This is a genomic window from Mycobacterium sp., from assembly GCF_035603715.1.
Taxonomy (GTDB): domain Bacteria; phylum Actinomycetota; class Actinomycetes; order Mycobacteriales; family Mycobacteriaceae; genus Mycobacterium.
Map to the genome: position 1 here is coordinate 1 of NZ_DATNJW010000427.1, position 44,938 is coordinate 44,938.

47 protein-coding genes, 1 tRNA gene and 1 pseudogene are annotated in these 44,938 nt (G+C 64.8%); 33 read left to right on the forward strand and 16 right to left on the reverse strand.

The features are described 5' to 3' along the window. Both VN856_RS17510 and VN856_RS17515 read right to left on the reverse strand, forming a co-directional pair. Positions 1-1,208 (reverse strand): HNH endonuclease signature motif containing protein (locus tag VN856_RS17510; RefSeq protein ID WP_325691233.1); only part of this gene is annotated, 1,208 nt, incomplete at its 3' end. A gap of 31 nt (positions 1,209-1,239) precedes the next feature. Beyond that, positions 1,240-1,617, reverse strand: a complete 378-nt coding sequence (locus VN856_RS17515) for a hypothetical protein (protein WP_325691235.1) — start codon at positions 1,615-1,617, stop codon at positions 1,240-1,242. A 107-nt stretch (positions 1,618-1,724) separates the two neighbouring features. On the opposite strand from VN856_RS17515, the gene VN856_RS17520 reads away from it, so the two are divergent. From VN856_RS17520 to VN856_RS17530, 3 genes are read left to right on the forward strand one after another with little or no spacing between them, the layout of a single operon-like run. Then, entirely contained in the window at positions 1,725-2,516 is a 792-nt protein-coding gene (locus tag VN856_RS17520; protein ID WP_325691237.1) for an SDR family oxidoreductase, read from the forward strand. A 2-nt stretch (positions 2,517-2,518) separates the two neighbouring features. Beyond that, positions 2,519-3,595, forward strand: a complete 1,077-nt coding sequence (locus VN856_RS17525) for a diacylglycerol kinase (protein ID WP_325691239.1) — start codon at positions 2,519-2,521, stop codon at positions 3,593-3,595. 49 nt (positions 3,596-3,644) lie between these two features. Continuing rightward, positions 3,645-4,877, forward strand: coding sequence for an Nramp family divalent metal transporter (locus VN856_RS17530; protein ID WP_325691241.1), 1,233 nt, complete (start codon positions 3,645-3,647; stop codon positions 4,875-4,877). On the opposite strand, the gene VN856_RS17535 is transcribed toward VN856_RS17530, so the two are convergent. Next, positions 4,861-5,082 (reverse strand): hypothetical protein, encoded by a 222-nt coding sequence (locus VN856_RS17535; protein WP_325691243.1) that lies wholly within the window; start codon positions 5,080-5,082, stop codon positions 4,861-4,863. The genes VN856_RS17530 and VN856_RS17535 overlap by 17 nt on opposite strands. 166 nt (positions 5,083-5,248) lie before the next feature. On the opposite strand from VN856_RS17535, the gene VN856_RS17540 reads away from it, so the two are divergent. The 4 genes from VN856_RS17540 (at position 5,249) to VN856_RS17555 (ending at position 7,831) form a co-directional block, all read left to right on the forward strand. Continuing rightward, positions 5,249-6,325: a poly-gamma-glutamate hydrolase family protein gene (locus tag VN856_RS17540; RefSeq protein ID WP_325691244.1), complete on the forward strand. Its 1,077-nt coding sequence runs from the start codon at positions 5,249-5,251 to the stop codon at positions 6,323-6,325. A gap of 21 nt (positions 6,326-6,346) precedes the next feature. Further along, on the forward strand, positions 6,347-7,165 hold the full coding sequence (locus VN856_RS17545) for an LLM class F420-dependent oxidoreductase (protein WP_325691246.1): 819 nt from the start codon (positions 6,347-6,349) through the stop codon (positions 7,163-7,165). Positions 7,166-7,215: 50 nt separating this feature from the next. Continuing rightward, a complete protein-coding gene (locus tag VN856_RS17550) occupies positions 7,216-7,704 on the forward strand; it encodes a hypothetical protein (protein WP_325691248.1) in 489 nt (162 codons plus the stop codon). 51 nt (positions 7,705-7,755) lie between these two features. After that, positions 7,756-7,831: transfer RNA gene (locus VN856_RS17555), tRNA-Arg, on the forward strand. Positions 7,832-8,663: 832 nt separating this feature from the next. On the opposite strand, the gene VN856_RS17560 is transcribed toward VN856_RS17555, so the two are convergent. The 5 genes from VN856_RS17560 to VN856_RS17580 all read right to left on the reverse strand — a co-directional run bounded on the left by VN856_RS17560 (position 8,664) and on the right by VN856_RS17580 (position 13,430). After that, on the reverse strand, positions 8,664-9,446 hold the full coding sequence (locus VN856_RS17560) for an alpha/beta hydrolase (protein ID WP_325691250.1): 783 nt from the start codon (positions 9,444-9,446) through the stop codon (positions 8,664-8,666). A 127-nt stretch (positions 9,447-9,573) separates the two neighbouring features. Further along, entirely contained in the window at positions 9,574-10,704 is a 1,131-nt protein-coding gene (locus VN856_RS17565; protein ID WP_325691252.1) for a dihydrodipicolinate reductase, read from the reverse strand. Positions 10,705-10,729: 25 nt separating this feature from the next. Further along, entirely contained in the window at positions 10,730-11,509 is a 780-nt protein-coding gene (locus VN856_RS17570) for a mycofactocin-coupled SDR family oxidoreductase (protein ID WP_414686986.1), read from the reverse strand. Between the two features lie 41 nt (positions 11,510-11,550). Next, positions 11,551-12,624 (reverse strand): dihydrodipicolinate reductase, encoded by a 1,074-nt coding sequence (locus tag VN856_RS17575; RefSeq protein ID WP_325691256.1) that lies wholly within the window; start codon positions 12,622-12,624, stop codon positions 11,551-11,553. 17 nt (positions 12,625-12,641) lie between these two features. Continuing rightward, complete coding sequence (locus VN856_RS17580; protein ID WP_325691257.1) at positions 12,642-13,430, reverse strand: SDR family NAD(P)-dependent oxidoreductase; 789 nt, start codon at positions 13,428-13,430, stop codon at positions 12,642-12,644. A gap of 137 nt (positions 13,431-13,567) precedes the next feature. Here VN856_RS17580 and VN856_RS17585 point away from each other — a divergent pair, with 137 nt between their 5' ends. From VN856_RS17585 to VN856_RS17665, 17 genes are all read left to right on the forward strand, one after another. After that, positions 13,568-14,170 carry a TetR/AcrR family transcriptional regulator gene (locus tag VN856_RS17585; RefSeq protein ID WP_325691259.1) on the forward strand — a complete coding sequence of 201 codons (603 nt, stop codon included), beginning with the start codon at positions 13,568-13,570 and terminating at the stop codon, positions 14,168-14,170. Positions 14,171-14,227: 57 nt separating this feature from the next. After that, positions 14,228-14,923, forward strand: coding sequence for a hypothetical protein (locus tag VN856_RS17590; RefSeq protein ID WP_325691261.1), 696 nt, complete (start codon positions 14,228-14,230; stop codon positions 14,921-14,923). 61 nt (positions 14,924-14,984) lie between these two features. Further along, positions 14,985-15,587 (forward strand): TetR/AcrR family transcriptional regulator, encoded by a 603-nt coding sequence (locus VN856_RS17595; RefSeq protein ID WP_325691263.1) that lies wholly within the window; start codon positions 14,985-14,987, stop codon positions 15,585-15,587. Positions 15,588-15,740: 153 nt separating this feature from the next. Continuing rightward, entirely contained in the window at positions 15,741-17,273 is a 1,533-nt protein-coding gene (locus VN856_RS17600; RefSeq protein WP_325691265.1) for a MorD protein, read from the forward strand. Further along, entirely contained in the window at positions 17,270-18,073 is an 804-nt protein-coding gene (locus tag VN856_RS17605; RefSeq protein ID WP_325691267.1) for a CbbQ/NirQ/NorQ/GpvN family protein, read from the forward strand. Before VN856_RS17600 ends, VN856_RS17605 begins: the two co-directional genes overlap by 4 nt. A 25-nt stretch (positions 18,074-18,098) precedes the next feature. Beyond that, positions 18,099-18,227 carry a hypothetical protein gene (locus VN856_RS17610; protein WP_264072759.1) on the forward strand — a complete coding sequence of 43 codons (129 nt, stop codon included), beginning with the start codon at positions 18,099-18,101 and terminating at the stop codon, positions 18,225-18,227. Continuing rightward, a complete protein-coding gene (locus VN856_RS17615) occupies positions 18,224-18,928 on the forward strand; it encodes a hypothetical protein (RefSeq protein WP_414686985.1) in 705 nt (234 codons plus the stop codon). Before VN856_RS17610 ends, VN856_RS17615 begins: the two co-directional genes overlap by 4 nt. Before the next feature lie 21 nt (positions 18,929-18,949). Beyond that, positions 18,950-19,381, forward strand: coding sequence for a hypothetical protein (locus VN856_RS17620; RefSeq protein WP_325691308.1), 432 nt, complete (start codon positions 18,950-18,952; stop codon positions 19,379-19,381). Further along, a complete protein-coding gene (locus VN856_RS17625; RefSeq protein WP_325691310.1) occupies positions 19,378-20,598 on the forward strand; it encodes a cytochrome P450 in 1,221 nt (406 codons plus the stop codon). Before VN856_RS17620 ends, VN856_RS17625 begins: the two co-directional genes overlap by 4 nt. After that, positions 20,595-21,644: a dihydrodipicolinate reductase gene (locus VN856_RS17630; RefSeq protein ID WP_325691312.1), complete on the forward strand. Its 1,050-nt coding sequence runs from the start codon at positions 20,595-20,597 to the stop codon at positions 21,642-21,644. The genes VN856_RS17625 and VN856_RS17630 overlap by 4 nt, the downstream gene beginning before the upstream one ends. Next, positions 21,637-22,059: a hypothetical protein gene (locus VN856_RS17635; RefSeq protein ID WP_325691314.1), complete on the forward strand. Its 423-nt coding sequence runs from the start codon at positions 21,637-21,639 to the stop codon at positions 22,057-22,059. Before VN856_RS17630 ends, VN856_RS17635 begins: the two co-directional genes overlap by 8 nt. 24 nt (positions 22,060-22,083) lie before the next feature. Then, positions 22,084-23,310, forward strand: a complete 1,227-nt coding sequence (locus VN856_RS17640) for a cytochrome P450 (RefSeq protein WP_325691316.1) — start codon at positions 22,084-22,086, stop codon at positions 23,308-23,310. A 62-nt stretch (positions 23,311-23,372) separates the two neighbouring features. Beyond that, a complete protein-coding gene (locus tag VN856_RS17645; protein WP_325691318.1) occupies positions 23,373-23,699 on the forward strand; it encodes a hypothetical protein in 327 nt (108 codons plus the stop codon). Then, positions 23,696-24,538, forward strand: a complete 843-nt coding sequence (locus VN856_RS17650; RefSeq protein ID WP_414686987.1) for a sulfurtransferase — start codon at positions 23,696-23,698, stop codon at positions 24,536-24,538. Before VN856_RS17645 ends, VN856_RS17650 begins: the two co-directional genes overlap by 4 nt. A 179-nt stretch (positions 24,539-24,717) precedes the next feature. Next, positions 24,718-25,938 (forward strand): acetyl-CoA acetyltransferase, encoded by a 1,221-nt coding sequence (locus tag VN856_RS17655; RefSeq protein ID WP_325691320.1) that lies wholly within the window; start codon positions 24,718-24,720, stop codon positions 25,936-25,938. 1 nt (position 25,939) lies between these two features. Continuing rightward, positions 25,940-27,454: a carotenoid oxygenase family protein gene (locus VN856_RS17660; protein WP_325691322.1), complete on the forward strand. Its 1,515-nt coding sequence runs from the start codon at positions 25,940-25,942 to the stop codon at positions 27,452-27,454. Continuing rightward, complete coding sequence (locus tag VN856_RS17665; protein WP_325691324.1) at positions 27,455-28,387, forward strand: helix-turn-helix domain-containing protein; 933 nt, start codon at positions 27,455-27,457, stop codon at positions 28,385-28,387. On the opposite strand, the gene VN856_RS17670 is transcribed toward VN856_RS17665, so the two are convergent. From VN856_RS17670 to VN856_RS17690, 5 genes are all read right to left on the reverse strand, one after another. Continuing rightward, positions 28,384-28,806 (reverse strand): hypothetical protein, encoded by a 423-nt coding sequence (locus tag VN856_RS17670; RefSeq protein WP_325691326.1) that lies wholly within the window; start codon positions 28,804-28,806, stop codon positions 28,384-28,386. The two genes, VN856_RS17665 and VN856_RS17670, sit on opposite strands and share 4 nt — an antisense overlap. A 16-nt stretch (positions 28,807-28,822) precedes the next feature. Further along, positions 28,823-29,596, reverse strand: coding sequence for a VOC family protein (locus tag VN856_RS17675; protein ID WP_325691328.1), 774 nt, complete (start codon positions 29,594-29,596; stop codon positions 28,823-28,825). 92 nt (positions 29,597-29,688) lie between these two features. Beyond that, positions 29,689-30,126 carry a type II toxin-antitoxin system Rv0910 family toxin gene (locus tag VN856_RS17680; protein ID WP_325691330.1) on the reverse strand — a complete coding sequence of 146 codons (438 nt, stop codon included), beginning with the start codon at positions 30,124-30,126 and terminating at the stop codon, positions 29,689-29,691. Between the two features lie 50 nt (positions 30,127-30,176). Then, positions 30,177-31,301, reverse strand: a complete 1,125-nt coding sequence (locus tag VN856_RS17685) for an MBL fold metallo-hydrolase (protein ID WP_325691331.1) — start codon at positions 31,299-31,301, stop codon at positions 30,177-30,179. A 4-nt stretch (positions 31,302-31,305) separates the two neighbouring features. Next, entirely contained in the window at positions 31,306-32,037 is a 732-nt protein-coding gene (locus tag VN856_RS17690) for an enoyl-CoA hydratase (protein ID WP_325691333.1), read from the reverse strand. Positions 32,038-32,129: 92 nt separating this feature from the next. Here VN856_RS17690 and VN856_RS17695 point away from each other — a divergent pair, with 92 nt between their 5' ends. Beyond that, positions 32,130-33,701, forward strand: a complete 1,572-nt coding sequence (locus VN856_RS17695) for an arylsulfatase (protein WP_325691335.1) — start codon at positions 32,130-32,132, stop codon at positions 33,699-33,701. Between the two features lie 17 nt (positions 33,702-33,718). Further along, positions 33,719-35,191, forward strand: coding sequence for a carboxyl transferase domain-containing protein (locus VN856_RS17700; RefSeq protein WP_325691337.1), 1,473 nt, complete (start codon positions 33,719-33,721; stop codon positions 35,189-35,191). Here VN856_RS17700 and VN856_RS17705 read toward each other — a convergent pair. Further along, positions 35,188-35,535 carry a winged helix-turn-helix transcriptional regulator gene (locus VN856_RS17705; protein ID WP_325691339.1) on the reverse strand — a complete coding sequence of 116 codons (348 nt, stop codon included), beginning with the start codon at positions 35,533-35,535 and terminating at the stop codon, positions 35,188-35,190. The genes VN856_RS17700 and VN856_RS17705 overlap by 4 nt on opposite strands. Before the next feature lie 38 nt (positions 35,536-35,573). On the opposite strand from VN856_RS17705, the gene VN856_RS17710 reads away from it, so the two are divergent. From VN856_RS17710 to VN856_RS17725, 4 genes and pseudogenes are all read left to right on the forward strand, one after another. After that, positions 35,574-36,167 carry a carboxymuconolactone decarboxylase family protein gene (locus VN856_RS17710; RefSeq protein WP_325691341.1) on the forward strand — a complete coding sequence of 198 codons (594 nt, stop codon included), beginning with the start codon at positions 35,574-35,576 and terminating at the stop codon, positions 36,165-36,167. Positions 36,168-36,185: 18 nt separating this feature from the next. Next, complete coding sequence (gene prrA, locus VN856_RS17715) at positions 36,186-36,896, forward strand: two-component system response regulator PrrA (protein ID WP_325691343.1); 711 nt, start codon at positions 36,186-36,188, stop codon at positions 36,894-36,896. 12 nt (positions 36,897-36,908) lie between these two features. Further along, positions 36,909-38,252 carry a HAMP domain-containing sensor histidine kinase gene (locus tag VN856_RS17720; protein WP_325691345.1) on the forward strand — a complete coding sequence of 448 codons (1,344 nt, stop codon included), beginning with the start codon at positions 36,909-36,911 and terminating at the stop codon, positions 38,250-38,252. Between the two features lie 145 nt (positions 38,253-38,397). After that, positions 38,398-38,622: pseudogene (locus VN856_RS17725) on the forward strand (DUF559 domain-containing protein); the annotation flags it as partial. A gap of 83 nt (positions 38,623-38,705) precedes the next feature. Here VN856_RS17725 and VN856_RS17730 read toward each other — a convergent pair. Next, a complete protein-coding gene (locus VN856_RS17730; protein ID WP_325691347.1) occupies positions 38,706-39,068 on the reverse strand; it encodes an FKBP-type peptidyl-prolyl cis-trans isomerase in 363 nt (120 codons plus the stop codon). Between the two features lie 48 nt (positions 39,069-39,116). On the opposite strand from VN856_RS17730, the gene VN856_RS17735 reads away from it, so the two are divergent. Together VN856_RS17735 and VN856_RS17740 are read left to right on the forward strand one after the other, a co-directional pair. Then, positions 39,117-39,371: a DUF2630 family protein gene (locus tag VN856_RS17735; RefSeq protein WP_325691349.1), complete on the forward strand. Its 255-nt coding sequence runs from the start codon at positions 39,117-39,119 to the stop codon at positions 39,369-39,371. Between the two features lie 4 nt (positions 39,372-39,375). Continuing rightward, the gene (locus VN856_RS17740; protein WP_325691351.1) at positions 39,376-40,923 is read left to right on the forward strand and encodes an NAD(P)/FAD-dependent oxidoreductase; all 1,548 of its coding nucleotides are present in this window, start codon (positions 39,376-39,378) and stop codon (positions 40,921-40,923) included. Here VN856_RS17740 and VN856_RS17745 read toward each other — a convergent pair whose 3' ends face one another. Continuing rightward, a complete protein-coding gene (locus VN856_RS17745; protein ID WP_325691353.1) occupies positions 40,924-42,216 on the reverse strand; it encodes a citrate synthase in 1,293 nt (430 codons plus the stop codon). 214 nt (positions 42,217-42,430) lie between these two features. Between VN856_RS17745 and VN856_RS17750 the strand changes: the two genes are divergently transcribed. Beyond that, the coding region (locus VN856_RS17750) for a BTAD domain-containing putative transcriptional regulator (protein WP_325691359.1) at positions 42,431-44,938 on the forward strand (2,508 nt) is incomplete at its 3' end.

Below are 44,938 nucleotides of genomic sequence, written 5' to 3' on the forward strand. Positions count from 1 at the left end.
GCGCTTCCGGGACTGGTCACGTAGACGTGACCCGACGGCAGCGTCCAGATCACGGTTCCATCGGCCAGCTGCCTATCGCGCCAACCCCAAAACGTCTTGAGCAAGTGATGTTTTCGGCACAGTGCCTTCAAGTTGGACGGATGCGTCAAGCCGCCGTCGGCGTAGGGGACGGTGTGGTCGATGTCGCAGTGAACGGCCGGCTGGTCGCATGCCGGGGCCCGGCAGGTTAAATCCCGGCACCGCACAAAATCGGCCAAGCCGGCCGACGGCGTGTACCGCGGTTCGACGGCTGTCGGAAAGGTCAACGGCAGCAACGTCGCCGACTTGGCCAGCTCCGCGACGACCTGCGGCGGTATCAGCTCGTCTACTCCACCCATGTACCCCGGCGTGGTTCCGGCACCGTCGACGCAGGACCGGTCGGCAACCACATGAATGACTACATTGCGATCGCGCAGGCGGCCGCGCATCTCGGCGCAGCCCGAATCTCCGCAGGTGCACATCATCCGATCGGCGCCCGCGACCAACGCCGTCAGCGCGTCCGCCCGTCGCTGCGCCTTGGTTCGCGGATCAGCCCCACACACGGTGCCCGCAAGCTCATCCAGCCGGCGATCGAGCGCGCTAGCAGTGCTGGCGAATACGTTCCCGTAGACCTCGGCGACGCCCGACAGCGACTGCGACACATTGAGATAGCGGTCCTTGACCTCTTTGTTAGTCCGGCGAATCGCGTCTCGGTCGACCCGCAGAACAATGGTGTCGACCCGCATAGCCAGCCTGCCGCGCGTCAGCGACGGCCAGCGTGGGGCGCGTAGCGCCAGCTGCTCGTCGACAGCAGCCAGTGCCTGCTCGTCGGTGATCAGCGCGGTGCGATGAGCGATCACGTTGAACATGGCGTAGTTGATGTCGCCGGCCGCCAGGCACTCCCCTACTTTGGGGAGGCGCTCGCGCATTACCTCGGCATCGCTCATGTACCTCGAGGCCAAGGCGCGGCTGATCCGAAGGGCTGCAGCCAATTCCGCGGAGATCGCATCCCACACGTCGGTGACCCACTCCGCGCGCTCACCGTGCTGGCGGTAACGCAGTTCCATCAGATCAGCGACCACGTTCAGTCGGCGCCCCGTAGCTTGCGCTTCCCTTCGCGCCGCGTCACAGGCCAGTTCGATCAACGCACCTGACTCACCCGCCGCCGCCAGCTCCACCGATTCGAACATACATTCGATTATAGGAGCCCGGCCGACAAGTTCACGCCTTCGGGCAGAACATGCCGAGTATCTGCTGGCAGTTGCTTCGGTCGATAACGAACGGCCCGGGATCCGCCGGCGGCGGAGGCGGAGGCGGCGTCTCACCCTCGAAGATGTTCTGGGCAACATTCCCCTGGCCAAAGTAGACATACCAGTAGGTGTGGCAGACACTTTCGTCCCACCGGACCGGGTTCGTCACATGATTACCCGTCTGCACCGGCGGGTTCCCCGGGCACCAGTGACACGGGCCTGCTGGATGGTCCTCCGGGCAACCGGGCCAGGCATCCGCCTCGGCAGTACCTGCGGTGACGACCATGCCGGCAGCCAGGGCCGCGGACAAGAGTCCCCCGGCAATGATGTTCTTCAAAGTGCTGTGCATAGCCGAAAACGTAGGCACGACCGCTAGTCAGATTCTTAACGGGCAAACTAGAACGTGTTTCAGAAATGGGGTTCCCCGGCTGCCCTCACCTTGTTACGGTGACGCCCGTGATCCTCGACAAATTCCGACTCGACGACCAAGTCGCCGTCGTCACCGGTGGCGGCCGTGGTCTTGGCGCAGCCATCGCGTTGGCGTTCGCCGACGTCGGCGCCGACGTCGTCATCGCCTCCCGCACCCAATCCGAACTAGAGGCCGTTGCTGAAAAGGTCCGCGCCGCGGGCCGGCGCGCCCACATCGTCACCGCTGATCTGGCCCAGCCCGAGGTCACCGCCGAACTGGCCGGCCAGGCCGTCGAGGCGTTCGGGCGGCTGGACATCGTCGTGAACAACGTCGGCGGCACCATGCCCAACGGGCTGCTGACCACGTCAACGAAGGATCTCAAGAGCGCGTTCACTTTCAACGTCGCCACCGCCCACGCGTTGACCATCGCCGCGGCGCCGCTGATGCTCGAGCACTCCGGCGGCGGCAGCATCATCAACATCACCTCGACGATGGGGCGGGTGGCCGGCCGCGGGTTCGCCGCCTACGGCACCGCCAAAGCTGCACTCGCCCACTACACCCGGCTGGCCGCGCTGGATTTGTGCCCGCGGATTCGGGTCAACGCGATCGCGCCCGGATCGATCGCCACGTCCGCGTTGGACATCGTCGCCTCCAACGACGAGCTGCGCGAGCCGATGGAAAAGGTGACACCGATGCGCCGGCTCGGCGAGCCCGACGAGATCGCGGCTGCCGCAGTATATTTAGCGTCACCGGCGGGTGCCTACCTGACCGGCAAGGTGATCGAAGTCGACGGCGGCATAACCTTTCCCAACCTCGACCTACCGATTCCGGACCTGTGACGATGGCCATTCGCGTCGCGCAGATCGGCACCGGCAACGTCGGCATTCATGCGCTCAAAGCGCTGATCACCAATCCCGACTACGAGCTCACCGGTGTGTGGGTGTCGTCGGATTCCAAAGCCGGCAAAGACGCCGGAGAGCTTGCCGGCCTTGACGTCTCGACCGGTATCACCGCGTCCACCGATCTGGACGCGGTGCTGGCTTCTGGCCCGCAGTGCGCGGTTTACACCGCGATGGCCGACAACCGGCTCCCTGATGCGCTCGACGATTACCGGCGCATCCTGGCCGCCGGGGTGAATGTCGTCGGCAGTAGTGCGGTGTTCCTGCAGTATCCGTGGCAGGTGCTCCCGAAGGAGCTGCTGGCTCCGATCGAGGATGCGGCGCGGGAAGGCAATTCGAGCCTTTTCGTCAACGGCATCGATCCCGGATTCGCCAACGACCTGCTTCCGCTGGCGCTGGCCGGAACATGCCAGAGCGTCCAGCAGATCCGCTGCATGGAGATCGTCGACTACGCCACATACGACAGCGCCACCGTCATGTTCGACGTGATGGGATTCGGCAAGCCGCTCGACGACATCCCAATGCTGCTGCAACCGGGCGTGCTGAGTCTGGCGTGGGGATCGGTGGTGCGCCAACTCGCCGCCGGCCTGGGCGTCGAACTCGACCAGGTCACCGAACGGCACGAGCGGGTGCCGGCGCCCGAGGACTTCGACATCGCCTCGGGACACATCCCCAAGGGCAGTGCTGCGGCGCTGCGATTCGAGGTGCACGGACTAGTCGACGGCAAGCCCGCGGTCGTCCTCGAACACGTCACTCGGTTGCGCGAAGACCTATGCCCCGACTGGCCGCAGCCGGCCCAGCCCGGTGGCTGCTACCGGATCGAGATCACCGGCGAACCGTCTTACGCCATCGACGTCTGCCTGAGCAGTCCGAACGGCGACCACAATCACGCGGGTCTGGTGGCGACGGCGATGCGCGTCGTCAACGCCATCCCCGCCGTCGTTGCCGCTCCCGCCGGGATCCGCACCACGCTGGACCTACCGCTGATCACCGGCCGAGGCCTCTACTCGGCCGGATAGAAGTTTCGGTTAACCTAACTTTCTTATTCGTAGACGGAAAGTGAGTTAGGTGCCCGAGGACACCCGCGCGCGGCCCAAAACCGGGTGGTATCTGCTCGGCCCCGCATTCGTCGCCGCGATTGCCTATGTCGACCCGGGCAACGTGGCCGCGAACATCAGCGCCGGCGCCCAATTCGGCTTCGCGCTGCTGTGGGTGATCGTCCTGGCGAACGTGATGGCTGGGCTCGTCCAGTACCTGTCGGCAAAACTCGGCCTGGTGACCGGGCGCTCGCTGCCCGAGGCGATCGGCAGGAAGCTGAACCGACCGGCCCGACTGGCCTTTTGGATACAGGCCGAGATCGTCGCGATGGCCACCGACGTTGCCGAGGTGATCGGCGGGGCGATTGCCCTGCACATCCTGTTCCGGCTGCCGCTGCTGCTCGGCGGGGTGATTACCGGGTTGGTGTCGCTGCTGCTCCTGCGGATCCAGGACCAGCGCGGCCAACAGATCTTCGAAAGGGTGATCACCGGACTGCTGCTGCTCATCGCCATCGGCTTCACCGCCAGCTTCTTCGTCGCGACACCACCGCCCGGAGATGTCGTGGGCGGGTTGGTGCCGCGATTCCTCGGAAAGGAAAGCGTGCTGTTGGCCGCGGCCATCCTGGGCGCGACGGTGATGCCGCACGCGGTGTATCTGCATTCCGGACTGGCCCGCGACCGGCACGGCCACCCCGATCCCGGCCCGGACCGGCGGCGTCTGCTGCGGGTCACCCGGTTGGACGTCGGGCTGGCGATGGTCGTCGCTGGCGCTGTGAACGCCGCCATGCTGTTGGTCGCTGCACTGAACATGCAGGGCCGAGGCGGCATCGGTTCCATCGAGGCGGCCTACGTCGCCGTGCACGACACGGTGAGTCCATTGATCGCGGTGTTCTTCGCAGTCGGACTGCTGGCTTCCGGCCTGGCGTCGGCATCGGTGGGCGCCTACGCCGGAGCGATGATCATGCAGGGCTTGCTGCATCGCTCGATTCCGATGGTGCTACGAAGGCTGGCGACGCTAACGCCCGCGCTGCTGATCCTTGCGCTGGGTTTTAATCCGACCCGCACGTTAGTGCTGTCGCAGGTCGTCTTGTCCTTCGGCATTCCGTTCGCGCTGCTTCCACTGGTGCGACTGACCGGTAATCGGGCGCTCATGGGAGTCGACGCCAATCACCGCGTCACCACCGCCATCGGCTGGGTCATCGGCGTGCTGATCAGCCTGCTCAACGTGGCGCTGATCTACCTCACGCTCAACGCCAAAGGCTAGGCCAGGCGTCGGAATCCTCGCTTTCCAACCGGTGTTTTCCCCGCCCGCCCAGTTCGATGAGCTCGTCCAGCAGAGCATCCATCTGATCGATCGACGGCATCGCCCCACCGCGCTCGCGGTAGGCACTGCGGACGCTGACCAGCAGCCGCAATTCACGCTCAATCGTGTCCCGGTCCCGGGTGCCGCCCCCGTACGCGCCGCTCATCGGACAATCCTTTCACTCCCAGCGCGGCGCCAACGCAACGAAGCACGGAATTAACCTCGCGGTCACTGCCGGCTCAGAAGTCGTTCGGGGACTTGACGGACCACGCACCGCCCGCTCGCAACCGTCCGAGGCCGAGCAAATAATTCGCTCAGCTAACATCTAAATCGTGACGCAGCGCAGCCGTCATTTCTACTTCGCGTACGGGTCGAACCTGTGCGTGCGGCAAATGGCGCAACGTTGCCCCGACGCCGCCAATCCGCGCCGGGCGGTGCTCGCCGACCACGACTGGCTGATCAATCAGCGCGGGGTTGCCACCGTAGAGCCGTTGCCCGGCACGCAGGTGCACGGAGTCGTCTGGCAGCTGTCCGACCACGATCTAACCGCCTTGGACAGCGCAGAAGGCGTGCCGGTGCGCTATCAGCGCGACCAGTTGACCGTGCAGACCGAAGAAGGACCGTCGGACGCCTGGGTCTACATCGACCACCGGGTGAACCTGGGCCCGCCGCGACCCGGCTACCTGGAACGCATCATCGACGGGGCGCAGCATCACGGGCTGCCCCAGCACTGGATCGACTTCCTGCGCCGATGGGATCCCGCCCGGTGGCCCCGCCCGCGGTCGCGACCGACAACACCTGCGCCGCAATCACTTTCCGAACTGCTCGCCGACCCTGGGGTAACCGAGGCCAGCCGGTTGCGGTCGCGCTTCGGTTTCCTGGCGATTCACGGCGGCGGTCTGGAACAAATGACCGACGTGATCGCCGAGCGCGCCGCCGACGCGGCCGGCGCGTCGGTGTATCTGATCCGGCATCCCGACCGCTATCCACACCACCTGTCGTCGGTGCGCTTTCTCCGCGACGAGTCGGCGCGCCTGGCGGAGTTCCTCGACCACGTCGACGTTGCGGTGTCGTTGCACGGCTACGGCCGGATCGGCCGGGCCACGCAGTTGTTGGCCGGCGGCGGTAACCGCACGTTGGCCACCCACCTGGCCGACCACCTCGAACTGCCCGGCTATCACGTCGTCACTGACCTCGATGAGATTCCCCCCGAGCTGCGTGGACTGCACCCGCAGAATCCGGTCAACCAGACACGGTATGGCGGAACACAATTGGAACTGCCGATCCGGGTCAGGGGCATCAGCCCCCGCAGTCCGCTGCCCGGCGACGACGGTTTGTCGCCGGTGACCGCTGATCTGGTGCAAGGCCTGGCGGCCGCAGCCCGCTGTTGGAAATTACCGTCCAGATAACTAAACAACAGGAGGTGGCCGATGGCCGAACGGGCCTTTCGCTTTTCAATGGGCATTCACTCAGCCAAGTCGCGAACGAAATTGCAGGACAAGGCAAAGCGCTACGAGGACCTCGGCTTCGATGCCCTGCATCTGCCCGATCATCTCGGCGCGCCGGCACCGTTTCCGGTACTGACCGCTATCGCATCCGCGACCTCCACCGTGCGGCTGGGCACCTACGTGCTCAACGCCGGTTTCTACAAGCCCGCTCTGTTGGCTCGCGACGCGGGCGAGGTCGACCAGCTCAGCGACGGCCGCCTCGACCTCGGTCTTGGTGCCGGGTACGTGCGCGAGGAATTCGAGGCTGCCGAGCTGCCGTACCCGACCGCCCGCCAGCGTGTCGACCACCTCGAGCACGTCACCACCTACATGAAGAAACACCTCCCCAAGGTGCCGATCCTGATCGCCGGCAACGGAAATCGGTTGCTCACCATCGCCGCCCAGCACGCCGACATCATCGGGTTGACCGGCGCCAGGTCTGGCGACGCCGCCGACTCGCTCGCCGAGCGCGTCGAATTCGTCCGCAACGCCGCCGGCAGCCGATTCGCCGATCTCGAGTTGAACCTCGCGATCACCGCCGTGCCGTCGGACAATTCCGGGAAACCCGACCTGGCGCTCGTCCGCAGATTCGTGGAGCTGTCCGACGAAGAGTTGCTGGCGCTGCCGTCGGTGCTCAGCGGATCGCCCCACGAGATCGCCGACACGCTGCGCGGCTACCGCGAGAAATATGGGCTGACGTCGTTCACCTTCCAGGAAAATCACGTCGACACCATTGCCAAGGTGATTCCCGAGTTGCGCTGACCGCAGAAATCACACAGCAACCACCTAACGGTTTTCCGTATGGTGGGTTAATGCGCTACAACCCGCCCCCGAACTGGCCAAAGCCGCCCAAAGGTTGGGCGCCGCACGCCGACTGGTCGCCGGATCCGGCCTGGCCGCCGCCACCGCCGGGTTGGCGGCTGTGGGTCGAGGACGATGCCCCGGATGCGAAGTCGGCGCTGGGCCGGCTCAAGCAGGCCGGCGACGACGGCGAATATTTCGGCGACGAGAACGCCTGGGCCGAGGACTCCGGGCCTGCGCCGGCTGACGACGAGCTAGATGCCGTGGTATCGGCGCTTCCTCCGCAGCCGACCGAGGTCGCACCCGAAAACCTTGCGGTGCAACATCTTGGGCAGTACGCCACGGTCAAGTGGAATGACGAACAGCAATACGCCATCGGCACAATCGTCGCGGTCTCTGCCGACACCGAGGCGGTGCACGTCACGCTCGACGGTATCCACGCGCCGATTGCCTTTCCGCGGGAAACGCCGGGCAGCCCACATCTGCTGGTCTGGATTTAAGACCCGCACTCGCCTGACGCCGGCGAGCGGCTAGGTTTAACGATGACTTGAGCCCCCGTAGCTCAGGGGATAGAGCACGGCTCTCCTAAAGCCGGTGTCGCAGGTTCGAATCCTGCCGGGGGCACCAAAGTTTACGCTGGTCAGCGCATGTTTCGTTTCATCTTGCCGGTCCGCTACGGATTGGGCAGTCCAGGTGTTAATGCTCCCGGCAGTCCTGGTGTTAATGGTTCCGGCAGTCCCGGTGCGAATGGTGTCGGTCCCGATGCGGGTGGTGGTGGTTGTGGTCGCGGTATCCGCAGATCCGGCGCTTGTGGTTGCCCACCTGGCGGGATTCCCTCAGTCGGTAAAACCGGCTCGCTCCATAATCCGTTCGGTGCCATGTGGTCTTTGCAGAAATTCGTAGAGTTCATCACCACCATGTAGGTCCTCCACAACCCTGGCGGGTTAGGTGCTGGTGCCATCGAGCCGTCTGGACAACGCCACGTACAACTAAGAGCGCCGATACCGGCGCCACCGAATGCGACGCTACCACCGCCGCTAGCGCCGCCGACAACGCCGTTGACGCCGAAACCACCTGCCTCGCAATGCATATGCGAGCCGTTGATTTCGGTCGGGTAGTCGCAGAACCCACCCTGTGCGAATAATGCGCCGCCACCTGATCCGACGCCAGGATACGGGCAGAGGTCGGCGTGAGCTGATCCGGCCGGAAGAAATATCGACGCACAGAAGCCGAAAGATGCCATTGAAGCGTAGGTGGTGATTTTCTTCATTTTTTCTTCCGATTCACGTGCTCCAAGTTCGGGCCCTACGTGTTCGAATTCTGCTCCGTCGTATCGCCCAATGTCATCCGTTTGATCCAGCTTGCTGAATGAACGAATGCCCAACCCGGGGTTTAGCGATTGTGAGCGCGTGGCCCTGCTTACGGGCTCACCGACGTCGACCCGGCGACGCCCTCGTTGTCAAAGCCCATTGGCTACAAGCCAGCTGTCGATTCGTTCGGCGACTGCCTGCCAGCCGGGCTCAAGCATCATGACGTGCCCCATGTCGGGGAAGATTTCCGCGTCAGCATGGTAAATCCGCGCCACAGCCGACGCGTCCCCGTCGATTCGCGAGCCGTCGTCTTTTGCGCCGAGAACCAGCATCGGCGCTGTCACGAGGCGAGCATCGGGAAGTCGGTTCGCCGCTTCTCGTGCGGCGCGCGTGCTCTCGGGCTCCAAACGAGCCGCACAGGATTTGACGATGGATTCGGGAGTGTGCGCGGAGAATAAAAATTCCCGGGCCAAGGCGGGGGTATTGAATAGATCGACTGGATTACCGAAGGTGTTGCTACGCAGAACAAGCCATGGATGACGGAGCATAGTCCGGAATGCCCATCGTCTTAATCCCTGCGATGTGCCAGGCGCCATGAGAACCCCCGCTGGGGCACGATGCATCTGGAGGTAATTCAGTACGACCCAACAACCCATCGAATGACCGATGAGCACCGGTGGGGAACTCAGCTTGACGACAACAGCGTGGACGTCATTCACGTAATCGGCAAAAGAACACGATTTGAGTGGCTTGGACAAACTGCTGGCACCGTGGCCGCGAAGGCTCAGGGCGACCGCTTGGTAACCCTTATCGGTGAAGAAGTTCAGAAAATGATCGTCCCAGATCCCTGCTGAGCTGCAAGCGCCGTGAACGAAGAGCAACGGAACAGGATGCGATTCGGTGGCAGACCCTTTGTCGATTACTTCAAGCATGGGCCACCCATTCGATGCGTCGCGGCATTCCTCGCATCTTGGCAGGCGCTATGACCTCGAAAGGCTAGATTCGGTCGATTCGCTCGCCGGTACGGTTGTTGGCCGGCAGTCGGCGATTCCGGTGCGGCTACGGGCGGATGACCCCGCGTAGTGGCATCAATCCGAGTTCGTTGTGGCTCATGAACCCCGGCGGTGCATCCACGACTGCGGGAATCGCGTTAGCCGGGCCCATCGCGGTCCAGGTGTAGCCGGGCAACGCGTAGCCGCCGCTTGGATCCTTGGCCCCTTGCAGGATGAGCTCGGTGGACGAGTCGCCTTCGATCACGATGCGGTAGTGGTAATGCTGCGGCCAGTCCTCTTGCGGCTCAATCGCATCGTAGGTGTCCATCGTGTAGATCTCGTGGAAGACGATGAGCGGCTTGTCGTCCACCCACGCCGTCCATTGGTGGTGCTGCCGCGCGACGGTGCCCTCCTTGACCACACCTTTGAACCCCGGCATGTCGCTGGTCTCGCCACCTTCGAACGGAATGTCGCGGGTGGCGACCCCGAGTTCGACTTCGGTCGTGTATCTCTCGACTGTCTTGCCCATTCCCTCGACGATCATCGCCATCGACTGCGCGAACAAGGGCCAAGCCTGCCCGAGCAGATTGGGGCCGTCCTCAAACCCGGCCGGATCACTACCAAAGCCCATCTCGTACAGGTACTTCAGCGTGTCCCGGCCGAAGTTCACCACCTCGTAGATGTGGATGGTGTCGATCTGGCTGACGATGCGGGCCAGCGTCAGAACGAGCAGGTCGCCGGCGAAACCGGGATTGACACCACCAGCATGGAACGAGGTACCGCCCTCGAGGCACGCCGCATGGATCTTGTCGATATCGGCCTGACTGTGTTCGGTCCGGTACCACCATGCGCCACCCGAGGCGACGACGTTCTTGCCTGCGCGCAGCAGACGGCAGACCTCATCGGGGTCAGACCACAACGGCGCATAAAAGACGCAGTCGGCTTCCAGTGCCTCGATCGCATCCTTGTCATTGGTGGCGAACACACCGGTCGGCGCCTTGCCGCAAAGTTCGCCGGCATCCTTGCCGACTTTCTCCGGACGATTGCAGAGCACCCCAACCAGTTCGAAGGCGGGGTTATGGGCAAAATGACGAAGCGCTATCGTTCCGACGTTGCCGACGCCCCACTGGATTACGCGATATTTCTTGCCCACCGGCGACGTGATTGGCTTTGCGTGACCTTGCTCGACCGTCGTCATTACTCCTCCTCCGATTTCACTACCGCTAGTTGATCGACACTCCGGCATCGACTTTGAACTGCAGTCCGGTGACAAAACGCGATTCATCCGAGATCAGGTACAGCACCGCATTGCTGACGTCTACGGGTTCGATGCATGGTGTGGGCATGGCGTTGACGAACATCGGTATCAGGTCCGGACGTTCTTCACCGAGAGTTGCGCCGAACGACGGCGGGACCATTCCGGTGGGCGCCCCGGTGGGATGTACCGAGTTGACCCGAATGCTCTGTGCGGCAAGCTCATTAGCAAGCGCAATCGTCAGACCTACAACGCCGTGTTTGGAAGCAGTGTAGGGGGTTTGAAGCGGGAATCCCTTGATGGCACCGGCCGAGCTGATATTGACCAAGCTGCCGCCACCTTGGACGAGCAGATGCGGTATAGCGACGGCGCAGGTGTTCCACGTCCCGATGAGGTTCACATCGACCACGGTGCGCCAGTGGTCGGAAGTGGTTCTGTCCCAAGGGGCGACGGTAAGGACACCGGCGTTGGCGACGGCGCCGTCCAACCCGCCCAGTTCGTCGACGCCCTCGTCGACCGCCGAGCGCATAGCCGCTTCGTCGCGGACATCAGCGACTCGGCTCACACAGCGGCCGCCGTGCGCGGTGACCAAACGCACCGTCTCGGCCAAGTCGTCCTGGGTGGCCAAGTCGTATTCGATCTCCGGCAGGGACTCACAGAGGTCGATGAGAATGAGATCAGCGCCCTCCTCGGCGAGTCTGACCGCGTGACTGCGCCCCAAACCGCGTGCGGCACCGGTGATCAGCACGCGTTTGCCGGCCGCCCGGCCGCTCGACGGTCTAGGTTCTGTCACCACATCAGTCCGCGAATGATTTCCGCCGCAGGGATGTCTTCGACGGCGATCAGCCCTGCAGGAGCGCGGCAGACCCAGTCGATCGCATTAACCACCCGAGCTGCGGTCGAAAGACACCCCGCTTCGGTGACGTCAAGCCCTGGGTGTGACACATGCGTGTTCAGCTCGACGCGAGGGTCCCCGTCGACCACGACTCGGTGAACGCCAGGACGGCCGTCGGGCGGGTAGAGCCAATCTGGAGCCGAGTCAACGGTGAGCCGCGTGATGTGTTCCATCGTGATTACCGGAGCTCCGTCACGAACCCCTTCGACCGCGAATTTCACGGCAGCCATCTGTCCAGGCTCCACCGTCGCCATCTTGCATTCGATCCGTTTGTCGGTGTACCACGGCTCGATGCGTTGCCGGACCTCATCGAGTTGCACCCCCAGCTGCTCGGCGAGGTTGCGCACTGCTCCGCCCCACATCGTGGTGAGCACACCCGGCAGGAACAGCATCGGCGTATCGTCCTCGGCGCTGACACCGAAACCCATTTGCTTGCCGGTGAATTCGTAGTCGTCGTAGTTGGCGTAGTCGAAGATTTCCTGAACGGTGATCGCCCTGGCCCGGGTAACCAGGCTCAGCGCAGAATGCACCTCGGTGTCGCCGGAGTAGCCAGGATCGATGCCGTTGACATACAGCGAGGCGTTGCCGGCCTCGCAGGCTTGTTGCAGCGGCTCCCGCAGCCAGTCGTCGGCCTGGCGAGGAGTCACCAGCCACACCATCGATGTCGCCACGATATTGATGCCCGCGGAAAGGAACTTCGACATCTGCTCGATGACTTCCATTGGCCGCGTCTCGCCTTGCGCGGTGTACACCACACAGTCGGGCTTCAACGCCATGAGCGCGTCGATGTCATCGGTCGCGATAATGCCGGTCGGCTCACTCAACCCGCACAATTCGGCGGCGTCACGCCCGATCTTGTCCGGGCTGGCTGCGTGCACTCCGACCAATTCCAGATCGGGCCGCCCGATGATCGCCGGCAACGAATGGACGCCGACATTGCCGGTCGAAAACTGAACTACCCTGCGCATCCTGCGTTCGTCCTTGATCAGTAGTCGGGAATCGGCAGCGGCGAGTTGTTGGAGTCGATGCCGCCGTCCACGTGAAAGATCGCGTTGGTCGCGTAACAGTCCCGCGTGGACAGATAAACGCACAGCCGCCCAAGGTCGGCGACGTCGCCCAGGCGGTGCAGCGGTGTCGCCTCCTGCATCTTCTCCTGCGATCCGGGCATCATGTCGAGACTGCCCTGCAGACCGTCGGTCGCGAATGAGCCCAGGGCTATCGCATTGACGCGGATCTTCGGCGCGAGCTCCTGCGCCATCGCGCGGGTAAGGGCCTCAAGGCCGCCTTTCGCGACGCAGTACGCCGTGAGCGCGCGGATGCCGAAACGGGCTGAGCCAGAGGAGATGTTGACGATGTTGCCGTGGCCGGCCTCGATCATGTGCGGCGCCGCAAGCTGGCTCATGATGAACGCCGATGTAACGCACCAGTCGAAAGTGTGACGGAAGTCCTCGTCGGCGATGTCGAGGAAGCGCGCGTATGTCGAACCGCCGACGTTGTTGACCAGGATGTCGATGCGCCCGAAGCTTTCCATGGCTGCAGCGACAACCCGCTCACTGTCCGGACGGCTCATGGCATCCGCGACGAGCGCCAGTCCCCGACCGCCCGCATCTTCGATACCGGCGATGGTTCCGCGGATATCGGATTCCGTACGCGCGGTGCCGACTACGGTTGCGCCCGCCTCCGCCAGGACCCTTGCAATGCCCTGCCCGACGCCCTTCCCGGCGCCGGTAACGATCGCGACTTGGCCTTCCAGATTGAATTGTTCAAGCGCCATCCCAATCCTCTCGCCCGCGTCGTGTGCTCATCTAACAAATAAAACTGACTAAAGTCAACGGAATGAAACGCGCAGGCCGCCGCCCCGGCGGCTATTCTGCACACGGGGTAGGGGACCCGGATCAGAGGAAACGCACTATGGCAACGGTGGAAAAGCCGTCGGCGCGTGAGACCAAGCGCCTGCAGACCCGAGAGCGCCTGCTGGGCGCTGCCATCGCCGAGTTCAAACGGGGCGGCATGGCAGACGCCGACGTCGGCTCGATTGTTACGGCCGCCGGAGTCGCACACGGTACTTTCTTCTTTCATTTCCCGACGAAGGAACATGTGCTGTTGGAACTCGAACGGCGCGAAGAGGAACGCATCGCCAAACAGCTAGACCGTTATGTGGGCGCTTCGCACGACCTGTCGTCCACCCTCAAAGAGGCGGTTCGACTGATCCTGGGCCTGGAGCGCCGCCTCGGCGCGAGTCTCTTCAAAGACTTTCTTGCTCTGCACTTCTCACAAACCCGTCCCACGGACGAAAGCAAAGAGCATCCGGTCATCGTGCGGGTCGCCCAAGAGATCGAGCGGGCCCAACGCTTGGGTCACGTTGCACCGGAGGTCGTTCCGGTAAACAGCGCCGTTTTTTTCTTGCTGGGTCTTTACGCGCTGTTGACCACGACGCACGACTGGCCTACGCAGAGCGCGATGCTCGACGACTACGTGGCCAGCACGCTACGCAGCCTCCAACGCAGTAACTGATTGACGACAGTCAGTCTCTGCGAGAAGATCGGGCCAGCCGATCGGTAGGAGGAGTCCTTGAATCCGCCCACATTGACCACCGCGGGCAGTCAGCTCGACCAACACTTCGAGCAGTCGCAGCTCGCACAGCGGCAGGCCGACAAGTGGCTCATCTCGGGCAGTATCCTCATCGGCACCGCGGCCCTGGGCATCTTCGGCCTGCCACTGTTTCTCCGCGGTGTGTGGTTGCAGCGCAAGGCGCAGCGCGACGGCCTATCGGTCCGCCCGATGCTGGTGACGCTGCTTGGTTACCTGGTCATCATTGACGCCGCCATCAACACGGTGGGATGGGCGCTCGACCTGGTCGCCAATCACACCATCCTGGCCCGAATCTTGTTGAACGGCTGGGGCGCAATGTTCGACGCCGGCTACTTCTGGCACTACAACGAGCTGTGGGTCGGCGGTGCGGCCGGGCCAGGCGAGAAAGCCCTCGAAGTGGGTCTGATCCTGACGGTGTTCACCATGCGGATCGCGGCCGCGATCGGTTTCCTGCAGATGAAGCGCTGGGGCCACCAGTGGATGGTGATCACCTGCTGGATGGGTGTGCTGATCTGGTGCGTCTACGTCTTCAACATGACGATGTTCGCGGATGTGCGCTACGCGGGCGTCATCTTCCCCGTCGTCGGCTGGTGGCTCTACGACATCTTCTACATCACGCCGTTTCTGGCGATTCCCTATCTGCACACCGTCAACCGCGAGATCTTCACCGACTGACCGGTCATTATTGACTCTAATCATTGACTCTGGTCAGTAATCGCGCTACAAAGGCTAGACCATGACGCCACAGGTCAGGGCCACGGCACGCGAGGTGCGTCGGCGACAAACCCGGGAGCGCATACTCGGTGCGGCGATCACCGAGTTCAAGCGTTCGGGCATGGCAGGCGCCGATGTCAACGCGATCGTGGCGGCGGCGGGCGTCGCGCACGGAACGTTCTTCTTCCACTTCCCCAGCAAGGAGCATGTGCTTCTTGATCTGGAGTTCCGGGAAGAAGCACGCATCGCCGCGGAATTCGCCAAATATCTCGGGGACGCACACGGGCTTGCTGCCGCGTTGACCGAAGTGGTCCATCTCGTGGCCGGCTTGGAGCAGCGGCTCGGGCCACTGCTCTTCAAAGAGCTACTGGCGCTGCATTTCTCGCCGACACGCCCCAATAAGGACGACTGGAGCGATCATCCCGTGATCGTTCTGCTCGTTGATGAGATCGAGCGGGCGCGCGGCGATGGCGAAGTACATCCGGAAGTGGACGCCTTCTACAGTGCGACGTTCTTCCTGCTCGGCATCTACGGCGTCCTCACCAGCACCGACAACGCCGACAACCGCGACACGATGCTGACCAAGCTGATCGCCACCGCTGTGCGCGGTCTGGAAGTCCGATGACGCGGGCGCGCATGCCACAACCCGTCAACAAGGAGGTCTGAAGTGGACTGGATCTGGGAGATACTGCGCTACGTCGCAGCTTGGGGAGGCACGGGACTGGTCATCTGGTTCTGGTACTGGATGTTCTCGAATCTCGGGACGTTCTGAGCGTCGATGATCGAGCTTTCCGACGCACACGCAATGGCGATCGAACGCAGTTGCGCGGTCACGGCTGTCGCCTTGAGCGGGCGACGTCGCGAGGGTGTGCGTCTGGTGACCGGTGAGCATCGCGGCTTCAGCCTGAGCTCACAGCTCGATTTCGTGCACGTCCCGTATCCATCGATCGCAAGGGACTGGACGCGCAGGACTCTGACATGCGGTGTAGCGCTTCAATGTTCACCGTCAAAGGAGCGACTCGCAACGTTTCGACTGAATGAGCTGTCGTCGCGTGAACTACGTGCGATCACTCTCGTCGAGGCCAGCGTGGCCCTGGGTTGGATCGCCTCGAACTGGCCCGGGCTGCTCGTGGAAGCACATCGGGTGCTGCCGGACCTCCCGGCGTTGCCCGCCGATACGGACGCCGGCGAGATGGTCAACCGCGCAATCTCGATGTCGCGCGGCGCCGCACCGCTGAGCGTCCATCCACTTTTGGGCCGATTGCCCCTGGTCTACACAGCGCCTCAGGGTCTGTCCGACAAGTTGCGTCGCAGCTTCGGAAGAATGCCGTGGACCACAACGCAGAAGCGCCTGCCACGTCCGTACTCCGTTCCGGTCGGGGGCGACGGCGGCGTGCGCAACCCCAACCTCCCGCCGCCCAGCAGACCTCAGGACAACGACCTAGACATCACTCCAGAACACCGCCCGGGCATCCCCTATCCCGAATGGAATTCCTGGACAAAGAGTTTCATGCGAGACCATGTTGCGGTTCTCGAGCGCTCGCACGCCAGCACGACTCGTTCACCGGCTCCCGTATCCGCCGAGCTGCGGAAGTGGTTTGAAGAACACACCCACCGGGCGATGAAAGGTCGCCTCGAGGACGGCTCTGACCTGGACGTCGAGCAGTACGTGCGTCATTACATCGACGTCGCGACCGGCGACGCGCTCGAACCGCGCATCTTTCGCGACCTGTTGCCCATCAGCCGCGACGTCACAACCGCGCTATTGCTGGACGGCAGTTCGTCATTGGGTGTGCACGGCGGACGGATCTTCAAGCTGGAGTTGGCCTGCGCCGATGCTCTGTCGAAAGCGATGACGCTCGCGCGGGAGCGCCACGGAATCTTCGTGTTCACCGGCAACACGCGACACCGCGTCGAAGTGAACTGCCTCAAGGACTTCGAGGATCGGCGATTCGTGCCGCCAGGGCGACTAGGTCTGGCCACCGGCGGCTACACCAGACTCGGCGCGCCCCTGCGCCACTTGACCAGTCGGCTTCTTGCGCGACCCTCCGAGCGGCGGCTGCTCATCGTGATCGGCGACGGCCTGATCTCCGACGAGGGCTACGAGGGTCGCTATGCGTGGGCCGACGTCGCGCACGCTGTCGAGGAAGCGAACGACGCGGGCGTCTCCGTCTATTACTTAGGTGTCGGACCGACCCGCGTCGACCCGCTTCCAGAGGTCTTCGGACCCCGTCGCTCCCAACGCATCCGGCGAGTTGAGGAGCTTCCGCGGGTATTGGCCCACGTTCACCGTGAGCTGGTAAGCGCATGACCACCGACACCTATTACTCGAACGGCAACGAAGTCCAGTTGTTCGAGCAGGCCTATCAGCAACGGCTGCCGGTGATGCTCACCGGCCCGACCGGCTGCGGCAAGACACGGCTGGTCGAGCACATGGGCCTACTGCTGAGCCGACCCGTGGTCACTATCAGCTGCCATGACGACTTGACCAGTTCGGACCTCGTGGGCAGATTCATGGTGACGGGTGGAGATGTGGTGTGGACCGACGGCCCCTTGACCCGGGCGGTGAAAGCCGGCGCGATCTGCTACCTGGATGAGGTCGTCGAAGCTCGGCACGACTCGCTGGCCATCCTGCATTCGCTGACCGACCACCGCCGTGCGCTCTACCTCGACCGGGCTGACGAAGTGGTCAAAGCGCCCGAAACCTTCATGCTCGTCTGCTCCTATAACCCGGCCTACCGCAGTTCCCTGAAGGAGCTCAAGCCGTCGTTCCGCCAGCGGTTCGTCACACTTCCGATGAGGTACCTGCCCGCGGACCGCGAAGCCGAGGTGATCGTCGCCGAAGCGGGCATCGAGCTTTCGACCGCGAGCAGGCTCGTTGCCTGCGCCACCGCCATCCGGACCGCCGACCACGCGTTTCACTTCGAGCCGCCGTCGACCCGCGTCCTGGTCACCGCCGCACAGCTGATCGCTTCTGGTGCAAGCGAATTAGAGGCGGCCGAAGCCTGCATCCTCGCACCACTGTCGACCGACGGTGCCATCAATGACGGCTTACGCGAGGTCGCGGTCGCCAGCCTCGCGCCCACCGACAGCTCGCGCACGCCTCACTAGCACAACTGCGAAAGGAGCCACGACTATGGATCAGAAGGAACGACAGCGCAAGAAGGCGCTCATCATCTTGCAGATCGTCATCTACGGCTACCTGCTGCTGATGTTTGGAATTCAGCTCTACATGTCCTTCGCGCGCGGCTGGTGGGAATTGTGAATGTTCCGCTGCTGAACCGACGCCCCGATGATCCGGTCAGCCTCGAGGACCATCACGACGAATCCCGTCTGGCACAGCGCCGGGCGGACAAGTGGATGATCGTCGGCGCAGCTCTGATGGGGATGTGGGCGCCGGGCCTGATCGGCTTCCCCATCTTCATGCGCGGAGTCTGGCTGCAGCGCCAGGCTTTACGAGCAGGTCTGTCGGTGCGGCCGATGATCGTCACCTTGATCGGTTATCTGGTGCTGATCGACGGCACACTCAACAGCCTGGGCTGGGCCTTGGACCTGGTCGCCAACCACACGTTGATCAACCGGGTGCTGATGGTCGGCTGGGGCAACATGTTCGACGCCGGTTACTTCTGGCACTACAACGAATTGTGGGTCGGCGGCGCCGCCGGCCCCGGCGAGAAAGCCTATGTGGCCGGGCTGATCCTGACGGTGTTCGCGATGCGCTGTGCCGCCGCGATCGGTTTCCTGCAAATGAAGCGGTGGGGCCACCAATGGATGATCATCACCTGCTGGATGGGCGTGGTGATCTGGTGCGCCTACGTGTTCAACATGACCATGTACGCCGACGTGCGCTATGCGGGCGTGGTCTTCCCCGTCATCGGCTGGTGGCTCTACGACATCTTCTACATCACCCCGTTCCTGGCCATCCCGTATCTGCACACAGTCAACCGCGAAATCTTCACCGACTGAACACTTTTAAGGAGCACAGCTGTGACTTCACCGCTACCCGCACCGGCGTCCACCGAAGACAAGGACCCGGCCGAGGACTTACCTCCCGGCACCACGCCGTACTACGCCAGGATGCACAAATACATCAAGCGCGCCGTCATCGTCTGTCTGGTCGCGCTCGTCATCGAAGGTGCCTTCACGCTGCCCTTCATGGCGGTCTACTACGGCTATCCGACGCTGAGCCTGACGCAGATCTGCAGTGAATTACTCAAGGTTCGCTACTCCGACGACACCTTGGAGTGCAAGGTCCCATATCCGATGTTGGGACCGCCCGAAGGCGCCGAGGGCAAGGACACCGCCCGAGACCTGTGGGGCATCCAGCCGGTTCCGAAATATCACCGGCTGAAATTCCGCGAACTGGTGCGCATTCACGACGCGCGGGTGGCCCGGCAGCATGGCGCTCCGACTCCGTGACCAAGGCGCCTGAGGAGCACGCGCACAACTGGGACCTCCGTCACGAGGATTTCCAGGACAACGACTTCCTATACGACGTCTATTCGGTCATGCGTCGGAATGCGCCTTTCGCTCATACGGATACGCCGTTTCTGAGCGCCACTCCCGGTGGCGCGTGGGTGGCAACGCGATACGCGGAGTGCTACCGGATTCTGCAGGACTGGGAGCATTTCTCCAGTAACCCAACACCCGAAGCGTCTGAGCAGCTCGCAGGCGATCTGGTGATCACGCTGGACCCGCCACGGCAGCAGAAATTCCGCAAGGTGCTGAACCCGTACTTTTCGCCGGCGCGGATGAAGGCGCTGCGACGTCAGATTCGTTACGAGACAGACCAGTTGATCGACGCATTTATTGAACTGGGGACCGGTGACCTCGCCCAGGTCGCCTGGCGGCAGCCGGGCATCGTCTTCTTCAAGTATCTCCTCGGATTGCCGATCAACGACGTCCCGCTGTGTATTGAGTTGACGGACACCGCGCTCAACGGTGAAACCGAGGAAGCTCGGATGGGCGCGTGGGGCGGCCTGTATCAGCACCTCCACGATGCGGTGTCGGCGCGAAGCACACAGCATCCCCAGGACGACATGATCGACGTGCTCCTGAACGCCGAGATCGACGGTGAGCGACTGCCTTTCAGCGACGTGGTTGCCAATGCCATGCTGCTGGTGCAGGCAGGCCTAGAGACGACCGCTAACGCGTTGTCGTTCGCGTTCCACTACCTGGCAACACATCCAGACGAACGCGACCGGCTCGCCGGCGAGCCGGAAATACTGCCACGAGCCGTCGAGGAGTTCATCCGGTTCGGCGGATCGATTCACGGCATTCCGCGTACCGTCGCCAAGGACGTCGAGCTTGCCGGACACACCTTCTGCCCCGGCGAATCGGTATTGGTGAACTACGCCTCCGCCAACCGCGATCCACACGAGTTCGACCAACCCGATCGGTGCATCCTCGATCGTCGCGAGAACCGCCACCTCGGATTCGGGGCCGGAGTACATCGCTGCCTCGGCTCCAACCTAGCCCGCCTGGAATTCACGGTCGGTCTCGAGCAAGTGCTTTCGCGGATACCGGACTACGCCCTCGCACCCGGCGCCGATGCCGTGTTTCACGGCAACTCCGTCACAAGAGGATTCCGTCGGATTCCCGTCGTCTTCAGTCCTGGAACGAAAGCACCCGCATGACCTTTCGGGTCGTTCAGTGGACGACAGGAAACATCGGTACGAAGTCGGTACATGCAATCGTCGCGAACTCGCTACTCGAGCTCGTCGGATGCTACGCGTGGTCGCCGGACAAGGTCGGGCGCGACGTCGGTGAACTGTGCGGCATCGAACCACTCGGACTGCTGGCCACCGACGACATCGACGCCCTGATCGCCCTCGAGCCCGATTGCGTTGTGTACAACCAGATGTTCGCCAACGTCGACGTTCTGGTCCGCATTCTCCAGGCGGGCATCAACGTCGTCACCACGTCGGAGTTCATCACCGGCCATCGACTCGGCGACGGGCGCGAACGCATCCTGAGGGCATGCGAACTCGGTGGGTCGACGATCTTCGGCAGCGGCCTGAACCCTGGCTTCATCGAGCTCTTTGCGATCGTTTCTGCCGGGCTCTCGGACAGGATCGACCGCGTCTGCATCGTGGAATCGTTTGACACGACGATCTACAACTCACCGGAGACCGAGAAGATCATGGGGTTCGGATATCCGATCGATCACCCCGACTTGCTGGCGGTGACCGAGGAGGGGTCGGGGATCTTCCGCGAGGCCGTCCTCATCGTCGCCGACGCGCTGGGGGTCGAGCTCGACGAGATTCGTTGCGAGGCCGAGTATGCCCAAGCCACCGAAGACGTGCACCTACCCGGTGATTGGGTCATCGCCAAGGGTTGTGTGGCGGGAATCGACGTGAGCTGGAAAGGCTTTGTCGGTGAGCGTGATGTCGTCGAGGTACGCGGGGTGTGGACCAAGGGGCAATCGCTGGAGCCCACCTGGACGATGGGCTTCGGCTACCACATCACCGTCGAAGGCAGACCGACGATCAAGACAACCTTGGCGTTCGAGCCGCCCGCAGATTTCGTCGCACAGACGATCGAGGAATACATCCTGCTCGGTCTGACCATCACAGCCGTGCCGGCCATCACCGCGATACCGGCCGTCGTCGCCGCGCCACCCGGCATTGCGACGTATAACGATCTGCCGCTACTACTTCCGCGTGGAGTCATCAATGTCTGAACAGCGAGAGACGCAGCTTCATCACGTCGTTTTCGCCGTAGCGCCGGAACGGCAGGCGGCCGTGGCGCAGATGTTCACTGACCTCGGCTGCAGCTTCGAGAACACCGAGCTGACTGAACTCGGCTTGACAATTTATCTGGATTGGAACGGTGGCATCGAACTGATCAGCGCGATCCCCGGTGCGATCGCCGAAGTGGCGGCATCCGTCAGTGAATTCGTCAAGGCCAACGGCGACGGCGTGTACACCGTGGTGCTCCGCGTCCCGGGGGCGTCCGACGCCGAAGCCGTCACCGCACGCTACGGGTCGAAAATCCGCTTCCGGCAGAGCATTTCCGGTGAGGGCTCGTATCTCGACGAAATCGACCTATCGGTACTTGGTCTCCCGCTGACCTTGCTGGCGACCAATATCCCGTGACGACGCCAGCAGCTAGGAGATGTCGTGACCGTTGACGCGGCCAGACCGAGCGTTTTCGACGCCGGACTACCCACGCTGAGTTATGACCTGACCGACACCCCACAGCAGATCTATCCGCAGTTCCAAGCGGCCCAGCAAAAGGCGCCGATCGCATTGGGACCCATTGGTCCCGAGGTACTCTCGTACGAACTTGCCAGGACGGTGCTGCGCGATCCACGGTTCGTGATCCCTCCGGGGATCCATCTGTCCGCTCACGGGATCACGTCGGGTCCGCTATGGGACCGAGTCACCCGCAGCATCCTGAACATGGAAGGCGACGAACACCGCCGACTGCGCAGCCTCGTATCCAAAGCCTTCACGCCGCGCGCGGCGGCGAGTCTGGATGACACGATCCACACCGTCGTCGACGAGCTCATCGATCGCGTCGCGGACTCGGGCCGTTGCGAGTTCGTCGCGGACATCGCACGGCCATATCCCATCCCGATCATCTGCGCGTTGCTCGGTGCACCTCGCGAGGATTGGCAACAGTTCTCACGGTGGGCCGAGGACATCTTCAAGATCGTGAGCTTCGACTGCGATGTCACCGAGGAAGAGCCCGTCATCCTTCAGGCCTGGGGTGAGTTCGACGACTACATCGACGACATGGTCGTGCAGAGGCGCCGACACCTGACCGAAGATCTGCTGTCCGAGCTGATCGCCATCGAAGATGCGGGTGATCGCCTCGATGCCGGCGAGTTGCGCATGTTGGCGTTCAGCATTTTGGTGGCCGGCACCGACACCACGCGCAGCCAACTCGCGGCATCCATGCAGGTGCTCTGCGATCACCCCGATCAGTTGGCGCTGCTGCGCGACCAGCCCGAGCTGGCGATGCGTGCCGTCGAGGAGACCATGCGACATTCGCCGTCGATGTGCAGCACGGTGCGCAGCGTCGTCGATGACGTGACGATCGACGACTACACCTTCCCCGCAGGCACTTTCATCTTGGTGAACACCTATGCGGCCAATCGCGACAGCGCCGTCTACGACGATCCGACACGCTTTGACATCGCCCGCGAAGATCCGCCACCCATCCTCACGTTCGGCGGAGGGGTGCACTACTGTCTCGGCGCCAACCTGGCGCGACGCGAACTCGCCGAAGCGCTCAAGATCCTCGCCCGCCGCTTGCCGAATCCACGGCGCATCGGATCGGCGCCGTGGAAGCCGTTGCTCGGCATGAGCGGGCCCACCAGCTTGCCCATGCAGTTTGGCTGATGCGTTAGAAAATCGACGCGAGCGTACCGACGCGCACAGGCACCCGTGGAATGATGCCCGATATGTTCGACCGCTCCTTTCTGGCTACGGCCATCGCAGTCACCGCGATCGGTGTGGCCTCACCCGCGCACGCGGACCCGCCGTGCCCTGCCAGCGGCTGTCCGCACGGCCCGGCCAACAGCCCGTCCTACAAGGACGGCTACAAATCCGAACACGACTACTTCTCGACCCCGCAGAATCACTCCTATCTCAAGAGCGAGATGCAAAACGGCTACACCGCTGCGAGTGCCTGCCAAGTCGAGATGGGCGGAGGAGCGCCACCGGCGAATCCCGCTGACTGGATCAACGGCTGCATCGACGCCCTGCACGACCTGGGATTCAAGCCATAACCCCCCGGGTACTGATCGGCGTCGCCGAGTTGACCGATCTCATCGACACCGGCCAACCCGCGGCGATCCTCGACGTGCGCTGGCGGCTCGACGAGCCCGACGGGCGGGCGTCGTACCTACAAGGCCATCTCCCGGGCGCGGTGTACGTCTCACTCGAAGACGAGCTCAGCGACCACAGCGTCACCGGTCGGGGGCGGCATCCGCTGCCCTCCGGACGCAGCGTCGAGGCCGCGGCGCGGCGGTGGGGCGTCCGCCAAGGCGTGCCCACCGTCGTCTACGACGACTGGAATCGAGCCGGTTCGGCGCGGGCCTGGTGGGTGCTGTCGGCTGCTGGCATCGCCGACGTGCGCATCCTGGATGGCGGCCTCGCCGCGTGGCGGTCGGCCGGGGGCAGCCTGGCCACCGGCTCGGTCACGCCGCCACCGGGCGACGCGACAGTGCTGCACGAGGATCTCTATAACGGAGCGCTGCCGACCCTGACTGCGCAGCAGGTCGATAACTTCACGCTGCTCGACGCGCGCGCACCCGAACGCTTCCGCGGTGATGTCGAGCCGATCGATCCTGTCGCCGGACACATCCCCGGCGCGAAGAACCTGCCCAGTGGCACCGTACTCGCCGGTGACGGCACATTTTTGACGCCCGACGCACTGGCTTCAGTGCTCGCGGAGCGCGACATCGACGACGACGGTCGACTGGCCGCGTACTGCGGCTCGGGTGTCACTGCCGCCATTTCGATCGCGGCGCTCACTGCGATGGGCTACCGGGCAGCGCTGTTTCCCGGCTCATGGTCGCAATGGAGTTCCGATGCCGCCAACCCAGTCGCCCGCGGAGACGATTAGTCCGATTCCACGGACTAAGGTTTGTCTCCCGCCTTCGACGGTAATGCGCGTATAGAGGGGGACGCGTTGGTCGACCGACGCGTTCGCCTAGGTCTCGCCGGTTCAGCCGAGAGCTGGTGAGGCCGTCTATAAATGCCAGATCCGGTGTGTCACTCTCTTAATTGTAGTAGCGTGCGGTTATGAATACTGACGTCTGGATTCTGGGCGGCTATCAAAGCGACTTCGCCCGAAACCTCACCAAAGAGGGCCGTGACTTCGCGGATCTGACCCGCGAGGTCGTCGACGCCACCCTGATCGCGGCAAAGATCGACGCCGGCGACATCGACGTGGTTCACGTTGCGAATGCATTCGGCGAGATGTTCGCCGAACAGGGTCACCTCGGCGCCATGCCGGCAACCGTGTGCGACGGCCTGTGGGACACCCCGGCGTCGCGGCACGAGGCCGCGTGTGCGTCGGGAAGCGTGGCCGCGCTGGCAGCGATGGCCGATCTGCAGGCCGGCAACTACGACACCGCGTTGGTCCTCGGCGTCGAACTCGAGAAGACCGTCCACGGTGACACCGCGGCGCGTCACCTCGGCGCAGCGGCCTGGACCGGACACGAAGGGGCAGACGCGAAATATCTCTGGCCGTCGATGTTCGCCACCGTCGCCGACGAGTACGACCGCCGCTACGGACTGGACGAAACCCATCTGCGGGCCATAGCACAGGTCAACTTCGGCAACGCGCGCCGAAACCCCAACGCGCAGACCAGAGAATGGACGGTGCCCGATCCGATCTCCGACGACGACGCGGGCAATCCGCTCATCGAAGGCCGGCTGCGCCGGTTCGACTGTAGCCAGATGACCGACGGCGGAGCGGGAGTCGTCCTGGTCACCGACAAATACCTTCGCGATCATCCGGATGCTCGGCCGGTCGCGCGCATCGCGGGCTGGGGTCATCGCACCGTCGGACTGGGCCTGCAACAAAAGCTTGACCGCGCGGCCGACGACCCGTACGTGATGCCGCATGTGCGGGCAGCCGCGCTTGACGCGCTGCGACGCGCCCAGGCGAGCCTCGACGATGTGCATGGGATCGAGGTACACGACTGCTTCACTCCCAGTGAGTATTTGGCGATCGACCACATCGGCCTGACCGGACCGGGCGAATCGTGGAAGGCCATCGAGAACGGCGAAATCGAGATCGGCGGACGGCTGCCGATCAACCCCAGTGGCGGGCTGATCGGCGGTGGCCACCCGGTCGGTGCATCGGGAATTCGGATGCTCGTCGATGCGGCAAAACAGGTCAGCGGCTCCGCCGGCGATTACCAGGTCGAGGGCGCGAAAACCTTTGGCACGCTGAACTTCGGTGGCAGCACCGCCACCACGGTCAGTTTCGTCGTCCGCGCAACCGAAGGAGCGTGACATGGACGTCGAAGTCGTAGCCAAATTCCTGTCGACCCTGCCCGAAGACGACGACCACCCGTACCGAACCGGACCGTGGCGGCCGCAGACCAATGAGTGGGACGCCGACGACCTGATCGCCGTCGAGGGAGAAATCCCCCGCGATCTCGACGGTGTCTACCTGCGCAACACCGAGAACCCGCTGCACCCGTCGATGAAGACCTATCACCCGTTCGACGGCGACGGCATGCTGCACGTCGTCGGGTTCCGTGACGGAAACGCCTTCTACCGCAACCGCTTTGTCCGCACCGATGGCTTCCTTGCCGAGAACGAGGCTGGCGAGCCACTGTGGCCGGGCCTGGCCGAGCCGGTGCAATTGGCCAAGCGCGACGAGGGCTGGGGCGCTCGCACCCGGATGAAGGACGCGTCGAGCACTGACGTCATCGTGCACCGTGGTGTCGCGCTGACCAGCTTCTACCAGTGCGGCGACCTGTACCGGATCGACCCATTCTCTGCCGACACGCTGGGCAAGGAGACCTGGAACGGCCACTTTCCATCTCAGTGGGGAGTATCCGCGCATCCGAAGGTCGACCCTAAATCCGGTGAGCTGCTGTTCTTCAACTACAGCAAGCAGGCGCCCTATATGCATTACGGCGTCGTCGACGAAAACAATGATCTGGCGCACTACGTCGACGTTCCGCTGCCCGGCCCCAGGCTGCCGCACGACATGGCGTACACCGAGAATTACGTCATCCTCAACGATTTCCCGCTGTTCTGGGATCCCGACCTGCTCACGCACGACGTGCATCTGCCGCGGTTCTATCCCGACATGCCGTCACGGTTCGCCGTGCTGCCACGCCGCGGCGGCACCGGCGACATCCGGTGGTTCGAGGCCGATCCGACTTTCGTGCTGCACTTCACCAACGCCTACGAAGACGGCGAGGAGATTGTGCTCGACGGATTCTACGAAGGCGCGCCGCAGCCACTTGACACCGGTGGAACGAAGTGGGACAAGCTCTTTCGCTTCTTGGCGCTGGATCGTCTGCAGGCCCGGCTGCACCGGTGGAGGTTCAATCTGGTCACCGGCGAAGTCAACGAGGAGCAACTGTCGGAGTCCATCACCGAATTCGGGACGATCAATCCCGACTACGCCGCCGGCAACTACCGCTACACGTATGCCGCCACCGGAAAGCCGGGCTGGTTCCTGTTCGACGGGCTGGTCAAGCACGACTTACGCACCGGAGGCGAACAACATTTTCGGTTCGCCGACGGGGTCTTCGGAAGCGAGGCGGCGATGGCCCCGCGACTGAATTCTTCCGGCGAGGACGACGGCTACCTGATCACGCTGACCACTGACATGGACGCCGACGCGTCCTACTGCGTGATCTTCGATGCCGCCCGATTCAGCGACGGACCGGTGTGCAAAATTGCTCTGCCCGAGCGTATTTCCAGCGGCACCCACGCCACCTGGGCGCCGGGTGCGCAGTTGCGCCGTTGGCATGACGCCGACTCCCCCGCCGGCGCGATCGGACTGTGAATGCCGCTGGCGACACCGACATTGCTGAGCCCGGGCGGCACCAACGCGGTAGGCCGGATCCTCGGTCTGCTCGGTGACGAGTGGACGCTGCTGATCATCCAGCAGGCGTTGCTGGGCGCGACCCGCTACGGCGAATTCATGGCGCGGCTGCCGATTTCAAATTCGGCATTGGCCAGCCGGTTACGGGTGCTGACGGAAAACGAGTTGCTGGTCCGCACGGTCTATCAGACCCGGCCGGTGCGCGCCGAGTATCTGATCACCGCACGCGGACGGGCCTTCTGGCCGGTGCTGTTGTCGATCTGGGAGTGGGAACGACGGTGGGTGCCCGATCATGTCGACGCGCTTCCGGCCATGCATCACACGTTGTGCGACAACGACTTCGCGCCGAACTTGACCTGCCAATCGTGCGGCGAGGCGGTGACCGAGAAGGAGGTGGCGGCGCGCTGGGGCCCGAGCGGTTCGTGGCCGCGCTCGGTACCCGAGGCGGTCACCCGTCGCCGGTCTACAGCCGACGGTAAGCGCGGTCAGGCCGGTTTGTTCCCCGAGACGATGAGCGTGTTCGGAAACCGTTGGGCAGCGGCCCTGTTGGTGTGCGCCTTCCTCGGCACCACCCGCTTCACCGATTTTCAGAACCAGCTCGGAGCGACGCCGTCGCTGCTGACCCAACGGTTACAGACGTTCTGCGCCAACGGTGTGCTCTGTGTATCGCGACAGGCCGGGCCGGCGCGCGACCACTACCAGCTGACCGAGAAAGGGCGGGCGTTCTTCCCAGTGATCATCGCCGCGCTGCAATGTGGGCAGCATTGGTTTCACGCGCCGGAGGGCCCGGCAGTGGAGGTCACCCATCTCGGTTGCGGTAAGCCGTTCGTCGGGCAACTGACCTGCGACCAATGCGCCCAGCCGCTGAAGGGCGCAAACGTCAGCGTGAACTAGCGATGGCGCCGTAGCGAGGACGCCAACGCCCACAGCGAACACAGCATCGCAGCCGACGCCGCAACGCCGCCGACGTACAAGCCGTAGGCCGCCGATACCGGCGGCTTGACGTTCACATGGTAATACCGGACCATCAGCGCGACGACGACCAGCGAGATCAGCAGCGCCGCAACCGATGCCGGCTTCACCGACAATCCCCTGCCGACCATTGCGCCCGCCACCAGCAGGGCCGAAGACAGCAACACGATTAGCTGGCCCGGCCCGAACCCGTGCGGCAGATGCAGGCTGCCGATGCTGCCCCCGATCGCGTTGGCCCAGCCGCCGCCGTTGATCCCCGTGGTCAGCCATGGCAGCCATGCGCTCACCGACACGATCGCGGCAAACAGCGCCACCATCCAGCCAGGGCGTATGCGGGGCATAGTGCGACAGTAGCGGCTAGTTCTCCAGCGACGACAGATTGAACCCGGCGCCGGTCGGGTCAGTCGCTGCGGCCAGCCGACCGTAGGGGGTGTCCTCGGCGGGCTGAGTTACGGCGCCCCCGTTGTCGGTGATCAGCTGCAGTGTCTTGTCGACGTCCTCGGCACCGAAGAAGGTCGTCCAGGTCGACGGCACGCCGTCGGGCAGAAAACGGGCGCCGTCCATCACTCCGAGCAGCTGGTGATCCCCGAACCAGGCTGTGGTGTAACGGAATTCGTCGGTGTCGGAAACATCCTCGGTCCGCCACCCGAACACCTCGCGGTAGAAGTCGACGGCGGCCCGGTAGTCACGAGTGGTCAGCTGGTGCCATACCGGCGCGCCGGCCTCGCCGGTCACCTCGAAGCCGTGGTGCTCGAGCGGCTGCCACAGGCCGAAGAAGGCGCCGGAAGGGTCGGTCGCAACGGCCATGAATCCCTTGGCCGGCACCTCCATTGGGCCCATGAAAGTGGAGCCGCCGGCGGCCGTCACGGCCGACACGCCGGCGTCGACGTCGGCGGTGTGCAGGTAGGTGGACCACCTGTCCGGAACCGGCGCGTCAGGCAGGTTGGCCATCATTCCAGCGACCTGATGGCCGTCCTTCGATGCGTTGATGTAGCCGCCATACTCCGGTCCGGCGGATTCGAACGTCCAACCGAAAACTGCGCCGTAGAAATTCTGGGCGCGCTCGATGTCCGATGTTGTCAGATCAAGCCAGCAGGGAGCGCCCAGCGGCGCGACGTTACGGATCGGCACGATGACCTCCTGATGTAACAGGCCCCGAAGTGGGGTTCATCGATATCGACTCTAGAAGACGCGAAAAGTCATCGCGGTTTCGCGACGTCGCCTCAGGCCGGCGCGAAGACCGTGACGAACCTACGCAGCGATTCGCGGATATCGCTCTTCAACGCCGCCGCGACCATCATGCCGATGGGGCCGAATAACGCTGGGCCCCCGAGGTGCACGTCGAGGCTGACCACCGAGTTGTCCGCCTTGGGTTTGACCTTGGCGATCAACTTGACCTTGACCCCGCCGACGCCGATACCGTCGAGCGTCATCGACTCCGGCGGTTTGTAGTTCACGATCGTCCAGGTGAGGCGGTTGGGCATGCCCTTGACCTCGACGATCGAATCGATCACCGTGCCCTTTTCCAACTGCTCGGGTAGCTTGCTGCGCCACACCCGGTGGATGGTCAGCCACTCCTTATAGCGGGAGAGGTTTGACGCGTCCTCCCACGCCTTCTCGGGCGGCAGCGGTACGTCGATGGATACCGAAAGCTTTGCCATGGTTGACTTCTACCGGTCTTCCTTGTCCTTGTCTTCGAAGTCGTCGAGTCTTAAGAGTTTTCGCCGAGCCGCCACCATGGCTCGAATTCCGTTGTGGCCGTGGGGTCGACGCGACCACCCGGTTTGGGCACCGCGACAGCGACGTGCGCGGCCTCGGCCGCAGCCACTAGCCGCTCGATTGGCTCGGCCCACGGGTGCGGCGCCAGCCGGAATGTGCACCAGTGGATTGGCACCAAGAGTCCGCCGTTGACGTCGAGGTGCGCCTGCACCGCCTCTTCGGGATTCATGTGAACGTCCCGGGCCACTCTGTTGTAGGCCCCGACGGGTAGCAGCGTCACGTCGAAAGGTCCGTGATCGGCACCGATGTCGGCGAAGCTCTTGGTGTAGCCGGTGTCGCCGCCGAAGTAGGCCCGGTGCGAGGGGCCGATGATCACCCAGGACGCCCATAGGGTGTTGAAGCGGTTCAGGAAGCGGCCGGAGAAATGCCGTGCCGGTGTGCAGATCAGCGTGAGCTCGTCGATTTTCGTCTGCTCGTTCCAGTCGAGTTCGATGACGCGCTCGTCGGGAATGCCCCACTCGCGAAGGTGCGCACCGACGCCCAGCGGAACGACGAATGGCGCCCACTGGCTGCGGGCCAGCGCGAGGATCGTGTCGATGTCGAGGTGGTCGTAATGGTCGTGGCTGATGACGATCGCGTCCAGCGCGGGCAGCGCGTCCAGCGACACCGGCGGGGGGTGCATCCGTCCCGGGCCGATGACGTCCGAGGGTGAGCAGCGTTCGCTCCACACCGGATCGGTCAGGACGCGGTATCCGTCGATTTCCAGCAGCGCGGTCGAGTGGCCGAACCAGCTGACGGCGATCTGGCCGGCGGGAGCATCGAAGGTGCGCGGCTCGGGGGTGTCCAACGGGATCTCCGCTGAGGGCCGAGCGTCCTCGAGGCCAGTGATGATCTCCCACAACAGCGATCGCCCTTGGTCGGGGCCGATGTTCATCGAGGCCGGTTCCAGGTTGACGAATACGCCGTCTTGGAAGTTCGGTGAGCGATCGGCGACGGCGTGGATGTCAGCCGGTTGCGCTCCGAGCGCCGCCGGTGCGCCGTGCAGGGCGCGCAACACCCACCCGCCCGTCGCGAGCGAGACTGTGCCCGCTGCCAGTCGCAGCGCCGCGCGCATCATGCGTTTATGCCCCCTGGAATTTCGGCGGTCGCTTCTCGACCCGTGCGACCTGAGCTTCGATGACGTCCTGGCTACCCCACGCTTTGTCGAAAAGCTCTTTCTGCACCGGCGACGGCTCTTCGATGGAGCCGTCGTCGTTGAGTACCCGCTTGGCGTGCTGCAGCGCCAGCGGAGCCAGGCCGGCGATATCGGCGGCCCACGCCTGCGCGTCGGCCAGCGTCCCAATCCGGTTGGCCATCCCGGTCTGCAGCGCAGTCTCGGCGCTCAGCTTCTCCGCGGTCAGCAGCATGGCCCGGGCCCGGCCGTGGCCGACCAGCGACGAGAGCCGGTGGATGCTCCAATTGTCCAGTGCCAGGCCATATTTCGACGTCGGGAACTGGAAGAACGCCTCGGGCGCGACGACTCGAAGGTCGCATTGCATGGCCAGCTGGAGACCCGCGCCGATCGCGGGCCCGTTGATCGCGCCGATCACCGGAATCGGCGCGGCGTCCAGCGCCTTGTGCAGTTCGATGAGGCGGTCGGGATAGTCGGCGGCGAACGCGTCACCGCTCAGGTCGGCGCCGGCGCAGAACACGGTGCCCTGCCCGGTCAGCACGACGACACGGACATCCTCTCCGGCTGCCTTCTCCACCGACTCGCGCAACTCCTCGACCAGCTGGGAGTTGAGCGCATTCCGTCGTTCGGGACGCTGCAACTCAATGGTCAAGACGTCTTCGACGCGGGTGAGACCGATCATGGGCCCAGCCTATTAGCCTCAGCCGAGCGGTATCGAATCGGCAGTAGGCGGACAGTTCCATTCGGCCCGTGGACCTGACAGGATGCTTCCCCGTGACAAGGCCCAACTTCCTGGTGATCGTGGCAGATGACCTCGGGTTCTCCGATATCGGCGCGTTCGGCAGCGAGATCGAGACCCCCAATCTCGACCGGCTCGCACACGCCGGGATCCGGCTGACCGATTTCCACTCGGCACCGGCCTGTTCCCCGACCCGGTCGATGCTGCTGACCGGCACCGATCACCACATCGCGGGCATCGGCACCATGCTCGAGGTCGCTCCGCAGTTCCGCGGACAGCCCGGCTACGAGGGATACCTCAACGACCGGGTGGTCGCACTGCCCGAATTGCTACGGGACGCCGGCTACCTGACCCTGATGGCAGGCAAGTGGCATCTGGGCAACACCATCGACACGTCGCCGTGGTCCCGTGGATTCGACCGGTCGTTCGCGCTATTGCCCGGCGGCGCAAGCCATTACAGCACTGTTCCCGGCGACTTCATACCGATGATGTCGCGGTACACCGAGGACGATCAGTTCGTCACCGTTCCAGACGACTTCTATTCGTCGGACTTTTACGCCGACACGCTGCTGCGGTATTTCCGCGAGCGCACCGACTCCGAACAGCCGTTCTTCGCGTATCTGCCGTTCCAGGCGCCGCACTGGCCACTGCAGGCGCCCGCCGACACCATCGCCAAATACCGGGGTCGCTACGACGACGGCCCGGACGCGCTTCGCGAGGAGCGACTGGCCGCGCTCAAGCGCCTCGGCCTGTGCCCCTCCGACGTCGTCGCCCACCCCGTGGTCGCCGACGGCGAACCGGAGTGGGCCGACATGACCGCGGAGCAGCGGGCCTCGTCGGCGCGCGCCATGGAAATCTATGCGGCCATGGTGGATCGAATGGATCACAACATCGGCCGCGTCGTCGACTACCTCGCAGAGACCGGCGAACTCGACAACACCGTGGTGGTCTTCATGTCGGACAACGGCGCCGAGGGAGCGATCCTCGAGTCGGTGCCGATCCTCGGCGGCGCGATCGCCGCCGAGATCAAGAAGAACTGGGACAACAGCCTCGACAACGCCGGTGCCGCCAACTCGTTCATCTGGTACGGGCCGCGCTGGGCGCAGGCCGCCACCGCTCCCTCGCGCCTGCACAAGGCGTTCACCAGTGAGGGTGGCATCCGGGTGGTCGGGTTCGTCACCTGGCCGGGCTTCGGCCGGCAACAACAGATCGGCACCGCGTTCAGCACCGTGATGGACATCGCGCCGACCGTGCTCGAGTTGGCCGGCGTCGAACACCCAGCCAAATACCGCGGACGGGACGTGGAGCCCATCCGGGGTCGGTCATTGTTGCCCTACCTGTCCGGCTCAGAGTCGGTGCACGACGACACCGTCGGAACCGGCTGGGAACTGTTCGGGCGCTACGCGATTCGGCAGGGCGACTGGAAGGCCTTGCATCTGCCCGAGCCGTACGGCCCGGGCGCCTGGCAGCTCTACGACCTCTCCGCCGACCCCGGCGAGATCGAGGACCTGGCCGCGAAGCATCCCGAGAAACTGGCTGAGCTGCTGGTGCTGTGGCACCGCTACGTCGACGACACCGGAGTCATCCTGGATCTCGCGCCGGGCTGATCAGTAGCCTCAGCCGGGTGAGCCGGATCGGGACCGACGAACTGCGCGACGCGGTGCTCGACGAAGGATCGTTCGTCAGCTGGGACAGCGCGCCGCTGGCGATACCGATGAGCGAGTCGTACGCCGACGAGCTGGCCGGGGCACGCGCCGCCAGCGGCCACGACGAATCCGTGCTGACCGGCGAGGGCCGGGTGTTCGGGCGCCGGGTGGCGGTCGTGGTCTGCGAGTTCGACTTCCTGGGCGGCTCGATCGGGGTCGCCGCGGCCGAACGGATCACCACCGCGGTGGAACGCGCCACCGCCGAGCGGCTGCCGCTGCTGGCGTCGCCGTGCTCCGGCGGCACCCGGATGCAGGAAGGCACCGTCGCGTTCCTGCAGATGGTCAAGATCGCCGCGGCCGTCACTCTGCACAAAAGAGCACACCTGCCCTACCTGGTCTACCTGCGCCACCCGACCACCGGCGGGGTGTTCGCGTCGTGGGGTTCGTTGGGTCACCTCACCTTCGCTCAGCCGGGCGCACTGGTCGGCTTTCTCGGGCCGCGGGTGTACGAGCAGCTCTACGGCGAACCGTTTCCGCCGGACGTCCAAACTGCGGAGAACCTGCAACGGCATGGGGTGATCGACGCCGTCGTGCCGCTCGTCGAGCTGCGCGGCATCCTGGACCGGGCGCTCACGGTCGTCGCCGACGCCGCGAGGCCGCCGCCAGAGCGACCACGGCCCGAGCGGCTGCCCGATATCCCGGCATGGGACTCGGTGCTGGCGTCGCGGCGACCGGACCGGCCCGGAGTCCAGCATCTGCTGCGCCACGGCTGCACCGACCAGGTGCTGCTGTCGGGCACCGGGCAAGGCGAAGCCGCCACCATGCTGCTGGCGCTGGCCCGGTTCGACGGTCAGCCCGCGGTGTTGCTCGGGCAGCAGCGCGTCGTCGGCGGGCTGGTCGGGCCGGCCGCGCTGCGCGAAGCCCGCCGCGGCATGGCGCTGGCCGCCGGGCTGCGGCTGCCGCTCGTGCTGGTCATCGACACCGCCGGCCCCGCGCTGTCGGCCGAGGCCGAAGAGGGCGGCCTGGCCGGCGAGATCGCGCAGTGCCTGGCTGAGCTGGTCACCCTGGACACTCCGACGGTGTCGGTGCTGCTCGGTCAGGGCAGCGGCGGGCCCGCGCTGGCGATGGTGCCCGCCGACCGGGTGCTGGCTGCGCTGCACGGCTGGCTCGCGCCGCTGCCGCCGGAGGGCGCCAGCGCGATCGTGTTCCGCGACACCGAGCACGCCCCGGAACTCTCTGCCGCACAGGGCGTCCGCTCGGTCGACTTGCAGACGTCCGGCATCGTCGACACGGTCGTGCCGGAGCACCCGGACGCCGCCGACGAACCGGCCGAGTTCTCCACCCGGCTGTCCGCGGCGATCGCCGTCGAGCTGCACGCGCTGCGCGGCATGGCCGATTCCGACCGGATGGCGACTCGGCTGCGCCGCTACCGCAATATCGGGCTGCGCTAGCTGTTCGGCAACCCGAGGTGATCGAATGCGTCGGCCGCCCAGCGGTGTGCCCAAGTCTGCAGCGGCGCAAGCGCCGCCATCAGTGAATGGCCATGTGCCGTCAGGAAATAACCTTCGTCGCCGTGGTCCACGATGTGTAGCTGCCGGAGCTCCTTCAACCGGGTGTTGAGCGAGCCGGGATTGGTGTCGCAGGCAGTTTGCAACGCCCGGAAGGTCAGCGCCCCGTCGCGCAGCTCCCAGAGCAGGCGCAGTGCGCCGCGGCGCCCAAGCGCGTCGAGGGCCACCATCAGTGGGCGCCCGGAACGCGATCCACGGGCCGATGATCCGATCCGGGGCGACTGCATGCTTTACATTTTGTAGCACCGTCGCTAGTTTTGTCGTCATGACACGCTATGAAAGTAATAGCGCCCGCATCGCTCCGGCTGCCGAACCGCTTCCCGACGACGTCCGGCAGGCCATCGACGCGGTCATGCACGGTCAGCCGCCGCTGGTGTTGTTCATCACGTTGGCGCGCGATCGCCGGCTGTTCTTCAAGTTTTTCAACTCCGGACTGCTCGACCGGGGCCACCTGACCATCCGGCAACGCGAGATCGTCATCGACCGGGTGACCGCGTCGTGCGGCGCCGAGTACGAGTGGGGCGTGCATGTCAGCGTCTTCGCCGCGAAGGCCGGCCTGACAGAGGAACAAATCACGTCTTTGACGATTGGCGGACCCGACGACACCTGCTGGTCGGACGCCGATCGGCTGCTGATCCGGTTGTGCGACCGCCTGCACGAGAACTGCACAGTGGATGACGCGCTGTGGGCAGAGCTCACCCGCCACCACTCGGATGAGGCACTGCTCGAACTGCTCATGCTCGCCGGCACGTACCGCACCGTCAGTTATCTGGTGAACTCGCTGCAGCTACCACGGGAACCTGGCGCCCGCCGATTCCCGCCGCGCCGGACGGGCCCGGGCGGGTGTTCCCACAGCTAAGAGGGATGATCAGGCATCATGGGCAGCATGGAAACTGGCGCGACCTCACCGCGGGTTTTGGTTGTCGACGACGACTCCGACGTGCTTGCCTCGCTGGAGCGCGGACTGCGGTTGTCCGGCTTCGAAGTGGCGACCGCAGTCGACGGCGCCGAAGCGCTGCGCAGCGCCACCGAAACCCGGCCGGACGCGATCGTCCTCGACATCAATATGCCGGTGCTCGACGGGGTGAGCGTGGTGACCGCACTGCGGGCGATGGACAACGACGTGCCGGTCTGCGTGCTGAGCGCGCGCAGCTCGGTCGACGACCGGGTGGCCGGTCTGGAGGCCGGCGCCGACGACTACCTGGTGAAGCCGTTCGTGCTGGCCGAGCTGGTGGCACGGGTGCGGGCGCTGCTGCGCCGCCGCGGAGCCACCGCGACGTCGTCATCGGAAACCATCACGGTCGGCCCGCTCGAGGTCGACATCCCCGGCCGGCGGGCCCGGGTCAATGGCGTCGACGTCGACCTGACCAAGCGTGAATTCGATCTGCTGGCCGTGCTGGCCGAACACAAGACCGCGGTGCTGTCGCGCGCCCAGCTGCTGGAACTAGTGTGGGGATACGATTTCGCCGCCGACACCAACGTCGTCGACGTATTCATCGGATACCTGCGCCGCAAGCTGGAAGCCGGTGGCGGCCCCCGGCTGCTGCACACCGTCCGCGGCGTGGGGTTCGTTCTGCGTATGCAGTAACGGGAAGCGAAGATGAACTTCTTGCAGAGGATCCTGACCCGCACGCCTTCGCTGCGCGCCCGCGTGGTGGTCGCGACCGTCATCGGTGCGGCCATCCCGGTGCTCATCGTCGGCGTCGTCGTCTGGTTCGGCATCACCAACGACCGCAAGGAACGGCTCGACCGCCGTCTCGACGAGGCCGCCGGTTTCGCGATTCCGTTCCTGCCTCGCGGGCTCGGCGAGATTCCGAAGTCGCCCAGCGACCAGGACGCCATCATCACCGTCCGCCACGTCAATGGCGAGGTCACCTCCAACACCACCGTCACGCTGCCCGAGTTGCCTGCCGGTTACGCCGACACCTACATCAACGGCGTGCGTTACCGGGTGCGCTCGGTGACCATCCCGGCGCCGCATCCGATGTTGGTGGAAGTCGGCGCCACCTATGACGCCACCATCGCCGACACCAACAACCTGCATCGCCGGGTGCTCTTGATCTGTCTGTTCTCGATCGCCGCAGCGGCCGTATTCGCCTGGCTGCTGGCCACTTTCGCAGTGCGCCCGTTCAAACGGCTGGCGCAGCAGACCCGGTCCATCAACGCAGGCGACGAGAATCCACAGGTCCGGGTACGAGGCGCCAGTGAAGCCGTGGAGATCGCGGAGGCCATGCGCGGCATGCTGCAACGGATCTGGGACGAGCAGAACCGCACACTCGACGCACTCGCATCGGCACGCGACTTCGCCGCCGTGTCCTCCCACGAGTTGCGTACGCCGCTGACCGCGATGCGCACCAACCTCGAGGTGCTGGCCACCCTCGAACTTCCCGATGAGCAGCGCAAAGAAGTGCTCAGCGACGTGATCCGCACCCAAACGCGAATCGAGGCAACGCTTTCCGCGCTGGAACGGCTGGCACAGGGCGAGCTGTCGACGTCGGAGGACCATGTGCCCGTCGACATCACCGAATTGCTCGACCGCGCGGCGCACGACGCGATGCGGATCTACCCCGACCTCGACGTGTCGCTGGCTCCGTCGCCGACCTGCATCATCGTCGGCCTGCCCGCCGGCCTGCGTCTTGCGGTGGACAACGCGATCGCCAATGCGGTCAAACACGGCGGCGCCACCAGCGTTCAGCTGTCGGCGGTCACCTCGCGGGCCGGCGTGGAGATCGCCATCGACGACAACGGCAGCGGGCTGCCCGAAGCCGAACGCGAAATGGTGTTCGAGCGGTTCTCCCGCGGCTCGACCGCGTCGCACTCGGGCTCCGGACTCGGCTTGGCGTTGGTTGCCCAGCAGGCACACCTGCACGGCGGAACCGCGGCGCTGCAAGACAGCCCCTTAGGTGGCGTACGTCTGCTGCTGCAGCTGCCGCCGCCGAGCTGACGTTCCGTTTAAGCACCGAGTGTGTAGGTAGTCGAGGTTGTTTCGCCGTTTTCGCGAGCAGAAGCTGCACAGTCAATGCGCCTGTGCATAATTGCGCCCAGCTTGGACCGCCGTTGATCGAATATTTCGGCCATGAGCGTGGGCGATCAGGGTCGACATGGGCTGGCGAAACTGGCGAGTGGCTGTCGAGTACGACGGCGTCCAACATTGGTCCGATCGATATCAGCGGTCGTGGGACATCGACCGGATCGCGATACTCGAGGCAATGGGTTGGGTGGTCGTCCGGATCAGTGCGGAGATGCTGTCAAGGCCGGCGGTGATCATCGACCGAGTCCGCAGCAAGCTCAGAGCAGCGGGTCGCCCCGTCTAGCGTGGAGCCTCGAGTGTGCAGGTTGCGCGCGTAATTATTCCGACATCGCGATCACTAGCTACACAGTCGACGCGGCTGACGTGCTAGCGAGTACCCAGCAGATCGATCACGAAGATCAGCGTCTTGCCGGACAGCTGGTGTCCCGAGCCGGCCGGCCCGTACGCCTGCTCCGGCGGAATGATCAGCTGACGCCGTCCGCCGACCTTCATTCCCGGGATGCCGTCCTGCCAGCCCTGGATCAGGCCCTGCAGCGGGAACGAGATCGACTGGCCGCGGCCCCATGAGCTGTCGAACTCTTCGCCCGAGTCGTAGTCGACGCCGACGTAGTGCACCTCGACAGTGCCACCAGGCACGGCTTCGGGTCCTTCGCCGACCACCAGGTCCTGGCTGACAAGCTGGGTAGGTGCTGGGCCGCTGGGAAATTCAATCTCAGGTTTGCTTGACACGGAGAAGACCCTAGTCGGGCACACTTGACTAGTGAAAGAGGACCAAGCATGACCAAGAGCCCAGACAACGCTGCCCTGTCGCGCATCAACGAACTCGTCGCCGAGGAGAAGGCGCTTCGAGAGCAGTTGCAGCACGGCAAGATCAGCGAGTCCGAGGAGCACAAGCGGCTGCGTCAACTCGAGATCGAACTCGACCAGTGCTGGGACCTGCTCAGGCAGCGTCGCGCCCTGCGCGAGACCGGTGGCGATCCCCGCGACGCCGCGGTACGCCCCGCCGACGAGGTCGAGGGCTACCTGGGCTGAGCGGATGACTGCGCGTGAGGTCGACGCGGTCATCGTGGGCGGCGGACACAACGCTCTGGTCGCCGCCGCATACCTGGGCCGGGCCGGCCTGCGGGTGCGACTGCTGGAACGGCTGCCGCACGTCGGTGGTGCCGCGGTGTCATCACACGTCTTCGACGGTGTCGACGCGCGGCTGTCGCGGTACGCGTATCTGGTGAGCCTGCTGCCGGCGCGCATTCTGGACGACCTCGGCGCGACGGTTCGGTTGGCCCGGCGGCCCTATTCGTCGTACACCCCCGATCCGGCCACGGCCGGGCGCACCGGCCTGCTGGTCGGTCCGCGGTCCACGTTCGACGCCATCGACGCCCACGACGACGAGCGGGCCTTCACCGAGTTCTACCGGCGCTGCCGGCTGGTGACCGAGCGGCTGTGGCCCACGATGTTGGAGCCGCTGCGCACCCGCGAGCAGGCCCGGGCAACGGTCGTCGGCAGCGACCCCGAGGCGGCAGCGGCGTGGCAGGCCTTGGTCGAGCGACCGGTCGGCGCCGCGATCGCCGACGCGGTGCACAACGACGTGGTGCGCGGTGTCGTGGCGACCGACGCGCTGATCGGCACCTTCGCCCGGCTCGACGACGCGTCGCTGCAGCAGAACATCTGCTTCCTCTACCACCTGATCGGCGGCGGTGTCGGCGACTGGCACGTCCCCATCGGCGGCATGGGTGCGGTGAGCGCGGCGCTGGCCGCCGCCGCGTCCGCCCATGGGGTCGAAACCGTCACCGGTGCAGAGGTTTACGCGATCGACCCGGCCGGGGAGGTGCGTTACCGCTGCCGTGACGACGAGCACGCGGTCCGCGCCCGACTCGTGTTGGCCGGCGTCACACCCGCGTCGTTGGCCGGCCTGCTCGGCGAGCCGGCGCCGGCCTCGGTGCCAGGCGCTCAAGTCAAGGTGAACATGGTGCTGCGGCGGCTACCCAGACTGCGCGACGACAGCGTGGCGCCCGAGCAGGCTTTCGGGGGAACGCTGCATGTCAATGAGACCTGGTCGCAGCTGGACGACGCCTACTCACAGGCCGCCGATCACGTTCTGCCGGAACCACTTCCGTGCGAGATCTACTGCCATTCACTGGCCGACCCCAGCATCCTGTCGCCCGGGCTGCGCGATTCCGGCGCGCACACCTTGACGGTGTTCGGTCTGCACACGCCACATCAGGTGTTCGGCGCCGAGCGTGACGCGCTCACCGACGCCGTGTTGTCGTCGCTGAATTCTGTTCTGGCCGAGCCGATTCAGGATGTGCTGCTGAACGACGTCAACGGCTCGCCCTGCATCGAGACGACAACCACCCTCGACCTGGAGCAACGGCTGGGAATGACCGGCGGCAACATCTTCCACGGCGGCTTGTGCTGGCCGTTCGCTGATGACGAAGACGAACTCGACACTCCGGCACGGCGATGGGGTGTCGCGACCGCCCACGAGCGAATCCTGCTGTGCGGCTCAGGATCGCGCCGCGGCGGTGCGGTCTCCGGTATCGGAGGTCACAACGCCGCGATGGCGGTCCTGCAGTCGCTTGGCTAGTTACCGGGAGTCGATGGTGGCGTAGTCACGCTCGGTGTAGCCGGTGTAGATCTGGCGCGGCCGGCCGATCTTGCTGGGCTCACCGTTCATTTCACGCCAGTGCGCGATCCAGCCGGGCAACCGGCCGAGCGCGAACAACACGGTGAACATCCGCGTCGGGAATCCGAGCGCGCGGTAGATGAGACCGGTGTAGAAGTCGACGTTCGGGTACAGCTTGCGCTCGATGAAGTAGTCGTCGGTGAGCGCGGCCTCTTCGAGTTGCTTGGCGATGTCCAGCAGGTCGTCGTCGCCGCCGAGCTTGGCCAGGATCTTGTCGGCCTGCTCCTTGACGATGCGCGCGCGCGGGTCGTAGTTCTTGTAGACCCGGTGGCCGAAGCCCATCAGCTTGACGCCTTCTTCTTTGTTCTTCACCTTGTGGACGAAGGTGCTGACGTCGTCGCCGCTGTCCCGGATCTGCTCGAGCATCTCCAGCACCGCCTGGTTGGCGCCGCCATGCAGCGGACCCCACAGGGCGTTGATGCCGCCGGAAATCGACGTGAACAGGTTGGCCTGCGATGAGCCGACCAGTCGCACCGTCGACGTTGAACAGTTCTGCTCGTGGTCAGCGTGCAGGATGAACAGCAAGTCCAGCGCCCGAACGATCTCCGCGTCCGGCTCGTAGGGCTCGGCGGGCAGGCCGAACGTCATCCGCAGGAAGTTCTCCACCAAGGTCAGCTTGTTGTCGGGGTAGAGGAACGGCTGACCCACCGACTTCTTGTAGGCGTAGGCGGCGATGGTCGGCAGCTTGGCCAGCAGCCGGATCGTGGACAGGTCGACCTCTTCTTTGTCCACCGGGTCCAGCGAATCCGGGTAGTAGGCGCTCAGCGCATTCACGACGCTGGACAGCACCGGCATCGGGTGGGCGTTGCGGGGGAAACCGTCGAAGAACCGCTTCAGATCCTCGTGCAGCATGGTGTGCCGCTGAATCTGGTTGGTGAACGCGGCCAGCTGTTCGGAGTTCGGCAGCTCTCCGTTGATCAGCAGGTAGCTGACCTCGATGAAGGTCGACTTCTCGGCCAGCTGCTCGATCGGATAGCCGCGGTAGCGCAGGATGCCGGCGTCGCCGTCGATATAGGTGATTGCGCTTTTGGTGGACGCCGTGTTGACGAAGCCGTTGTCGAACGTCGTATATCCGGTCTTGGACAACAGTGGGCCCAGCGCGATGCCATCGGCCCCCTCGGTCGCGTGAACGATTTCCAGGTCCAACTCACCACCCGGGTACTGAAGAGTGGCGGAGTCGTCGGTTGCGGCCACTGGAACCCCTTTGCGGTCTCGGCTGATCTGGCCCTACAAGCTTGCTACTAGGTGAAGGTAGTCGCTGTCGGGGCGACGCGCCTGCTCGGGGTCGGGTCTGCTGAAGTTGGGGCTTTCCGGCAGTAAAGCCTGCCGGCCCGAAGGCCTTTACTCGATCTTGACCCCGTGTTGAATACCCACCCGCACGATCAGGAACGTGACTACGCTTCAAGCCGTGGAACTGGGGGTTTTGGGACCACTCCGGGTCCGACAAGGCGGCGCACCCGTCGCGATCCCGGGCGCCAAACCTCGGGCCGTCCTCACAATGCTCGGGCTGCACCACGGCTCGGTCGTGTCGGCCGACACACTCGTCGAATTGCTCTGGGGCGAGGATCCGCCACGCACCGCCGCCAAAGCCCTGCAAACCCACATCTCCGCGCTGCGTCGCGCCCTGGGAGACGGCTTCGTTCTGACGCAGGGGACGGGCTGGGCGCTTGCCGAGAGCGACGTTGATGCGTCGCGATACAAATCAGCAGCCCGACTCGGACGCGATGCCGCAGCGACCGGCGACATCAGCCAGGCGGTGGCTCGCTTCGACGAAGCGCTTGCCCTCTGGCGAGGTATCCCCGAACTGCCCGACGGTAGGCGCGGAACGTCGGAAAAGACGCGATGGATCGAGGGCCACGCCGCGCTAGTGGAGGATCGGGCCGACGCGCTGCTCGCGACGGCCCGCGCCGCGGAGATCATCGGCGAGCTCGAGTCGGCGGTGGCCGAGGCGCCGCTGCGCGAACGGCGATGGGGCCAGCTCATGCTCGCCCTCTACCGCGCCGGCCGGCAAGGTGACGCTCTTGGCGCTTATCAACGGGCACGGACAATGCTCGCCGACGAATTGGGAATCGATCCGGGGCCGGAGCTTCGCCGGCTTGAGACCGCCATCGTCGCACAAGATGCCTCACTCGATGTTGTTGTAGCACAAAATCTTCCGTCGGTGATGCGCGCAGTCACCTTTCTGCTCACCGACATTGAGGGATCGACCGCCGCCTGGGAAGCAGACGCCGCAGCTATGGCACTGGCGCTTGCCCGACACGACGAACTCGCGGAACAGGTGGTCACATCGCAGGGCGGTCGGCTGATCAAGACCCGCGGCGAGGGCGACGCCACGTTCTCGGTCTTCGATCGACCGTCGGCGGCAGCCGCGGCCGCTATGGAGCTACAAGACGCAATCAGCCGCGAGCAGTGGAATCTCCGCGAGCCGATGCGCATCCGGATCGCACTGCACACCGGTGAGGTCGAGCTCCGCGATGGCGACTACTTCGGTCGGGCAGTCAACCGCGCTGCCCGCCTGAGGTCCCTGGCCGCGGGCGGTCAAATTTTGTGCTCGGGTGCGACCGCCGAGCTTGTCATTGATTCACTGCCCGACGACGTTGTCCTGGCCGACCTGGGGCTGCGCGAACTGCGCAACCTCGCCCGCCCCGAGCATGTGTTCGAGCTGCGACTGGAGACCGCTGAGGAGAGTGCCGAACAACCGACGGCAAGTGAGCCGCCGATGGAGCGGCCGGGCCTCCCCCCGGTTCTGATCGGCAGCGGGCCCTTCGTGGGGCGCGGAAGCGAGCTCGAGCGGCTTCTGTCTGCGTGGCAGACCTCGCTTGGCGGTGGTGCGTGCGCCGTCCTGATAGCCGGCGAACCGGGTGTCGGCAAGACCCGCCTGGCCGGCGAGTGGTCCCGGCAGGCCTATGAGCAAGGCGCGGCCGTGCTGTACGGCCGTTGCGACGAGGACCTGGGTGCGCCATATCAGCCCTTCGCGGAAGCCCTGCGGTCGATCGTGCCGTGCGTCGGCACCAGTCGGTTGCGCGGACTGCGCGGCGTCGAAGCCTTGCTTCCGCTGGTTCCCGGGCTCGTCGACGAAGTGCCCGATCTGGCCGCGCCGACGCGCGCCGACCCGGACACCGAGCGCTACGCGCTTTTCGACGCCGTCGTCGCACTCTTGGAAATGGCTTCCATAGAAGCGCCGGTTGTTCTGGTACTCGACGACCTGCACTGGGCGGCCAAGCCGACGCTCCTCTTGTTGCGACACCTGCTGCGCTTCGGCGACCGCGCGCGCGTGCAGATCGTCGGCACCTATCGCAGCACCGATCTCGACCGCTCCCATCCCCTGGCAGCGATGCTCGCCGACTTGCACCGCGACGGCACCGCCAATCGGATCAGTCTCAGCGGCCTCGATGAGGACGACGTCAGCGCCTACGTCGCCAAAGCCGGCTACGACGACGAAGAACTCGGCCACGCATTGGCCTCCGTCACCGGCGGCAACCCGTTCTTCCTCATCGAGGCTCTGCGACATGTCGACGAGAGTGGCGGCGTGTGGGACCCGAGCACGCTCCCCCAGGGAGTGCGAGAAGCTGTGAGCCGCAGACTTACTCGGCTTCCGGTCGAGACCAACAAGGCCCTCGCGGCAGCCGCTGTCGTCGGTAGCCGGTTCGCCCTGGACCTCGTAGAGAAGGTGGTTGAGGAGGATCTGGTTGACGCGTTCGACGAGGCGTGCAAAGCCGGCATCGTCATCGAAGAGCCCGGTGGTCGGTACCGGTTCAACCATGCGCTCGTCCGACAGTCGCTGCTGGCCGAACTGCCGTCGATGCGGCGTATGCGGTTGCACCAGCGGATTGCCACGACGCTGGAGGACGAGCCCGGTGCCGACGACGAGCTGCTCGCTGAACTGGCTCACCACTATTTCGAATGTGCGTGGGCG

Excerpts from the sequence above, each read along its gene's own strand:
- VN856_RS17685 (WP_325691331.1), bottom strand. The coding sequence starts at position 31,301 with ATGATGCGCGCGGCGCTGCGACTGGCAGCGGGCACAGTCTCGCTCGCG.
- VN856_RS17525 (WP_325691239.1), top strand. The coding sequence starts at position 2,519 with ATGGCCATTCGCGTCGCGCAGATCGGCACCGGCAACGTCGGCATTCAT.
- VN856_RS17735 (WP_325691349.1), top strand. The coding sequence starts at position 39,117 with ATGACCAAGAGCCCAGACAACGCTGCCCTGTCGCGCATCAACGAACTC.
- VN856_RS17710 (WP_325691341.1), top strand. The coding sequence starts at position 35,574 with ATGACACGCTATGAAAGTAATAGCGCCCGCATCGCTCCGGCTGCCGAA.
- VN856_RS17670 (WP_325691326.1), bottom strand. The coding sequence starts at position 28,806 with ATGCCCCGCATACGCCCTGGCTGGATGGTGGCGCTGTTTGCCGCGATC.
- VN856_RS17550 (WP_325691248.1), top strand. The coding sequence starts at position 7,216 with ATGCGCTACAACCCGCCCCCGAACTGGCCAAAGCCGCCCAAAGGTTGG.
- VN856_RS17720 (WP_325691345.1), top strand. The coding sequence starts at position 36,909 with ATGAACTTCTTGCAGAGGATCCTGACCCGCACGCCTTCGCTGCGCGCC.
- VN856_RS17595 (WP_325691263.1), top strand. The coding sequence starts at position 14,985 with ATGACGCCACAGGTCAGGGCCACGGCACGCGAGGTGCGTCGGCGACAA.
- VN856_RS17655 (WP_325691320.1), top strand. The coding sequence starts at position 24,718 with ATGAATACTGACGTCTGGATTCTGGGCGGCTATCAAAGCGACTTCGCC.
- VN856_RS17635 (WP_325691314.1), top strand. The coding sequence starts at position 21,637 with ATGTCTGAACAGCGAGAGACGCAGCTTCATCACGTCGTTTTCGCCGTA.
- VN856_RS17645 (WP_325691318.1), top strand. The coding sequence starts at position 23,373 with ATGTTCGACCGCTCCTTTCTGGCTACGGCCATCGCAGTCACCGCGATC.
- VN856_RS17585 (WP_325691259.1), top strand. The coding sequence starts at position 13,568 with ATGGCAACGGTGGAAAAGCCGTCGGCGCGTGAGACCAAGCGCCTGCAG.
- VN856_RS17580 (WP_325691257.1), bottom strand. The coding sequence starts at position 13,430 with ATGGCGCTTGAACAATTCAATCTGGAAGGCCAAGTCGCGATCGTTACC.
- VN856_RS17515 (WP_325691235.1), bottom strand. The coding sequence starts at position 1,617 with ATGCACAGCACTTTGAAGAACATCATTGCCGGGGGACTCTTGTCCGCG.
- VN856_RS17705 (WP_325691339.1), bottom strand. The coding sequence starts at position 35,535 with ATGCAGTCGCCCCGGATCGGATCATCGGCCCGTGGATCGCGTTCCGGG.
- prrA (WP_325691343.1), top strand. The coding sequence starts at position 36,186 with ATGGGCAGCATGGAAACTGGCGCGACCTCACCGCGGGTTTTGGTTGTC.
- VN856_RS17605 (WP_325691267.1), top strand. The coding sequence starts at position 17,270 with ATGACCACCGACACCTATTACTCGAACGGCAACGAAGTCCAGTTGTTC.
- VN856_RS17560 (WP_325691250.1), bottom strand. The coding sequence starts at position 9,446 with ATGCTTGAAGTAATCGACAAAGGGTCTGCCACCGAATCGCATCCTGTT.
- VN856_RS17565 (WP_325691252.1), bottom strand. The coding sequence starts at position 10,704 with ATGACGACGGTCGAGCAAGGTCACGCAAAGCCAATCACGTCGCCGGTG.
- VN856_RS17535 (WP_325691243.1), bottom strand. The coding sequence starts at position 5,082 with ATGAGCGGCGCGTACGGGGGCGGCACCCGGGACCGGGACACGATTGAG.
- VN856_RS17680 (WP_325691330.1), bottom strand. The coding sequence starts at position 30,126 with ATGGCAAAGCTTTCGGTATCCATCGACGTACCGCTGCCGCCCGAGAAG.
- VN856_RS17600 (WP_325691265.1), top strand. The coding sequence starts at position 15,741 with ATGATCGAGCTTTCCGACGCACACGCAATGGCGATCGAACGCAGTTGC.
- VN856_RS17630 (WP_325691312.1), top strand. The coding sequence starts at position 20,595 with ATGACCTTTCGGGTCGTTCAGTGGACGACAGGAAACATCGGTACGAAG.
- VN856_RS17610 (WP_264072759.1), top strand. The coding sequence starts at position 18,099 with ATGGATCAGAAGGAACGACAGCGCAAGAAGGCGCTCATCATCTTGCAG.
- VN856_RS17545 (WP_325691246.1), top strand. The coding sequence starts at position 6,347 with ATGGCCGAACGGGCCTTTCGCTTTTCAATGGGCATTCACTCAGCCAAG.
- VN856_RS17665 (WP_325691324.1), top strand. The coding sequence starts at position 27,455 with ATGCCGCTGGCGACACCGACATTGCTGAGCCCGGGCGGCACCAACGCG.
- VN856_RS17660 (WP_325691322.1), top strand. The coding sequence starts at position 25,940 with ATGGACGTCGAAGTCGTAGCCAAATTCCTGTCGACCCTGCCCGAAGAC.
- VN856_RS17740 (WP_325691351.1), top strand. The coding sequence starts at position 39,376 with ATGACTGCGCGTGAGGTCGACGCGGTCATCGTGGGCGGCGGACACAAC.
- VN856_RS17575 (WP_325691256.1), bottom strand. The coding sequence starts at position 12,624 with ATGCGCAGGGTAGTTCAGTTTTCGACCGGCAATGTCGGCGTCCATTCG.
- VN856_RS17690 (WP_325691333.1), bottom strand. The coding sequence starts at position 32,037 with ATGATCGGTCTCACCCGCGTCGAAGACGTCTTGACCATTGAGTTGCAG.